This window comes from Psychrobacter sp. AOP7-A1-24, from assembly GCF_052376235.1.
Lineage (GTDB): Bacteria > Pseudomonadota > Gammaproteobacteria > Pseudomonadales > Moraxellaceae > Psychrobacter.
Map to the genome: position 1 here is coordinate 1 of NZ_JBQSVM010000005.1, position 57,671 is coordinate 57,671.

General features: G+C 42.4%; 46 protein-coding genes and 3 tRNA genes. 22 read left to right on the plus strand and 27 right to left on the minus strand.

Going from position 1 to position 57,671, the window contains the following annotated elements; translation table 11 throughout:
• Both ACT3QQ_RS02940 and ACT3QQ_RS02945 read right to left on the minus strand, forming a co-directional pair.
• A partial coding sequence (locus tag ACT3QQ_RS02940) for a TetR/AcrR family transcriptional regulator (protein ID WP_444526842.1) occupies positions 1-183 on the minus strand: 183 nt, incomplete at its 3' end.
• Between the two features lies 1 nt (position 184).
• Positions 185-529, minus strand: a complete 345-nt coding sequence (locus tag ACT3QQ_RS02945; RefSeq protein ID WP_444520545.1) for a DMT family transporter — start codon at positions 527-529, stop codon at positions 185-187.
• A gap of 486 nt (positions 530-1,015) precedes the next feature.
• On the opposite strand from ACT3QQ_RS02945, the gene ACT3QQ_RS02950 reads away from it, so the two are divergent.
• The 3 genes from ACT3QQ_RS02950 (at position 1,016) to ACT3QQ_RS02960 (ending at position 2,662) form a co-directional block, all read left to right on the plus strand.
• Positions 1,016-1,091, plus strand: a tRNA-Asn gene (locus ACT3QQ_RS02950).
• Positions 1,092-1,281: 190 nt separating this feature from the next.
• Positions 1,282-1,611: a CopG family transcriptional regulator gene (locus ACT3QQ_RS02955; protein WP_444526843.1), complete on the plus strand. Its 330-nt coding sequence runs from the start codon at positions 1,282-1,284 to the stop codon at positions 1,609-1,611.
• Positions 1,612-1,930: 319 nt separating this feature from the next.
• Positions 1,931-2,662 carry a hypothetical protein gene (locus tag ACT3QQ_RS02960; protein ID WP_444526844.1) on the plus strand — a complete coding sequence of 244 codons (732 nt, stop codon included), beginning with the start codon at positions 1,931-1,933 and terminating at the stop codon, positions 2,660-2,662.
• 104 nt (positions 2,663-2,766) lie between these two features.
• On the opposite strand, the gene ACT3QQ_RS02965 is transcribed toward ACT3QQ_RS02960, so the two are convergent.
• From ACT3QQ_RS02965 to ACT3QQ_RS02975, 3 genes are all read right to left on the minus strand, one after another.
• A tRNA-Ser gene (locus ACT3QQ_RS02965) sits at positions 2,767-2,857 on the minus strand.
• A 92-nt stretch (positions 2,858-2,949) separates the two neighbouring features.
• Complete coding sequence (locus ACT3QQ_RS02970; protein ID WP_444526845.1) at positions 2,950-4,098, minus strand: type I glyceraldehyde-3-phosphate dehydrogenase; 1,149 nt, start codon at positions 4,096-4,098, stop codon at positions 2,950-2,952.
• A gap of 103 nt (positions 4,099-4,201) precedes the next feature.
• Complete coding sequence (locus ACT3QQ_RS02975) at positions 4,202-6,139, minus strand: AAA family ATPase (protein ID WP_444526846.1); 1,938 nt, start codon at positions 6,137-6,139, stop codon at positions 4,202-4,204.
• A gap of 335 nt (positions 6,140-6,474) precedes the next feature.
• On the opposite strand from ACT3QQ_RS02975, the gene exaC reads away from it, so the two are divergent.
• From exaC to ACT3QQ_RS03020, 9 genes are all read left to right on the plus strand, one after another.
• Positions 6,475-8,001: an acetaldehyde dehydrogenase ExaC gene (gene exaC / locus ACT3QQ_RS02980; protein WP_444526847.1), complete on the plus strand. Its 1,527-nt coding sequence runs from the start codon at positions 6,475-6,477 to the stop codon at positions 7,999-8,001.
• A gap of 224 nt (positions 8,002-8,225) precedes the next feature.
• Complete coding sequence (gene adhP / locus ACT3QQ_RS02985) at positions 8,226-9,254, plus strand: alcohol dehydrogenase AdhP (RefSeq protein WP_444526848.1); 1,029 nt, start codon at positions 8,226-8,228, stop codon at positions 9,252-9,254.
• A gap of 226 nt (positions 9,255-9,480) precedes the next feature.
• A complete protein-coding gene (locus ACT3QQ_RS02990) occupies positions 9,481-9,807 on the plus strand; it encodes a DUF779 domain-containing protein (RefSeq protein ID WP_444526849.1) in 327 nt (108 codons plus the stop codon).
• A gap of 190 nt (positions 9,808-9,997) precedes the next feature.
• Positions 9,998-11,641 carry a GMC family oxidoreductase gene (locus ACT3QQ_RS02995; protein WP_444526850.1) on the plus strand — a complete coding sequence of 548 codons (1,644 nt, stop codon included), beginning with the start codon at positions 9,998-10,000 and terminating at the stop codon, positions 11,639-11,641.
• A gap of 486 nt (positions 11,642-12,127) precedes the next feature.
• The gene (locus tag ACT3QQ_RS03000) at positions 12,128-13,768 is read left to right on the plus strand and encodes an ABC transporter substrate-binding protein (RefSeq protein ID WP_444526851.1); all 1,641 of its coding nucleotides are present in this window, start codon (positions 12,128-12,130) and stop codon (positions 13,766-13,768) included.
• A gap of 173 nt (positions 13,769-13,941) precedes the next feature.
• Complete coding sequence (locus ACT3QQ_RS03005) at positions 13,942-14,958, plus strand: ABC transporter permease (protein ID WP_319052180.1); 1,017 nt, start codon at positions 13,942-13,944, stop codon at positions 14,956-14,958.
• Positions 14,959-15,097: 139 nt separating this feature from the next.
• Complete coding sequence (locus ACT3QQ_RS03010) at positions 15,098-16,012, plus strand: ABC transporter permease (RefSeq protein WP_444526852.1); 915 nt, start codon at positions 15,098-15,100, stop codon at positions 16,010-16,012.
• A 1-nt stretch (position 16,013) separates the two neighbouring features.
• A complete protein-coding gene (locus ACT3QQ_RS03015) occupies positions 16,014-17,081 on the plus strand; it encodes an ABC transporter ATP-binding protein (RefSeq protein ID WP_444526853.1) in 1,068 nt (355 codons plus the stop codon).
• Positions 17,078-18,049, plus strand: a complete 972-nt coding sequence (locus ACT3QQ_RS03020) for a peptide ABC transporter ATP-binding protein (protein WP_444526854.1) — start codon at positions 17,078-17,080, stop codon at positions 18,047-18,049. The genes ACT3QQ_RS03015 and ACT3QQ_RS03020 overlap by 4 nt, the downstream gene beginning before the upstream one ends.
• Before the next feature lie 88 nt (positions 18,050-18,137).
• Here ACT3QQ_RS03020 and ACT3QQ_RS03025 read toward each other — a convergent pair whose 3' ends face one another.
• The 4 genes from ACT3QQ_RS03025 to serS all read right to left on the minus strand — a co-directional run bounded on the left by ACT3QQ_RS03025 (position 18,138) and on the right by serS (position 23,592).
• Entirely contained in the window at positions 18,138-19,184 is a 1,047-nt protein-coding gene (locus ACT3QQ_RS03025) for an NERD domain-containing protein (protein ID WP_444526855.1), read from the minus strand.
• Positions 19,185-19,271: 87 nt separating this feature from the next.
• Entirely contained in the window at positions 19,272-19,805 is a 534-nt protein-coding gene (locus ACT3QQ_RS03030) for a hypothetical protein (RefSeq protein WP_444526856.1), read from the minus strand.
• 207 nt (positions 19,806-20,012) lie between these two features.
• Positions 20,013-22,010 carry a transketolase gene (gene tkt / locus ACT3QQ_RS03035; RefSeq protein WP_444526857.1) on the minus strand — a complete coding sequence of 666 codons (1,998 nt, stop codon included), beginning with the start codon at positions 22,008-22,010 and terminating at the stop codon, positions 20,013-20,015.
• Positions 22,011-22,305: 295 nt separating this feature from the next.
• On the minus strand, positions 22,306-23,592 hold the full coding sequence (gene serS, locus ACT3QQ_RS03040; RefSeq protein WP_444522492.1) for a serine--tRNA ligase: 1,287 nt from the start codon (positions 23,590-23,592) through the stop codon (positions 22,306-22,308).
• 500 nt (positions 23,593-24,092) lie between these two features.
• Here serS and ACT3QQ_RS03045 point away from each other — a divergent pair, with 500 nt between their 5' ends.
• Together ACT3QQ_RS03045 and ACT3QQ_RS03050 are read left to right on the plus strand one after the other, a co-directional pair.
• The gene (locus ACT3QQ_RS03045; RefSeq protein ID WP_444526858.1) at positions 24,093-24,752 is read left to right on the plus strand and encodes a YcxB family protein; all 660 of its coding nucleotides are present in this window, start codon (positions 24,093-24,095) and stop codon (positions 24,750-24,752) included.
• Positions 24,753-25,017: 265 nt separating this feature from the next.
• On the plus strand, positions 25,018-25,503 hold the full coding sequence (locus ACT3QQ_RS03050) for a Dps family protein (protein ID WP_444520527.1): 486 nt from the start codon (positions 25,018-25,020) through the stop codon (positions 25,501-25,503).
• 101 nt (positions 25,504-25,604) lie between these two features.
• Here ACT3QQ_RS03050 and ACT3QQ_RS03055 read toward each other — a convergent pair whose 3' ends face one another.
• The 3 genes from ACT3QQ_RS03055 to ACT3QQ_RS03065 form a co-directional block, all read right to left on the minus strand.
• A complete protein-coding gene (locus ACT3QQ_RS03055; RefSeq protein WP_444526859.1) occupies positions 25,605-26,309 on the minus strand; it encodes a DUF2057 family protein in 705 nt (234 codons plus the stop codon).
• A gap of 89 nt (positions 26,310-26,398) precedes the next feature.
• Entirely contained in the window at positions 26,399-27,202 is an 804-nt protein-coding gene (gene hda / locus ACT3QQ_RS03060) for a DnaA regulatory inactivator Hda (protein WP_444522490.1), read from the minus strand.
• Between the two features lie 325 nt (positions 27,203-27,527).
• Complete coding sequence (locus tag ACT3QQ_RS03065) at positions 27,528-28,634, minus strand: AI-2E family transporter (protein ID WP_444520524.1); 1,107 nt, start codon at positions 28,632-28,634, stop codon at positions 27,528-27,530.
• A gap of 492 nt (positions 28,635-29,126) precedes the next feature.
• On the opposite strand from ACT3QQ_RS03065, the gene purM reads away from it, so the two are divergent.
• Both purM and purN read left to right on the plus strand, forming a co-directional pair.
• Positions 29,127-30,188, plus strand: a complete 1,062-nt coding sequence (gene purM / locus ACT3QQ_RS03070) for a phosphoribosylformylglycinamidine cyclo-ligase (protein WP_444526860.1) — start codon at positions 29,127-29,129, stop codon at positions 30,186-30,188.
• A complete protein-coding gene (gene purN / locus ACT3QQ_RS03075) occupies positions 30,188-30,874 on the plus strand; it encodes a phosphoribosylglycinamide formyltransferase (protein WP_444526861.1) in 687 nt (228 codons plus the stop codon). Before purM ends, purN begins: the two co-directional genes overlap by 1 nt.
• Positions 30,875-31,060: 186 nt before the next feature.
• Here the strand turns inward: purN and ACT3QQ_RS03080 are convergent, their stop codons facing one another.
• Both ACT3QQ_RS03080 and ACT3QQ_RS03085 read right to left on the minus strand, forming a co-directional pair.
• Complete coding sequence (locus ACT3QQ_RS03080; RefSeq protein WP_444526862.1) at positions 31,061-32,434, minus strand: NAD-dependent succinate-semialdehyde dehydrogenase; 1,374 nt, start codon at positions 32,432-32,434, stop codon at positions 31,061-31,063.
• Positions 32,435-32,826: 392 nt separating this feature from the next.
• A complete protein-coding gene (locus ACT3QQ_RS03085) occupies positions 32,827-33,816 on the minus strand; it encodes a LysR family transcriptional regulator (protein ID WP_057761159.1) in 990 nt (329 codons plus the stop codon).
• Between the two features lie 678 nt (positions 33,817-34,494).
• On the opposite strand from ACT3QQ_RS03085, the gene ACT3QQ_RS03090 reads away from it, so the two are divergent.
• Both ACT3QQ_RS03090 and ACT3QQ_RS03095 read left to right on the plus strand, forming a co-directional pair.
• Positions 34,495-36,081: an isocitrate lyase gene (locus ACT3QQ_RS03090; RefSeq protein WP_444522486.1), complete on the plus strand. Its 1,587-nt coding sequence runs from the start codon at positions 34,495-34,497 to the stop codon at positions 36,079-36,081.
• A gap of 153 nt (positions 36,082-36,234) precedes the next feature.
• The gene (locus tag ACT3QQ_RS03095; RefSeq protein ID WP_444526863.1) at positions 36,235-37,821 is read left to right on the plus strand and encodes a CYTH and CHAD domain-containing protein; all 1,587 of its coding nucleotides are present in this window, start codon (positions 36,235-36,237) and stop codon (positions 37,819-37,821) included.
• Positions 37,822-37,965: 144 nt separating this feature from the next.
• Here the strand turns inward: ACT3QQ_RS03095 and ACT3QQ_RS03100 are convergent, their stop codons facing one another.
• The gene (locus tag ACT3QQ_RS03100; RefSeq protein WP_444526864.1) at positions 37,966-38,481 is read right to left on the minus strand and encodes a L,D-transpeptidase family protein; all 516 of its coding nucleotides are present in this window, start codon (positions 38,479-38,481) and stop codon (positions 37,966-37,968) included.
• 140 nt (positions 38,482-38,621) lie between these two features.
• Between ACT3QQ_RS03100 and ACT3QQ_RS03105 the strand changes: the two genes are divergently transcribed.
• Complete coding sequence (locus ACT3QQ_RS03105) at positions 38,622-39,899, plus strand: hypothetical protein (protein ID WP_444526865.1); 1,278 nt, start codon at positions 38,622-38,624, stop codon at positions 39,897-39,899.
• A 144-nt stretch (positions 39,900-40,043) separates the two neighbouring features.
• Here ACT3QQ_RS03105 and ACT3QQ_RS03110 read toward each other — a convergent pair whose 3' ends face one another.
• On the minus strand, positions 40,044-41,282 hold the full coding sequence (locus ACT3QQ_RS03110) for an argininosuccinate synthase (RefSeq protein WP_444526866.1): 1,239 nt from the start codon (positions 41,280-41,282) through the stop codon (positions 40,044-40,046).
• 335 nt (positions 41,283-41,617) lie between these two features.
• Between ACT3QQ_RS03110 and pyrC the strand changes: the two genes are divergently transcribed.
• The 3 genes from pyrC (at position 41,618) to ACT3QQ_RS03125 (ending at position 44,249) form a co-directional block, all read left to right on the plus strand.
• Positions 41,618-42,688, plus strand: coding sequence for a dihydroorotase (pyrC, locus tag ACT3QQ_RS03115; RefSeq protein ID WP_444526867.1), 1,071 nt, complete (start codon positions 41,618-41,620; stop codon positions 42,686-42,688).
• Between the two features lie 294 nt (positions 42,689-42,982).
• On the plus strand, positions 42,983-43,642 hold the full coding sequence (rnt, locus tag ACT3QQ_RS03120) for a ribonuclease T (protein WP_444526922.1): 660 nt from the start codon (positions 42,983-42,985) through the stop codon (positions 43,640-43,642).
• A gap of 531 nt (positions 43,643-44,173) precedes the next feature.
• Positions 44,174-44,249, plus strand: a tRNA-Glu gene (locus ACT3QQ_RS03125).
• Positions 44,250-44,493: 244 nt separating this feature from the next.
• On the opposite strand, the gene ACT3QQ_RS03130 is transcribed toward ACT3QQ_RS03125, so the two are convergent.
• From ACT3QQ_RS03130 to ACT3QQ_RS03180, 11 genes are all read right to left on the minus strand, one after another.
• Positions 44,494-45,102, minus strand: a complete 609-nt coding sequence (locus ACT3QQ_RS03130) for a BLUF domain-containing protein (protein ID WP_444526868.1) — start codon at positions 45,100-45,102, stop codon at positions 44,494-44,496.
• Positions 45,103-45,522: 420 nt separating this feature from the next.
• The gene (gene ispD / locus ACT3QQ_RS03135) at positions 45,523-46,251 is read right to left on the minus strand and encodes a 2-C-methyl-D-erythritol 4-phosphate cytidylyltransferase (protein ID WP_444526869.1); all 729 of its coding nucleotides are present in this window, start codon (positions 46,249-46,251) and stop codon (positions 45,523-45,525) included.
• Between the two features lie 166 nt (positions 46,252-46,417).
• A complete protein-coding gene (locus ACT3QQ_RS03140; protein WP_444526870.1) occupies positions 46,418-46,726 on the minus strand; it encodes an FtsB family cell division protein in 309 nt (102 codons plus the stop codon).
• 153 nt (positions 46,727-46,879) lie between these two features.
• Positions 46,880-48,196, minus strand: a complete 1,317-nt coding sequence (gene eno, locus ACT3QQ_RS03145) for a phosphopyruvate hydratase (RefSeq protein WP_444526871.1) — start codon at positions 48,194-48,196, stop codon at positions 46,880-46,882.
• 323 nt (positions 48,197-48,519) lie between these two features.
• Positions 48,520-50,868 carry a heavy metal translocating P-type ATPase gene (locus ACT3QQ_RS03150; protein WP_444526872.1) on the minus strand — a complete coding sequence of 783 codons (2,349 nt, stop codon included), beginning with the start codon at positions 50,866-50,868 and terminating at the stop codon, positions 48,520-48,522.
• Positions 50,869-51,096: 228 nt separating this feature from the next.
• Complete coding sequence (locus ACT3QQ_RS03155; protein ID WP_444526873.1) at positions 51,097-51,321, minus strand: heavy-metal-associated domain-containing protein; 225 nt, start codon at positions 51,319-51,321, stop codon at positions 51,097-51,099.
• A 241-nt stretch (positions 51,322-51,562) separates the two neighbouring features.
• Complete coding sequence (locus ACT3QQ_RS03160; RefSeq protein ID WP_444526874.1) at positions 51,563-51,820, minus strand: heavy-metal-associated domain-containing protein; 258 nt, start codon at positions 51,818-51,820, stop codon at positions 51,563-51,565.
• Positions 51,821-51,847: 27 nt separating this feature from the next.
• Complete coding sequence (gene kdsA, locus ACT3QQ_RS03165) at positions 51,848-52,723, minus strand: 3-deoxy-8-phosphooctulonate synthase (protein WP_444526875.1); 876 nt, start codon at positions 52,721-52,723, stop codon at positions 51,848-51,850.
• A 232-nt stretch (positions 52,724-52,955) separates the two neighbouring features.
• Positions 52,956-54,590, minus strand: coding sequence for a CTP synthase (locus ACT3QQ_RS03170; RefSeq protein WP_444526876.1), 1,635 nt, complete (start codon positions 54,588-54,590; stop codon positions 52,956-52,958).
• 195 nt (positions 54,591-54,785) lie between these two features.
• Entirely contained in the window at positions 54,786-55,913 is a 1,128-nt protein-coding gene (locus tag ACT3QQ_RS03175; protein ID WP_444526877.1) for a porin, read from the minus strand.
• A 248-nt stretch (positions 55,914-56,161) separates the two neighbouring features.
• On the minus strand, positions 56,162-57,286 hold the full coding sequence (locus ACT3QQ_RS03180; RefSeq protein ID WP_444526878.1) for a porin: 1,125 nt from the start codon (positions 57,284-57,286) through the stop codon (positions 56,162-56,164).
• Positions 57,287-57,671: the final 385 nt, after the last annotated feature.

Below are 57,671 nucleotides of genomic sequence, written 5' to 3' on the forward strand. Positions count from 1 at the left end.
CACGAGTGCGTTTTTGGTAGAAAAATGATGCATCACACCACCTTTGGTAACCCCAACTGCATCAGCGACTGCCTGAAACGTTACCTTAGATAAGCCTTGCTCCAATGTGATACGTGCTGCCTGATCTAACAACGCACGACGAATGACTTCTGGTTGTTTTTTACGCTTATAAGCATTTACCATATCAATGCACCACAGAATTAGACAATAAGTTCATCACAACAACACCGCCGACAATCATCGCGATACCGACCACTGCTGCTGTATCGAGATTTTGCTTGAATAGCACCACACCAGCGAGTGATGTCAGCACAATCCCAAGCCCGCCCCACAGTGCATACGCAATGCCTAGCGGTATGGTCTTGAGCGTCTGAGCCAACAGATAGAATGAGATAGCATAGAGCACGCCCATCATCAAAGTTGGCACCAAACGGGTGAACTGTTCTGACTTTACTAAAAAAGTCGTACCCACCACTTCGCATATAATGGCAATAGTCAGATAACCGTAAGCAATCGTAGTAGGACTCATCTTTAGAACACCCGCTTTTTTCAACGCATGCTATGAAAAAACATAGCAAAGAAACCACATGGTCGGTATTTTATAGAACTCTACTACCAATGTGAAGGGTTATCTTGCAACTTTATTGTGTCAAACGATGTCGCACCACCTTTATATTTAAAAATACAAAGCATCAAATCTAGTTTGACTTTATTCAATTCACATCTATTTCTATACTTTTATCATTTTTCCTATATATCAGATGAGAGCTTCTGAAAATAATCTTTATTCTTGCAGCCTATTTATAGTCATTTTCTATAAAATTGAGCCTTGAAATAGCTTATCGGACAAGGGATTGACGTTAATTTTCAATAATTGCGATAATATTTATAATTAAACGCATAATAAGGTTGACAGCCTGTAACGACTTGGCTAAAATGTGCCCCACATAACGCAAACAAGATAATTAATTGCTTTAATACAAAGCATCAATAACTTGTTGTTATGACCATCTATTCTCCAATAGCTCAGTTGGTAGAGCAACGGACTGTTAATCCGTGTGTCCCTGGTTCGAGCCCAGGTTGGAGAGCCATATACTAAAAACCTTCATCATAATTTGATGGAGGTTTTTTTATTGTTGTACCTTTTATATTTACCTCTAATAATATTAGCACGGCTGCGGTGTTCTTTTAGACATTTTTGTTGTATGGTAAGGTTAGATTTAATTGGGTTCGTTTTTGTTTGAGTGCTCTGCTCATACTCACTAAAAGTAATGGTTTATTATGATACCTGTACGTGTAAAAAATAAATTCTCTGCGCATCCGCAGAAGATCATGCGTCCGATTAGTATTCGTTTGTCTGAAGAGATGATTACCCTATTAGAAACGACGTCTTCAGACTTGGGCTTTAAGCGCATTCAAGGGCTTATTCGTCTTTACATTCGTCAGGGCTTGGATCGTGACCATCAGGATTATACGCTTGCCCATGATGAAGTATTCATCGAAACGCTACGTAAGCGCGGCGTTAGCCAGCACATTATTGATGAAGCGATTGTCGTGACGCATAACAATAACATCACTCATCCGCTATCTGAATTACAAGATGACGACTAGACGATTGATAGTAGCGCTATAAAAATAGCATTATTCAGTGCTATCAGAATAAAAAAGACCAAGCTTGCTTGAGCAAGTTTGGTCTTTTTTTGTGGCCGTTATAAAAGTTGAAACATTACCGATATTTCTCCAACTCTCTTCTTATTACACCCTTCTACCATCTAATCTACCGTATATATATTTTTAGACACTCCAAGCTATCTGCGACTGTAATTATCCATAATCAAACACAACAGATGTTTAAACAAGGTATATTAAGAGTATAGTCGTGACTATTTATGAGGTTGCAACATAACACAGGTTTACAAGGAGGTGTACGATGACGAGCTTACATCAGCGTTTCAACAAAGCTTTGTTTTCAACCGTAACAGTAGCCATGCTAGCGATTGTGGCTGGCTGCTCATCGCCGCAGACTGATCCAAGTAAGATAACCATACCGACAGATTCTGACCAATGGCAAAAAAAGTTAGGGCAAACTTTTGAGCAACTGTCTGAGGCTGACCAACAAGTGCTCAGCCGATATATGCTGCGCATGAAGTTGAGCGATGCTTATGAGTCAGGTGCCATGCCGCGCACTACTATTAAGCAAGCACTGATACAACAGCGTGAATACGAGCGTCTACATCCAAACAATCCAACGGGCAAGAAAAGCCCTATCGTCACTGATCAGGCTGCTAACGCTACCGCGCAGATGTACCCTGTCGCCCTACTACCTGTGAAAACCAGTGATAGCGATAGCTTAAATCAAGTCAAAATGCAGTTTATGCTATCCAATCATGGGACAGGTGCGATAAAAAGCTTTAAAGGTACGCTAACCATGAAGGATGCCAACCTGAAAAAAGGCAAGAACTTCAATGTGCCTTTGACAACGTTTGATCCACCTATCGCACCAGAACAATCCGGAAAAATAATTATCGAAAGCAGTATTGAGGATATCAATGTCATGCGTGCTATCAAAAACGCTAACGGCATGACTATCGAGATTAATAAAGGCACGCTTATCTTAGTAGACGATCAGACAATCGAATTTGAAGACTCACTGGTGAAGTAGCCGCCCCGCACTATATTGAGAGCTCTATAGAAGGTAGTATTGGCTACTTTTATCAATACCATAAAAAAAGCCCCAATCATTGCTGATTGGGGCTTTTTCGAATTTGGCGGAGACGGAGAGATTCGAACTCTCGAAGGGCTATTAACCCTTGTCGGTTTTCAAGACCGGTGCATTCAACCGCTCTGCCACGTCTCCATTGGTGCATCATTATATAGATATCATTTTATAATGCAAGCCCCTAATCTAAAAAAATTCAATTAATTTTCGAATACTTGTAAATTGGTGCATTATCGCTGGCTTGAGGCCAGATGTAAGCACATATCGAGCAGCCTATTGGCATAGCCCCATTCATTGTCATACCACGCAAAAACCTTATACTGACCGCCTACTTGCATAAGCTGCTGACCATCAATAATGAGTGACTCAGTCTGATGGATAAAATCACTAGATACCAGTGGCTCATCGGTATAGGCCATGATGTCATGCAGATGTGCTTGGCTGGCAGATTTGAGCACCTTTCGCACTGTCTCAATATCGACATCTGGCGTATCAAATACAAAGGTGACATCAATCGCAGCCACGTCGATAGTGGGCACCCGTATCGAATGTCCATTTATCTTGCCAGCCATAGCTGGTAGCACCCGCTCTGTCGCAGCAATACTACTGGACGTCGTTGGGATAATATTATAGCCAGAAGCGCGCGCCCGTCTTGGGTCTCGATGTGCTTGATCGAGCACCGTTTGGTCAGCTGTGACTGCATGAATCTCTGTCATCATGGCAGACTGTACACCAAACGCTTTATCTAGCGTATCAATCAGCGGTACCAATGCCTGCGTGGTGCAAGAGACACTAGAGATAATCGGTAGCTCAAGCGTGAGCGCATCTGTATTCACACCCATGACGATGCAAGCATCCACATCGTCAAATGGTGCGGCGCCGATAATAACTTGCTGCGCACCAGCATCAATATGTAACGTCGCTTGCTCATACGAGCGAAAATGCCCAGTACATTCTAAAACTACATCGACACCCAGCGCCTGCCAAGATAAGTTTTTAGGATCAGGTTCAGACAGCATATTGATGCAGTAAGTTAGGTTGTTCTTGGTCAGGCAGAGTTGGGTATTGTTCACATCGTCTGACTCAGTTCCTACAATCTCAGCATCAACCCCTAAGCGACTGAGACGACCATGTGTGCTGTCAAACTTTAACAAATGCAGCAAAATATCCGCTGGCGCCAAATCATTAATTGCCACTACATGAATCGCGCGGCCTAGCACTTCAAAACGCTCCAGCAAGGCACGCAGTACATTACGCCCTATACGTCCAAAACCATTGATAGCAATTCTCAACGGTTTTATGCTCTCGCCCGTAGTACGAAACGTCGCGGCTATCGGGTCAGAGGTCAATTGATAAGTAGCGCTAGAAAAATCAGGCATAAAGGGTATCGCTATAAAGGGATATAGAAATTGAGCGCTATCACAATGAGCGCTCTGATGAATGCTTATACTGAGTACAAAAAACTCTCAAATATCGTAAAGATTAAGGTGTAATAAAAATTAATGCGAGACGAATGGTATTGTAATCAATACTCTGTTTGAGATGATCAAATATCGGACGCAGTTTGATACTACCATCATCATTGAAATCATTGGGGTTATTAGCGACTTTGATCGCGACATAGGCATTACCAACCGCTGTCATCACCTCATTATCTGGACGCAGATGATCGCAGGCAAGACTTGGATCTTGTGATTTTAGCTCACCGATGTGCCGCATGATGGTTGACTGTGATAGCTGACGCGCTTGTGATATCTCTGCGATGGTTAAGCTTTCTTCTAATAATACTCTGGTCGCAAGCAGCGTACTGTCTGATTTGTCAGAGACTTGATTGCCTAACTTCTGTTTTTTATCGATTTTTGCTTGCTGCTGTTCACGGCGCTTCTTTTGTAGAGAAGCATACGCATCAATTACTGACTTACTCAATGTACCACCTGATTTTAAGATGAACTTCTCATGCGCCTGCGTCATACTCTCTTCATCTAGCATCGCATAATTGGCATCAGCCTCTTCAGACAGTACCAAGAACCGCTTATCAGCGCCGCGTGCTAGAGGATCCAGCTGCAAGCTCATGTCATTTATACCTAGCAATTGTAGGCCTGATAGCGACTTGAGACGTGACAATGCCACATAGCCTTGTCCCAATTCAAAAGTACGTGACAAGTCAATTTCAGCTGCATCGAGGGTCATGCCCTGTGATTTATGAATAGTAATCGCCCATGCCAGACAGAGCGGCACTTGTAAGTAACTTGCTAGCACATCACCCGTTTCATCTTCGATAATCCATTCTTCAGGCTCAGCGATAACCTCTCGTCCTGAATTAAGCCGCACGACAGGCATTTTCTGGGTCGGTGGTTTCTTCGACTTTGGTTTTTCTTTATCCTTTTTAGCAGCGGACTTCTTACCTTTCGTTGTTTTTTCGCCAGCAGCATCTTCATCAACATCATCGCTGCTATCACCTTCAATTAACGCGTCACTACTTTCTTTATCGTCTATTTTGACAGCAGCAAAACCAATCAACTCGCCCATTGTTCCATTAGAGACGCCAAGCTCAGCATTGTTTTTGATAAACATCACCTTTGCGCCAACTTTGAGAATCAACTCGTCTTGGGTGCGGACGGTCTTTTTTAACGTCTCAACCAGCTTACTATCGCCTGTCGCCGTCGCCTCAAAACGCATCATCTCTCCATCTAGAGAGGCCAGCTCTTTATCATTGATTTTATTCACGTTGAGATTGTGCGTATACAGACGTGTACGCTTGATATCGACACTTTGGTCATAAGTCGCTTCTAAAGCGGCAATTGCCTCAAAAGTCACTTCCTGACGACGAATTTGGTTAAGAATATCGTCCAAGTCAAGACCACCGTTGGCCGCATCGCTGACTTGACGATGCTGCTCAGACAAATAGCAAATATGGAACTTAGCATCGAGCCACGCCTCAGACATAAAGGCAAACTTTTCACGATTGGTTTCACCTTTACTACCAATCGGTGGTAGCTGGAAAAAATCTCCTGCAACAACCACTTGAATACCGCCAAACGCTTTGTCATTTTTGCGAATGTGTTTAAGCACTTGGCTGACCAAGTTAAGCTGCTTGGCATGCAGCATCGAAATCTCATCGATGACCAATACCGCAGTATCTTTCAATCTGTCTGCCAAAAACTGCTTGCGTGACAAAGTGGTCAAATCTCGATCAGTCAGCTCATCTTTGATACCGATGCCTGACCAGCTATGAATCGTCGTGCCATTCATGTGCGTGGCGGCAATACCCGTACTGGCGGTCACCGCAACGGGCACACGGCGGGCGCGTAGATAGTCGATGTATTGATTGAGAGTATAAGTCTTACCTGAACCTGCTGAGCCGGTCAAAAAGACGTTTTGACCTGTTTTTAAGATATCAAGAGCAGAAGATTGACGCATATATGTAAACCAACCAATAACTTAGAAAAAAAGAGCCGCTATCAGCAAATTTATAAATGCAATAGCCTAAAAAACTGCCAATAATTATAGCAGCTACATCAACTTTACGAACCACTTTAACCGATACATTTTCTATAACTAAATTTCATACGTATACCGACTAATCATTATTAAAATTGAGTATAAGTATAAGCAAAAGTTCAGTACGATTGATTGAGAACTTAATTAGGAAGATTAAGTAACGACGATATAAGTCTTTATTTCATACATAATAAAATGATGAATTATGGTTTACCCATCGTGTACCTGATATATAAAACAACAAGGAGCAGTTAATGTTATACCCTTATCCGAATACCGAAAAAAGCCAAGTCCAATTCCGCGAAAAATACGACAATTTCATCGATGGTGAATGGGTAGCACCGATTGATGGTGAGTACTTTGACAATACCAGTCCCATCGATGGCAAAGTCATCTGCCAAGTTGCCCGCTCAAAATCAGCCGATATCGAAAAAGCCTTAGACGCGGCACATGCTGCTAAAGATGCTTGGGGCAAAACCAGTGTGACAGAACGTGCGAATATCCTACTCAAACTCGCTGATAAAATGGAAGCCAATCTCGAGTCTATCGCTATTGCTGAATGTTATGAAAACGGCAAGCCAGTGCGTGAGACACTTGCAGCAGATATCCCTCTAGCCGTTGATCATTTCCGTTATTTCGCTAGTGCCATTCGCGCCCAAGAGGGCGGCATTAGTCAAATCGATGATGATACTGTCGCCTATCACTTCCATGAGCCACTTGGCGTTGTCGGTCAGATTATTCCTTGGAACTTCCCTATCCTAATGGCCGTATGGAAACTAGCCCCTGCATTAGCAGCAGGTAACTGTATTGTTCTTAAACCTGCGGAACAAACCCCTGCCTCTATTCTATACATGCTAGAAATTATCGGTGCTGCTGATATTTTACCTAAAGGCGTATTGAACGTGGTTAATGGCTTTGGTGTCGAAGCAGGCAAACCGCTGGCTTCAAACCCGCGTATCAATAAAGTTGCCTTTACTGGCGAGACCACCACTGGTCGTCTTATCATGCAATATGCCAGTGAAAACATCATTCCTGTGACCTTGGAGCTGGGCGGTAAGAGTCCAAACATCTTCTTCGCCGACATCATGGATGAAGATGATGACTTCTTAGACAAGGCGGTTGAAGGTTTGGTCATGTTTGCGCTTAACCAAGGTGAAGTCTGTACCTGTCCATCACGTGCACTGGTACATGAAAGTATTTATGATGAATTTATCAAACGCTGTGTCGCCCGTGTCGAAGCCATTAAAATGGGCAATCCACTAGATACTGACACTATGATTGGTGCACAAGCAAGCTCAGACCAGCTAGAGAAAATCCTGTCTTACCTAGATATTGGTAAACAAGAAGGCGCAAAAGTCCTAGTTGGTGGCGATCAAGCCAAACACGATGGCGACCTAGCAGACGGCTACTATGTTAAACCTACTATTTTTGAAGGTACAAACGACATGCGTGTGTTCCAAGAAGAAATTTTTGGACCTGTACTTGCCGTGACTACCTTTAAAGATGATGAAGACGCAATGAAAATTGCCAACGATACGTTGTATGGTCTGGGCGCAGGTATTTGGACGCGCAGTGTTCATAAAGCATATCGTTTCGGACGTGGCATCCAAGCAGGCCGCGTATGGACTAACTGCTACCATGTCTATCCGTCGCATTCTGCATTCGGTGGCTACAAACAGTCTGGTATTGGCCGCGAAAACCATTTGATGATGTTAGATCACTATCAACAAACCAAAAACATGCTGGTATCATACGATCCGAAGAAAATGGGCTTCTTCTAGGCGCACATTTAAATACAGGCTTAAAGTACTTTGCAACTGAGGTTGCAAAGTGTGTTAGGAGTGCTTATAGAGCATTTTCATATAGTAGCGATAGTCGGTTCAATCTAGTTCGGATACAAGGAAGGCGCGTGAAAGTACTACAAGTAGTAGACTAGACGAGGCTAACAACGTATCTAATCTATAGAGAGTTGGCTATATCAAGACTTATGACAAGGAATAACGACATGACTGATAAAATGAAAGCAGCCGTATTGCACGAGTTCAATCAACCTCTAAAAATCGAAGAAGTAGATACTCCCACCCCAGGTGCTGGTCAAATTTTGGTCAAAATGCAAGCGTCAGGCGTTTGTCATACTGATCTACACGCAGTCGAAGGAGATTGGCCGGTCAAGCCCAGTCCTCCATTTATCCCAGGACATGAAGGCGTTGGTTTAATCACTGCCGTCGGTGACGGTGTTACTCACGTAAAAGAAGGTGACCGAGTTGGCGTACCTTGGCTTTACTCAGCCTGTGGACACTGTACTCATTGTTTGGGCGGTTGGGAAACGCTATGCGAGAGCCAAGAAAACTCTGGTTATTCAGTCAATGGTAGCTTCGCAGAATATGTTCTAGCGGATGCCGATTATGTTGGTATTATTCCTGATAGCGTTGATTCTGTAGAAATTGCACCAGTACTGTGTGCAGGGGTCACTGTCTATAAAGGGCTCAAAATGACTGATACCAAATCAGGCGATTGGGTCGTGATCTCAGGTATTGGTGGGCTAGGTCATATGGCAGTGCAATATGCCATTGCAATGGGGCTAAATGTTGCAGCAGTGGATATTGATGACGAAAAACTTGCCTTTGCTAAGAAGCTAGGTGCCAAAGTTATAGTCAATGCAAAAGACACTGACCCTGGTGAGTATCTACAAAAAGAGATTGGTGGCGCGCATGGTGCACTAGTAACAGCAGTATCATCTAAAGCGTTTGACCAAGCATTGAGCATGTTGCGACGTGGGGGTACTTTGGTCTGTAATGGTTTACCAACAGGCGACTTCCCTGTCTCTATCTTTGACACCGTATTAAACGGCATCACTATTCGCGGCTCTATCGTGGGTACACGTCTTGACTTACAGGAGTCTTTAGATATGGCCGCCGCAGGAAAGGTCAAAGCGACTGTGGCAGCAGAACCACTAGAAAATATTAACGACATTTTTGATCGTATGCGCGATGGAAAAATCGAGGGTCGTATTGTCATTGATTATAGTATGTAATTATCACTCGTGATATTTTGACTTTTTCTTAACATAGTCGATTAGAGATAATTTGACTATAGATCATAAACCATCAGTCGTATCATTTTCGTTCACATGCTATAAATGATGTGAGTGAAAGTGATACGACTTTTTATATTCTCACTTAATATAAATATGAGCTAACCTACTTCACTTCAAATAAAACAATTTCTACAACTATAATTTACATGATAAGGAAGTCATTATGAAAGTTACAGCAACAGAAGCCTGCACTACCTTGATTGAACTGCTTAAATCTAAACATGGTGAGCTGATGTTTCATCAATCAGGTGGCTGCTGTGATGGTAGCTCGCCCATGTGCTATCCATTAGGAGAGTTCAAAGTGGGCGGTCAAGATGTACTGGTTGGTGAGCTTGCTGGCTGTCCATTCTATATGGGTAAGGCACAGTATAATCTATGGCAACACACCGACCTCACCATTGATGTCGTCGATGGGCGCGGTGCAAGTTTTTCCTTAGAAATACCTGAAGGCAAACGCTTTATCGTACGCTCAGAAATCTGTGCGATATAAGCTCGTTCGGTGCAACACTAAGTAGCATTCATTTTAAATGATGTACCAAATACAACAGTCTTAGCTTCTCCTATGATATTGGTACAAACAGATACCGCTGAGTCATTTTTATTTTATTATTTCAGCAGAATAATAGTTACTGTAAAGCGTAGCCTATTTTAATTAGCACGGATGCTATAAGGAATATAAAATGGAATTTGACACAACCTTTGACTATGTCATCGTAGGCGGTGGCTCAGCGGGCTGCGTGCTCGCCAGCCGTCTTACTGAGAATCCAGATATCAGTGTTTGCTTGTTAGAGTACGGCGGTGATGGCAAAGATCTAGCAGTACGAGTACCTGCTGGACTGATTCTGATGGTTCCTGGCAAACCGCTTAAATTGAATAACTGGTGCTTTCACACCACTCCGCAAGAGCACCTTAATAACCGCAAAGGTTTTCAGCCGCGTGGACAATGCCTAGGCGGTTCATCAGCCATCAATGCCATGATCTATACACGCGGTAGTAGATTAGACTATGAGCGCTGGGTAGAGCAAGGCTGTACTGGCTGGGGATTGGAGGATGTCCTGCCTTACTTTCTTAAAGCTGAAAACAACGTCCGTGGTAGCGATGACCTACATGGTGATAGCGGGCCGCTGCATGTTAGTGACCTACTTAGTCCACGAGATATTTCTAAAGCATTCGTAGAAGCTGCGATTGCCAATGGCCTAGATCATAACACCGACTTTAATAGCGAAAAGCAAGACGGTACAGGGTTATATCAAGTCACTCATTTCCATGGTGAAAAACAAGGCCAACGCTGCTCTGCTGCGGCCGCTTATCTACATCCTGTACAAAACCGCTCCAACCTGACGGTTATCACTCATGCTCAGGCTAACCGCGTCATTATCAAAGACAATCAAGCAACAGGTGTCGTCTACGAAAAAGACGGCGTCGAACACACTGTCATGGCACGTCATGAAGTCTTACTATCAGGTGGTGCGTTTGGTTCACCCAAAGTTCTGATGCTTTCAGGTATTGGTCCTGCAGATCATTTGCAGTCTCATGGTATCGATGTGGTGGTAGATGCACCTGAAGTCGGTGGCAATTTACAGGATCACTTAGACGTCGTCTTTGATTACGAGGTCAATACTACTGACGTTATCGGTATTGGCATGGCATCTATTTCGACACTGACCAAAAGCATTCGGCAATGGAGAAAGGACGGTACAGGCATACTATCTACCAACTATGCCGAAGCAGGTGCGTTCTTTAGCGTCGGTGATGATCCAAAAGAGTGGCCAAACACCCAGCTACACTTTGTCATCTCGCGCGTGATCGAGCATGGCCGCGACCTCAGACGTGGGTTTGCTGTCTCTTGCCATAGCTGTTACTTACGTCCTGAAAGTCGTGGCACTGTCAGATTGGACTCAGCAGACCCATCTGATGCCGTCTTGATCGATCCAAACTATCTGTCTCATCCAAAAGACGTAGAGTATATGGTGGCAGGCGCCGAGCGGACTCGAGCCATCATGCAGGAGTCCGCGCTCGCTAAGTACATCACGGAAGACTACCCTGCCCCTTACATCGAAAAAGATGGCATGCTTGGCTATATCCGCAATAAATCAGATACTATTTATCACCCAGTAGGCACTTGCCGCATGGGCTCAGATGACAGCTCCGTGGTTGATTTGGAACTGAAGGTACGCGGTATAAGTGGATTACGAGTCATCGATGCTTCAGTGATGCCAACGCTTATTAGCGCCAACACCAATGCGCCAACCATTATGATTGCCGAAAAACTAGCAGACCTTATCAAGGCAACTCATGATCATGCCGAAAATATCTCTGCATAAAATATAGTCATATATATCGCCACACAGCACAGATAACCATCCTAAAGGCACTTCATAACTGGCTACACTAAACGAACGTAACCAGTTTATTTCTTGACGTCTATATTTAGTAATAAAGATATACAGAAATAATTTTTAACTGCATACCTGTAAAAATAAAATGTATAGACAAAAATCAATAAATTATAGTACATTCCACTAAAATCATGCTATTAACAGCATAATAATCTATTTTTTATCAAAATTAGTTTATTTATAGCTTGCGTTACTACAGATTAAAAGAGTATATTCGAACGACTTGCTTATATTTTTAGTTTCCATCTATATAATTTAAAGTTATAACAACCTTTAATATGTTTTATTTTGTATATATTAAATATTGTATAGATGGAGACTTTAGAGGTTATTAAATACTTTCTCATCGTATTCATGCTCAAGTACTAGCATATGGATACATGAATAACTACCATTACATAGGATGTAATAATGCAAAAATCACTCTTCAAACTTACGATGTTGGCGACGTTTGTCTTAGGTATCAGTGCCTGTAGTGGAGACAACAAAACTACCGACGACTCTGCTGCTAGTTCAGACGCTAAAGCTGCGAAGACATTGCTCTATTGCTCTGAAGGTAGCCCTGCTGGATTTGATCCAGCGCAGTATACTTCAGGCACGGATTTTGATGCGAGTGCATTCCCTATTTACAATGGCTTGGTAGAATTCAAAAGAGCGGAGACAGAGATTCAACCAGGACTTGCTGAAAGCTGGGACATTAGCGAAGACGGTAAGACTTATACTTTTAATCTACGCAAAGGGGTTAAATTCGGTACAACTGACTACTTTACTCCGTCTCGCGATTTCAACGCGGATGACATTGTCTTTACGCTAGAACGTATCACTGACCCAGACTTTGAATTCAATAAGGCTTATCCTGCTGAATTCCCATATTCGGTCGGTATGGGGCTACCTGATATTATCTCTAATATCGAAAAGGTTGACGACTATACGGTGAAAATCACCCTTAGCGAAACCAATGCGCCGTTCCTACAGAACCTAGCGATGCCTTTCGCTTACATCAACTCTGCTGAGTACGCAGATCAATTACTAGCCTCTGATAATGCTGCTGATATTAATACTAAGCCCGTAGGTACCGGACCTTTCGTCTTTACTTCATATCAAAAAGATGCGCAAATTCGTTATACCAAAAACCCAGACTACTGGAACAAAGACGACATTTATATCGACAACCTAGTATTTGTCATCACTAAAGACTCAGCAGTTCGCGCCCAAAAAGTGCAAGCTGGCGAATGTCACGTGTCCGCTTATCCAAAACCTGCCGAAATTGAATCTGTCAAAAAATCAGGTAAAGCTACTGTGCTAGATCAGCCTGGCTTCAACGTTGGCTATGTCGGTTACAACGTAGAAAAACCTCAATTGAGCGATCTTAAAGTTCGTCAAGCATTAGATATGGCGATCAACAAAGATGCCATTATCAACGCGGTTTATCAGAGCGAAGGTCTCAAGGCGACCAACCCAATGCCACCAACGCAGTGGGGCTATGACGAGTCACTTCAAGACGCGCCTTACGACGTCGAAAAAGCAAAAGCACTGATTAAAGAAGCCGGCGCGGACAACCTAGCTATCAATTTATGGTATATGCCTGTTCAGCGTCCGTACAATCCAAATGCCAAGCTAATGGCTGAAATGCTGCAAGCAGACTGGGCGAAAATTGGTGTTGATACCAAACTTGTGACTTATGAGTGGGGCGAGTACCTCAAGCGCGCGGCTAAAGGCGAGCCTGATGTCATTCTAGCGGGCTGGACTGGCGACAATGGTGATCCAGACAACTGGCTTGGCTCATTATTGTCTTGTGACGCGGTCGGTGGCAATAACTACTCACGCTGGTGTAACAAAGACTTCGATAATTTGGTGACCAATGCCCGTCAGATTAATAATCAAGATGAGCGTGTCAGTGAATATGAGCAAGCTCAGCAAATATTCAAAGAGCAGCTTCCTTGGACGACGATGGCGCATTCAGTAGTGACGGTATTCACCGCACCAAACGTTGTCGATTATAAAATCAGCCCACTTGGCTCAATACGCTTCGATGGTGTAAAAGTTGAATAACCTTGACTGATTAACTCCGTTACGACATTCGCAATTTATTCATTGATTTTCGGCTGGGTCAGTTACTATGCTCCAGCCGAATTCATATAAGCAATATGCATTAAGCGATTTGCCACGGAACTCTTCATCCTTACTAATACTCTAATCATTGAACCACAACTATTGAGCAGCCCATGCTACTTTATATTCTGCGTCGTATTGCCATTTTAATACCCGTCTATCTCGGCCTAACGCTATCAACTTTTACTCTGATTCGTCTCGTACCTGGAGATGCAGTCGAGATTATGATGGGTGAGCGTATGGTCGATCCAGAGCTACATGCTCGTGCCCTCGAGCGACTAGGATTAGATAAACCTCTTATTGCTCAGTACTGGGATTATTTAACGGGTATCTTGACAGGTGATTTCGGCCAATCTTTTCGTACTCGCACACCCGTACTACAAGACTTCTTTGCTCACTTTGTCCCTACTTTAGAGTTAGCGCTGTGTGCCATTGTTATTGCTAGCGTCGTTGGTATTAGCTTGGGAATTTTTGCTGCCCTACGCCGTGGTACGTGGATTGATTATACCCTCATGTCAGGTGCACTGGCAGGATACTCTATGCCCATTTATTTATTGGGCCCCATCCTGACTGGTATCTTCGCTCATTACTTAGGTCTTTTACCCGTCGCTGGCGTGATATCTGTCGCTCAGTTTTTGGACGTGCAGCCATTGTATGGCTCATGGTTACTTGGCTCTCTCACATCAGGAGAACCTGGCGCGTTTTGGAATGTGGTCAAACACTTTATATTGCCTTCGATTGCATTATCGACCATTCCGTTAGCGATGATTGCACGGATGACGCGCTCTGCGATGCTGGAGGTGTTAGATGAAGATTATGTACGTACAGCACGAGCCAAAGGCTTATCTCCACGCCGAGTGATACTGGTTCACGTGATGCGCAACGCATTGATTACTGTTGTTACAGTCGTTGGTCTACAGATGGCAACGTTGCTCGCGGGTGCCATTATTACCGAGACAATCTTTAGCTGGCCTGGTGTTGGTAACTGGTTGCTCGATGGATTCTTCACGCGTGACTACCCTATTGTACAAAACGGTATTTTATTGGTCGCCACCGCTCTGATTTTGGTTAGTTTATTTATTGATATTTTGTATGGTCTGATCAATCCACGTATTCGCCATACTTCTTAATTTAACATTGATAAATACTCACATTATAAATAGTGATAATTAGCGCTTGCATGGTTCTAGAGGTTTTAGCAAATTTCTAATAATTGTTAGGAAGGAAGCCCAAACGAAACCGATGCGCTAGCCACTATAGGAAATGCTCATGAAGCCTTCTGTTCTTCCCTCTGATGTCAATCTGATGGCAGCCACACCGCCGTCATCTTGGCAGCTATTTTTATCGACATTCTGCCGAAACAAAGGCGCCGTGATTGGTTTTATTGTACTGGCACTGATGGTTCTAGTTGCTATACTCGCGCCTGCTATTGCACCCCACGATCCTTATGAGTTATTCACCGGTCAAGAGCAGTTGCCACCTGCCTTTTTAGATGGCGGCAATGCGATGTTTTGGCTAGGCACTGATGATGCGGGCCGAGATACATTGTCTCGAGTGATGTATGGCGCGCGTTATTCGTTGTTTATCGGTCTAAGCGCAACGACTTTGGCGATGTTGGTTGGTATCTCACTTGGGCTGAGTGCAGCGTTCTGGCCAAAGGTCTGGGGCAAAGCGGTCATGCTAGTCAATGATATTCTGATGTCATATCCGAGCTTGCTATTGGCGATTATCATTGCCGCTATCTTAGGGCCTTCTATGACCAATACGATTATTACGATCGCACTGGTCTGTACACCGCCTTTTATTCGTCTGACTCGTGCCACAGCAATGGTAGAGCTACAACGTGAATATTTTATTGCCTCACAAGTGATGGGCGCTGGCGTGCTTCGTTTGTTGTTTATTACTATTTTGCCCAACTGTATGGCACCGCTTATCGTACAGGCAACGATGATTTTCTCATCTGCTATTTTAGAAGCGGGTGCGATTGGTTTCTTAGGCTTTGGCGTACAGTCACCTGATGCCGAATGGGGCGCGATGCTAGGTACGGCGCGTCAATATATTCAAAGTAATGTTTGGCTAGCAATCTGGCCGGGTGTCGCTATCTTCTTAGCTGCACTATCGATTAACCTGACTGGTGATGGCTTACGCGATGCGCTAGATCCTAAATTAAAGCAGGTGACCTAAGATGACTGAACCATTAATTAATACGCCTATCACTCACACGTCTATGAATGGCGCATCAACAAAAGACTCACCATTGCTGCTAGATATTGAGAACCTGTCTGTCACTTTTGGACAAGGAGTGCGTGCCTTTCGCGCAGTCGATGATGTATCGTTAAAGATAACCCAAGGGGAGGTCATCGCTGTCGTTGGTGAATCCGGCTCAGGTAAGTCAGTCACTATGATGGCGCTGATGGGGCTGTTGCCACCTTCTGCGACCGTACGCGCACAGCGAGTGGTCTTTGACAATAAAGACATGCTCAGTATGTCAGCCAAAGAGAGACGCGGCATCATTGGTAAAGACATCTCTATGATTTTTCAGAATGCGATGTCTTGCCTAAATCCAAGCTTTACGGTTGAGATGCAGCTAGGTGAAGTACTACGCAAACACCTTGGTTTACGAGGCGCAGCAGTACAAACACGCATCTTAGAGCTCCTAGAGTTGGTCGAGATGCCCGATGCCAAAAACAGACTTAAGGTATATCCGCATCAACTATCAGGCGGTATGAGTCAACGGGTTATGATTGCGATGGCCATTGCTTGTGAGCCAAAACTGCTTATCGCAGATGAACCAACCACGGCCCTGGATGTCACAGTACAGGCGCAAATCATGGATTTGCTGAGCCGATTGCAACGCGAAAAACAAATGGCCATGGTATTAATCACCCACGATTTGGGTCTGGTTGCGCAAAACTCGCGTGATGTCGCGGTCATGTATGCTGGACAAGTGGTCGAAACCAGTACCGTGCCAGAGATTTTCCAAAACCCTGCACACCCTTATACTGAAGCATTGCTACAAGCCATCCCTGAGTTGGCTATTGGTCAAGATAGGCTAAACAGTTTACCAGGGGTCGTGCCAAGTCAATATGACCGGCCGGCTGGTTGCTTGCTGTCTCCGCGTTGTCCGTATAAAGAGCCTGCTTGCGAAGTACCGCCACCTATTTTAGATACGCCCAATGGCAAGGTGCGTTGTATTGATTCTAATATTACCTCTCGCCCCTCTCACGCTGCTACTTTGGAGTCACCAGTATGAGTAATAAAGTGGTCCTAAAAGCAGACAATCTACACAAGCACTACCCAGTATCACAAGGTCTGGGCAAAGCAAAGGCCTACGTAAAAGCGCTCAATGGTGTCTCTTTCGAGCTTGAAGCTGGCAAGACATTGGCCGTCGTTGGTGAGTCAGGCTGCGGCAAATCCACCCTTGCCCGCCAGTTGACACTGATCGAAGCACCTACACATGGTGAGCTATTTATCAACGATGAAGGCACCACTGGCTATAGTAGAAAGGCGCTAAAAGAGTTGCGTACTGAAATACAAATGGTCTTCCAAAACCCGTATGGGAGCTTGAACCCACGCCATACCATTGGCTATCAATTGACTGAACCATTGGATATTCATACCAAACTGTCCAAAGAAGAGAAGCGCGACAAGATCAACGAGATGATGAGAAACGTGGGTCTACGTCCTGAACATGCTGGTCGTTTTCCGCATATGTTTTCGGGTGGTCAACGGCAGCGAATTGCCCTCGCCCGCGCCATGATGCTCAATCCAAAAATCGTCGTCGCTGATGAGCCAACTTCCGCGCTCGATGTGTCCATTCAAGCGCAAGTCTTGAATCTATTTATGGACTTGCAGGATGAATATCGTACTGCCTACGTCTTTATCTCGCACAATCTATCGGTCGTACGTCATGTTGCTAATGATGTGATGGTGATGTATTTGGGTCAAGCGGTCGAACACGGCCCTAAAGAAGCGATTTATAATGCGCCAAAACATCCGTATACCATTGCATTATTGGCTGCGGCACCAACGGTAAACGGTCATAAAAATGATTTGACCCTACAAGGTGAGCTACCAAGTCCGCTTAATCCACCAAGTGGCTGCGCCCTACATAAACGCTGCCCCTATGCCACCTCGCAATGCAGCGAAGTAGAGCCACAACTGCGCGAATGGGACGGTCGATTGGTTGCTTGTTTACGTTTAGAAGAGATATATGGTTAAGGTGATTAAGGTTAAAATGATTAAGGTTAAAATGATTAAGGTTAAAATGATTAAGGTTAAGATGATTAACGATTAAGATGATTAACGATTAATCAATATTCACCACACCGCGACATTTGGGAAATTGGCTACAACCAAAAAAGGTCTGACCTTGATTCAGGCCTTTTTTTGCTACTCTCTTAATCATCTCACCGTTACACCTTGGACAGGTTGGTATTTGGACAAGATTAGCGGCATTGTCTGTCGCTTCAATTATCGCAGGTTCATTAACTTTTGGCTCAGACTCTACAACCTCAAACGGCGTAAGAAAAACCTTATCAGCAATATCGTGCGATATAATTGTATGCTGAATATCTGCCTGCTGAGTATCCATACTATCAATTGGTAAATCGCTAGATTCAATTTCAGTCTGACCAGACCATCGATGCACTTCTCTACTTTTTAGAATAGCTCGTTTAGCGGTCTCTTTTACTATCGGCTCTGGTATAGGCTTATTAGCCACTTTAGCAGTTGGTTTATCATTAGCGTTACCGCTAGGCTGCTTATTCGTATTCTGGCTTGGATTGCTATGCTTGTCTTTTAGATAGGCTTTGTGCTGCCGATTGGTGCGCCAAGACTTACTAAATCTATTGCTATTAATCTGCTCAACAATGGATGTGACCTCGTCTTCAGTGAGTATCTTATCTTGCTTTTTCTTTACATACGACACCATGCCACCTGTCAATACATGCTCGGGTAACTCATCGCGGGTTTTTAATTCGCACTCACCGATAAAGGCAATCATCGAATGGAAGTAGCTTAGCTCTAAACCTAATAAATCTGCGAGCGTCTTAATGTGCAAGTAGTTTTGCCGCAATGGGTTTTGGAATTTGAATTTACTGCCATTTTGGAAAACTTGTGTCCACTGTCTTTGGTTCTCGCTACCATATATCCAGCCTTTATAATTTTTGGTCTCAATCACAAAGATGCCGTATACGGAGACGATAATATGATCGATTTGGGTGCTGCCGCCATTGGCTCTTGGCAAGGTGATACCGTTTAATCGGTGGTAAACATCTTTTTCAAGCTTAAGCCACATGGCGACGTTGATGACGGTCTCACCTAGGAAACCTTTAAAGCTGGATTTGATGGACATAAGAAAATCTCAAAAAAAGACTTATTAAAGTTTATATATCTTGAAAATTCTCAGATTTCAGAATTTATTCGCTGTTCTAAACTGAAGCTAATACAGTGACTCAATACTTAAAATAACTTTGTCTGATAGCTCATTAATACTTTCTGCAGCTTCAATAAATAGATCTTTATGATTAGTCCAAGCTGCATGATAGCCATCTCGTTGTAACCTAGTATTTTCTGCAAGAAGTTCATTTGTTTGCAATACAATGGACATAAGCTCTGTTAACTGCTCTTGTATGACTCCACTTTTCGATGCAATTTTTAAAATATTAGCGTACTCTTTCACCAAACTAAAAAAGTCCTCATCAAAATCTTCGGGGCTTCTGTTCACACCAAGAAAAGATTTTCCCCCTGATTGAAAATCTAGAAAATCTTTAGTGCATGAACGTAATCTATATAAATCTGGTAGTAAAGACACTTGTACTACTCTTGAGAGAGATATCTTCTCAGCTTCTTGTTTCTTTTGTGAGTCTTTAGCTAGCTTAAAGGGAACCCATATTGCGATGCCAATTGCTATTATACTTCCAATAGCTTGCACCCATGCTGCTGTCGCAATCCAATTAATCTCATGAAATTCCAAACTGACACTTCCTTATCAAATCTTGATTAGGTTCAAACAATGGTAGGATAAACTCATACTATTAAAGAACGATTCTTATAAACAACTTAGGTAATAAGCAAAATTTAAACTTCCGTAAAAATTTGAAAGCTTAGCTCAATTTACCATAAAAAAAGCCACCAGATTTCTCTGATGGCTCTTTTTTAAACACTAACTCAGTCAGGCTAATTACACCAAACTATTTACCGCTTCGACCACAGCGTCAATCGTGATACCGAACTCTTTATACAAGTCACTGGCAGGCGCAGATTCACCATAAGTCGTCATACCGATGACTTTGCCATCTAGACCAACGAACTTATACCAGTAATCTACATGCGCCGCTTCGACTGCGACGCGAGCACGGATGTTGGCAGGTAATACGGATTCGCGATAGCTAGCATCTTGCTCAACAAAAATCTCTGCGCATGGCATAGACACCACACGGACGCCAACACCATTTGCGCTCAATGTTTCATATGCTTCCATCGCTAGGCCAACTTCTGAACCAGTGGCGATGATGATGGCTTGTAGCTCGCCCTGCTCTTTTGCCAATACATAACCACCTTTGGTGATGTTCGCGACTTGCTCGCTATCACGTGCTTGATGTGGCAAGCTCTGACGGCTGAAGATTAGCGCTGAAGGATTGTTTTCAGACTTGATTGCTTCTACCCAAGCGCTAGCAGATTCAGTTGCATCACACGGACGCCAAGTGCGTAGATTTGGCGTCGTGCGTAGGCTAGTCAATTGCTCAACTGGCTGATGCGTTGGGCCATCTTCACCCAGACCGATAGAGTCATGGGTGTAAACATGAATGACGCGCTGCTTCATGAGTGCGCCCATACGTACCGCGTTACGTGCGTATTCCATAAACATTAGGAACGTGGCTACGTAAGGGATAAAACCACCATGTAATGCGATACCATTGGCAATCGCGGTCATACCGAACTCACGTACGCCGTAATAGATATAGTTACCGTCAGCGTCTTTCTCGATGCCTTTAGCGCCTTTAAATAGCGTAAGGTTTGAGCCTGCTAGATCCGCTGAGCCACCCATTAGTTCTGGTAATAATGGCTGCAAGCTGTTGATAGCGTTTTGGCTGGCTTTACGACTAGCAACATCGCCGCCCGCTTCTTGCGTTTGCTGAATATAGGCTTGTGCTTGGCTAGCAAAGTCAGCAGGCAACTCGCCATTTAAACGACGTAACAATTCTGCTGCAAGCTCTGGATAGGCTTTTGTGTACGCTTCAAAGTCTGCGTTCCAGTTCTTTTGCTGTACGTCGCCTTTGGCTTTGGCATCCCACGCTTCATAGATTTCATCATCTAATTCAAACGGAGCATGTTTCCAAGACAATGCATCACGAGTCAAGGCGATTTCGTCATCACCAAGTGGCGCACCATGACTGGCTGCGAGACCCTGCTTATTCGGGCTACCAGCACCGATAGTTGTTTTACAAATGATGAGACTTGGCTTAGCAGACTCTGCAAGCGCTTGTTCAGTGGCTTGCGTAATCGCATCAGCATCATGACCGTCGACCTTGATAACTTGCCAGCCGTACGACTCAAAACGCGCTTGCGTATCATCTGTGAACCAGCCTTCGACATTACCATCGATTGAGATACCATTGTCATCATAAAAGAAGACTAGCTTACCAAGCGCCAACGTGCCAGCCAGTGAGCACACTTCATGACTGATACCTTCCATCAAGCAACCATCGCCTAAGAATGCATAGGTGTTATGGTCAACGACGTTATGACCGTCACGATTGAACTGCGCGGCTAGGGTTTTTTCTGCAATCGCAAAACCAACGGCATTGGCAATACCTTGACCTAGTGGACCAGTCGTCGTTTCTACACCAGGCGTGTAGCCAAGCTCAGGGTGACCTGGAGTTTTTGAATGCAGCTGACGGAAACCTTTTAGGTCATCAGCGCTGACATCGTAACCTGATAAATGTAACAACGAATAAATAAGCATCGAGCCATGACCGTTTGACAGTACAAAGCGATCACGGTTGTGCCAATTAGGATCTGCTGGGTTGTGCTTCAAAAACTTGCGCCACAAAACTTCGGCAATATCAGCCATACCCATTGGCGCACCCGGATGTCCAGAGTTGGCTTTTTGAACCGCGTCAAACGACAGTACACGGATGGCATTGGCTAGTTTACGTTCGCTAATTGGAGCTGGCATAGAGTGTCCTAATATTCGAATGAGTCGTATAAAGATAAGAGGAGAGTTTACTCAGAGGATAATCCATCAAAAACGCGGCAGGCGCCTTTAATGAATAGGCTATAAAATAAAAATGCAATATTAACATATTTGCTATAAGCCTAGCCAAAAATGCGGTGACAGGACCGTTTATATTTAGCAATGACTCACATCGTTTTTGTTAAACGATAAGCAATGACGGACTTTTACTTAAATCATAAGTAACAAGCCGCGAGTGACTTAATGGACTTGCAGCTTGTTACTTATAGCCAATTTATTAAATTGAAATAGTCTCAGCACCGCCCATAAACGGACGTAATACTTCTGGAATCGTAATGCTGCCATCAGCGTTTTGATGGTTTTCCATCACTGCTAATAGCGTACGACCAACTGCTAGACCTGAACCGTTTAAGGTATGCGCTAAGCTAGTTTGCTTGCCGTTTTTGACACGCGTACCCATACGTCGCGATTGGAAATCACCACAGTTAGAGCAGCTAGAGATTTCACGATAGGTATCCTGGCTCGGTAACCATACTTCGATGTCATAGGTTTTTTGTGCGGCAAAACCCATATCGCCCGTACATAGCTGTACCGTGCGGTATGGTAGGTTCAATTGCTGCAAGATATATTCAGCCTGCCCTGTCATTGCCTCAAGCAAGTCATCGGACTGTTCGCTAGTGCCAACATTGACCATTTCAACTTTTTCAAACTGATGCTGACGAATCAGACCGCGCGTATCACGCCCGTGTGAGCCAGCTTCACTGCGGAAACATGGTGTATGTGCAGTGAATTTTAGCGGTAGCTCTTTGATATCCAAACGCTCGCCGCGTACCAAGTTAGTCATTGGCACTTCAGCCGTTGGAATAAGATAAAAATCCATCTCATCATTATTAGTATGGTTGCTCAGCTTAAATAAGTCATCTTCAAACTTTGGCAACTGACCCGTACCTTTTAAGCTATCGCTATTGACGATGTAAGGCACGTAGGTCTCAAGATAGCCGTACTTCATAGTATGCGTGTTCAACATGAATTGAATCAATGCGCGATGTAATTGTGCGAGCTTCCCTTTAAGCACGTTAAAACGGCTACCAGTCAATTTGGTTGCTGCTTCAAAGTCCAGCATACCAAGTGTCTCACCGATATGCGTATGATCTTGAATCTCAAAATCAAACGTACGCGGCGTGCCCCACTTACGCACTTCTACGTTATCGTCTTCTGATGTACCGACTGGCACACCTGCCGCAGGAATATTTGGAATTTGCAAGGCTGCTTGAGTGATACGCTCTTGTAGCGTACGTAGCTCGTCTTCCGCAGTCTTAATCTCACCGCTAACGCTTTGCATCTCAGCCAGTAGCTCACTGGCATCTTCGCCTGATTTCTTTAGGGCGCCTACTTGCTTAGCTCCAGCATTACGGCGCGATTGCAACTCTTCAGTTTTAACTTGTAGAGACTTACGTTCAGACTCAATTGCTTGCCAAAAGTCCATATCAAGCTCATAACCACGGGTGGCTAGCTGCTGTTGTAGGTCGCTTAAATCGCCGCGTAAGAGTTTCGGATCAATCATAGTAGTTGCCTGTAACACTAAAGGTGAGTAAAAGGTTTAAAAGTATTATTAATAAAGTAATCGTCTAGCGCGCATCGCTATCACAGTCTCTGTGGTAACTGGCTACGACATTATGTTTTACATCAACATATCTGGTAGACGCTATAATACCAAGACACGGCAGATTTGACCATGTTTTGGATATCTTTGGCTGCTTTTCACTGTTTTTAACTGACTTTCACTAGCTTTTATTCATTATGCTAATCGCTTATAGCAAGTTACTCTATTTTTAATTGCTCACTTTTGCTTTCGTCTCGTCTTAATAAGCTGAGTATATAGCTTGAACTATGGCATTAATATGACATCTATCCGTGAACAGTCTTGCTTATATGTTTCATTTAGGAGTACTTTTCGGTAAGATAAGCGCATACCTTTATTCACTTCTAGCCAAGTACAGCATCGCTGCTTCGCTTTGGCAGTTTTAATCCAACGCTTTTAATATAAGTATTTGAGAAACCTTTATGGCCCTGTACCCCTACACGCTCCAACCTGTCGCCTTAAACCTAACTGAGGCTGAATTTCACCAAGCACAGTATGAACTGTTTGCCAGTGCCAGCCCTTCTTTTGGTTTATCAAGCTTTAAGACCAAAGAGTGGATCATCATGGCAGTGGTTATGGTACTTGCTATTGCAGGACTTATCTTTGTAACAGGCTATTCAACCATCATATTTTGGTTAATGCTGGTTGGTGTGGTGATTTATCTATTGGCGCGTACCTTAGGTTTTAAATGGTATGTAAAAAGAGAATTTGACAAACAAGTGGCCGACCAAGAGATGCCAGATGAAATGCGTCAGATGAAGTTAGGCGTGCAGAAGCATGGTCTAGTCATGGCAATGCCAAGCAATCAGCCTGACATGATGAAAAACTCACAAATGCGCGGTATGCAGATGCGTGCAGGCGCGACCCAACAAGCGGTTATTCCTTGGACGTCTATCAAAAGCTGGGATGAGACTGACGACTATATCTTTATGATGTTTGAGATGAAAGGTCAGCAAGGCAGCCAAATCGTACCGAAACGTTTGCAAGCACAGAAGTTCCCTATCGATACAGTACGTCAGCATCTACAAGAAGTGGTTCCTATTAAAGGATTGAACCCTGAAAACTTGCAGCCACCAGCATAAGCGTAATTAAGCTTCTCTATCGTTTAGAAAAACAACCGAGAAACTTGTTTTAGTTTTATAAAACCAATCGTAAAATTGTATTTATTAAATTTAACTTATTAATAATAGTTTGCTATTATTATAAGCATCAAAGGAAGAGGTAGAGTTTATTTCAATAGATACAGATAAAAGTCAAAGCGTTCTTATCCGTACCTTAGCTCGTTAAAAGCTCTACTCTTCTTTATTCAGTACCGTACAACTACACTCACACTATAAGGACAATACTATGAGTAATTCTAACAATGCTACTAACCAGATCGGTCTAGAAAAAGCAGACATGAGCGAAGTTATTGCTCAACTAAACAATCTACTATCGACGTATCACGTGTTTTATTTAAACGTACGTGGTTATCACTGGAACGTAAAAGGTGAGCATTTCTTTACCTTGCATCCAAAATTTGAAGAATTGTATACGTCACTACAACTTCAAATTGATGAAATCGCTGAGCGTATCTTAACCTTGGGTGGCACACCACTCCATGCTTACAGCGATTTTACACAGCATACTAGCATCAGTGAAGATAAAAACGTTAAAGATGGCACGAGCTGTGTGAAAGGCGTCGTCACTGGCTTGCAAGCGTTGATTGCAGAGCAGCGTCAAGTATCAGCACTAGCAGAAGAGAGCGAAGACCAAGGCTCTGCTGACTTAGTTGATGCCTACGTACAAGAGCAGGAAAAACTCGTATGGATGTACAACGCGTTTTTAGGCTAGTGAAATACAATCTTTTATCTAAATACTCATGAAAATCCAAACAATAAAAAAGCACCCAACTGGGTGCTTTTTTATTGTTTGGATTTTCGAAAAATATCAGCCTACTGTTGAATCCATTGACGCATTTTTTCACGTTCAGCAGGCGTGGCTTGTAGCCAGACTTGCATAAATGTATCTAGCGTACTAGTAGAAGTATTCGCGTTAGTAGCTTGGTTAACAGTAGTCGTACCAGTATTGACGTTGCTAGTAGTATTTGCTACTGGTTGATCTAAAGAGGCAATAGCACGTTGGTTCTGTAGCTCTGCGTCACCTGCACCGCCAAACACGCCGCCTAGTGCCTTACCAAGGCCTGAGAATATGCCGCCTTGATTACCAGCCATACTTTGCTGACTAGCGATAACAGTATTGTTCTGCTGGACAGCAAGCGTTGGCTGTTTGGCATAGTCTTTAGCCGCTTCATAAGCTTCTGGTTGGTTAGGCATAGTCAAACGATACGTTTGGTTATCGGCCAATTGTGCTGTCACGCTGACATTACCTGAACGCAAATAGTCGTGCTGATCGCGAGGCAAGTTATACAGACGATCATATTTAGCGGTGATAGCATGTTGTCCAGGCTGTAACGTAAATGTTTTCTGCAAAGGCTGAAAAGCACTCTGCTGGACTTCCTGTCCATTAATAGCGGTTACTTTGATATGGTCATCAACCTGTAGAGTCACTGCTGCCTGTGACAACATAGGAACCGAGGCAACACCTACCAACAACGTGCCTATCGTTAATTTTTTTAGCAAAGAAGCATTCGATTTCATAAGTTATTCCATTAATAGTAAAAGCGAGTTGGACAAAAGATTCGTATTCTTACGGTTATTCGTTTTTCTTACTGCTAAAAATCTTGCTATTAAAAATCAAGTGGCATCGTGTGCTGGTCCTGATCGGAAGTATCATTATCTATATGTGTCTCTTGAGCAATATCTGCCAGCTCCGCTGCAAGCGTCTGCTCATCAATGGTACGCAAAGCATCACTTATTACTGCTTTTGAGATATTACTGCGGCCAAGGTTAGAAAACATTGGCTGAATATAATTAAGCACTTCCATCATCGCACCGATACGATGCGGCCCATCAGTCAATAAGTGATCAATAATTCGATCGTCAAACTGCCATCCGCGCCGACGTAAAATAGATTGTAATAATGCTTGTCTGTCTGCCAAATCATGGCCAGTAGGCACTTTGAAGGTAGGTGCTTGTGCCAAACGCGTCATCAAATCCCTTAGCTGAAATGGCAAGCCATCAGCTGGCTTATTGGCTGCAAACAATAGCTGGCGTTGCCCTTCTCGGCTACGATTAATCAAGTGAAACAAAGCTTCTTGCCACTGGCTGCTTTGCTCAAGCACTTCCAAGTCATCAATAGCGATAAGATCAAAGTTTTCTAACGATGATAGTACGTGAACATCTGTATGAATCAGCTCATTAAGAGACAAACAGATAGCAGATTTATCCATTTCGATAAATGACTCACAAATAGCAGATAGCAAATGAGACTTACCTGTGGCAGGGCTGCCAAACAGATATAATTGACCGATCAGGCCGACATGTAACTGCCGTACTGCATCGATAATCGACATCCAACCGGGACCGGCAAAGTCGCTGAGACTTGCATCATGCTTAATGTCCAGATTGAGGCTTAGCTGTGCTTCTGCCATGAATCATCAACTCGTATTGCGTAGTGCAATGAAAAATATAATAAAAAGGTGGGTTGCTTCAAGCTGTATTTATTACTATCAGTACTAGCCGATATAAATGCATTTAATGACCTTACAGCTTTTATAAAATCGGTTAATTACTTTGTAGAAAACAACGTTAGCAAAACTGCTACTAAAACGGTTGATACTATCAACACTGCGCCTATATATAACATATTTACAAAATGACTGACAAGTCTTTTGCCCATAAAGCCTTAGCAGCCATTGCGTTCCTATACTTATGTTGTATACCTATCTCTATCTAGTATATTCAATAATAAGGTAATTATCTTTTTTCAAACAATGCCAATTGTTTGCGACCTTTATAAAAGTCAGTGGTTCGATAATAATTATATAAATGGCGGAACAGAACATTTAAGACGGCAGATACTGGTAAAGCAATTAACATGCCGACAAAACCTAATAAGCTAGCACCAGCCAATACGGCGAATATGACCCATAGTGGCGATAGCCCAATCTTATCACCTAAGAGCAACGGTTGCAGGATATAACCTTCTGCAGCCTGACCAATCAAGAACGCACCTACAACTAATGACAAATATGTCCAGTCCAGTCCAAACTGAAATAAGCAGGCGATAATAGCTGCGATAAAACCAATGCCAAACCCTAAGTACGGCACAAAACTAGCAATGCCTGCTACCATACCAATAATAAGCCCAAGCTCCAGCCCAATAAGCTGTAACTGCACCGCATAAATAGCGCCTAGCAACACCATTACTAGTAATTGACCTTTGATAAATGCCATCAATGCAAGATCGCACTCTTTAGCTATTTCGGTCACTTTTTGGCAGTAAGCACTTGGTATCGCCATCTTCCAACTTTGCAAACGTTGATCCCAGTTAAATAGAAAGTAAAAAGTCAAAATTGGCACCAATACAATGAGACCTGCATTATTAATGAAATTCATACTTGAGGTCAGTATTTGGCTCATCATAGTACTGGCATCAGCGAACTTATAGTTCGTCTGCATATAATCGACGAGTGTATCAGAGAATTCCTTCGACTCTAGTTCAGGCAGTTTGATACGGGTATTACTGTTGAACCACTCTCGTACTACTTGGTTATACCAATTAAATATCTTCGGCAAATAATCCCAAGCCGCTTGCAGCTGATGCCACAATGTCGGTACCAACCACCAAAGTAGTAACGCCATCCCCAAAGTAATCGTCGAGTAAACAATAATGATTGCAACCCAGCGCTTGATGTATTTCGATAAGCGCTTGACTAGAGGGTTGAATAGGTAAGCCAGCATAAAGGCAAAAACGAAGGGTACGATGACGGGCATCATCAAATACAAAAGAAACACAGCCACAACTAACGCCACGACAATAAATAAGCGCCGGAAAAAAGGATCTATTGTTTGGTTTATCATGGCAAGTAATCCTATAGTTGGACGGGTTTAAAAAGTGATCAAAAGCAATACACTGTTAGTAATTTCTAAATGAAATGAATACAGCATTATACTATTTCACTAGGTGGGTTTCTTTTTCTTCTAGTTATTTTTAGCTAGCTAAGCTGAGATGTATCAAAGCCTTCAATTTTTGAAAATTTATGTTTATTATTCTCTATGCTGTCAATCACATATGAACTTGTATTAAAGCTATTATTAACAATAAATCTAGCGTTCTATTATCGCAGAACACAACAAAAAATCAGTCATTTTTTGTTTCTTAACTGCTAATTTGCCCCTTAACGCAAATCTTAGTCAAATATTGGCAAGTTGCTTTGCGAGTACGGTCTGTTTTTGGGTATAATGCGCGCACTGTCTTTAAACTTTGTCTTTAAACGTTATAACGCTGATTTTTGCGTGCTCAATTACTTTACCTTCTAATCCCAATTATCTATCCCCAACTGTGAGATGACTATGAGTGACAAGCCTTCTTTAAGCTACAAAGATGCCGGTGTTGATATCGATGCAGGCGATGCTTTGGTGCAGCGAATCAAGTCCGTTGCAAAAGCCACTACTCGTCCTGAAGTCGTGGGTGGACTTGGCGGTTTTGGCGCGTTATGCCGTATTCCAACAGGTTATACCTCGCCATTATTGGTTTCTGGCACTGATGGTGTCGGTACCAAACTAAAATTGGCCCTACAACTGAACCGTCACGAGACAATCGGTATCGATTTGGTTGCGATGTGTGTCAACGACCTATTGGTTTGCGGTGCGGAGCCACTATTCTTCTTAGACTATTATGCAACTGGTAAGCTGGATGTAGATGTAGCAGCGACTGTCGTGACTGGTATCGGTGATGGCTGTAAACTTGCTAACTGTGCACTTATTGGTGGTGAAACTGCTGAAATGCCAGGTATGTATCAAGATGACGATTACGACCTAGCTGGATTTTGTGTGGGCGTGGTTGAAGAGGCAGAAGTCGTCACTGGTGAAAATGTCGCAGAAGGCGATGTACTGATTGCGCTTGCCTCAAGTGGCGCGCATTCGAATGGCTACTCGTTAGTGCGTAAAGTTATCGAAGTCAGCGGTGTTGACGTGACCAATAGTGATGAGCAACTAGACGGACAGCCTATTCAAGACGCGCTAATGGCTCCTACTCGTATCTATGTAAAAGCCATTAAAGCATTACAAGACACACTTGGTAGCTCAGCCTTACATGCGATGTCACACATCACAGGTGGCGGCTTAACGGACAACTTACCACGTGTACTGCCTGATGACCTAGCCGCTAGTATCGACACCAATAGCTGGCAGTTCTCAGAGCTGTTTACTTGGCTACAGACCCAAGGTAACATCGCACAGAGTGAAATGTACCGCACCTTTAACTGTGGCGTTGGTTTTGTCATCGTTATGCCAAAAGACAAAGCTGAAGAGGCTATTCAGACATTAACTGATGCTGGCGAGACAGCTTGGCAAATAGGTGAGATGGTCAAGCGCAGTACTGATGGCCAAGCGGATGCAGTGGTGTACCGTTAATGTCAACTGATAATACAAGCCGGCCTATTAAGCCATTGCGTATTGCTGTACTAGTCTCAGGAAGCGGTAGCAATCTGCAAGTGTTAATCAATGCAATGCAGGCAGGCGCGCTACCGATAGAAATCGTTGGGGTCATTAGCAACCGTGAAGACGCTTATGCGTTGACACGTGCTAAAGAAGCCAATATTCCAGTAGCGGTATTGTCGCACGTTGCTAGTGGCAAACGTATGGGTATCAAAACATTTGAAACTCATGCCAATGAGCAACTAATAGCATGGCAACCTGACTTGATCGTCTTAGCTGGATTTATGCGCGTGTTAAGTAGTTCATTTATCGATAATGCACCAGCACCGATGATTAACCTTCACCCTTCTCTACTTCCGGTTTATAAGGGTTTAGATACTCATAAGCGAGTCATACAAGCAGGTGAACGTCGTCATGGATGTAGTATCCACAAAGTGACAGCAGAGCTTGATGCAGGTCAGGTATTGACTCAAGCCGTGTTGAATGTCGATATTAATGATACAACAGATAGCTTGCAGTCACGAGTACAGAAGCTTGAACATCAGCTACTACCTTGGACAATTTTATTGCTAGCAAAAAATGTATTATCACTTGAAACAGTTAATACGTCATCGAAAACTTACCTACCCACGTTACCTTTGCAGTTGCTTATTAATGGATAAAAATTGCAGTTTATTAAACTGCTTTTAATCCTATTCGGATAGCAAAATAAAAGCCCAGTTACTCGTAATGAGTAACTGGGCTTTTTTTATTCAACAACTATTTATTATTTAAAATCACCTAATATTTAAAGTCATAAATAGTTATCTATTAAGACTATTTATCTAAGTCGTTTAATTAAATCATTCTTAAAATACATGAACTGCTTTAATATTGACAAACTCTTTCACACCAAAGCCACCATGCTCACGGCCATAGCCTGAGTTTTTCACACCGCCAAACGGTAGTGCAGGATTAGCAAGACCGTAACCATTGATATAAACCATACCAGTGTCAAACTGCTCACGTGCTAGACGAACAGCTTTCTCTTCATCTTTTGAGAAAATCGCGCCACCTAGACCATAGCGACTGTCATTAGCAATGCGCATCGCATCGTCTTCGTCTTTAGCACGAATCAGTGATGCTACTGGACCAAATAACTCGTCATCATACGCAGGCTGGCCTTTTTCGACATTCTCTAGGATGGTTGCTGGGTAGAAGCTACCTTTACCTTTGGGTACCTTACCACCGACCGCAATTGTCGCACCTTTGGCCACACTTTGCTCTACCTGCTCGTGTAGTTGCTCTTGTAAATCCGCACGCGCTAATGGGCCGATATCTGAGCTATCATCCATTGGGTCACCAGCTTTGGTACCTTCAAATTTCTCGACGATACGTTTACGGAACTCGTCATATACACTATCGACCACAATAAAGCGTTTAGCTGCTACGCAAGTTTCACCATTGTTGATTAGACGGGCTTGAGTACAAGTCTCTACAGCGATATCAATATCAGCATCTTCTAATACGATAAATGCGTCATTTGAACCAAGTTCTAATACCGCTTTCTTAATTGCTTTAGCTGCCTGTTGTCCAACAAGGGCACCCGCACTGTCACTACCTGTTAGTGTGACGCCGCGTACTTTATCATTACTGATCAGTTCTTCTGATTGATCATGATCAATGATAATCGTACGGAACAAGTCGTTTGGCAGTTCTGACTCATGAAGAATTTTTTCAATTAATAAGCCAGAACCTGTCACATTAGATGCATGCTTTAGTAAAACACTATTACCAGCCATCAAGTTCGCAATCGTATAGCGGAACACTTGATACGCAGGGAAGTTCCATGGCTGCATACCGTAGATGATACCAATAGGTTGATACGTCACCAGACCTTTTTTCATGCTTTCAATATCACGTACATCATCAGCCAAAGAGGCGACACCGTTTTCAGCAGTGTAGTCACAGATGGCTTTACATAAATCAATCTCTTCCATGCTTTGACTGTACAATTTACCGCGCTCTTCTGTCATCAGTTTTGATAACTCTTCTTTATACTCCATCAGTTTATCGCCGATAGATTTAATAACACGGCCGCGCTCTTCGTGGCTGACAGTTCGCCATTCTAAAAACGCGTTGTGTGAAGCATCGACAATTTCATTAACTTCGTCGTTACTCATATAGCTATAATTACTGATTTCTTCGCCCGTGGTTGGGTTGATAGTAGTAATGTCTGACATAAGTACTGTCCTTATTATATTATTCGAATTTATATTTGGAATTATTGCCACTTGTAGTTATTTTGCTGTGACAGTTTTAATTATTAAATCTATATCGATAGCACAATCTATTGTTAGCTCGTCTTCTATCTGTAGTTATCTTAACAAGCTATTCGATGAACAGTTTTACAATATATTGTGAAGTGTTTTGAAGATGTTAATAGTGTGACTGACTTATTAAGGATGGCTAAATGACATATATGAACTATTAACTGCTAAAACAAAAAAACCAGCCTAGAGGCTGGTTTAGTAACGATACAGAGTAGGATACGAAGAAAAGTATTTTTATTAGCGTGTAAAGACTCAACAATATGCCGCTCTAATGTGACGTAATCTTAATTCACACAAACCAATTAAAATAAATGATTAATAACTGGTATTTCTTGTGGCGGATTTTCTTCTTCAGCAACGACCTGACGTGCTACATGCATAATTAGCTGACGTAACCAACGGTGAGCGGGATGATGTTGTAATAGAGGTGACCAAGCCATCGTGAGCTCAAACTCAGGAATAAAAAACGGTGGATCTTCCATCATGATGCTATCGTTATTTGCTTGCATTCTTGCCACACGCGTGGGCAACGTCGCTATCAAGTCTTTATTTGCTGCTAGCATGGCAGGCATTTGATAATGCCGAGTAAAAACACTAATTTGACGTTTTTGTCCAAGGCGCTGCAATGCCTGATCGATAGAGCCTAATCCGCCTGACTTCTCTGGGTTCACGCCGAACCCTACACCCATACCTGTTTTAGATACCCAGACATGCTGTGCTTTTAGATAGTTTTTCAAGTTAAAACGATTGGCATAAGGACTGTCTGATGACAAGAGACAGCTAAAAGTATCACGCCAGACTAGTACCTGATGAAAGCTTTGAGGTATCTCGTTAAAACGGTTAATCGCTAGATCTACTCGTCCTTGCTCCATATCTCGATAAGAGACATCTGATGGAGTCAAAAAATCTAAAATAACATTAGGTGCTTCAGAACGTAGTGCTTTTACTAGCTTAGGTACCAAGGTCGCTTCGGCATAATCCGATGTCATGATACGAAACACACGAGAGGTACTATAAGGACGGAATTCGGTACGTGGCTCCAATACTTGAGTCAAATCAGCGAGTATCTCACGGATACGTGGCTGTAATTCAAGGGCACGTTCAGTCGGCGTCATACCTTCTGACGAACGTACTAATAATGGATCATTAAACAGCTTACGTAGACGGCGCAAAATATTACTCATGGCAGGCTGGGTAATACCAAGCTGCTCAGCTGCGCGAGTAACGTTTTTTTCTCGTAGCAACACATCTAAATGGACTAATAAATTTAAATCGACCCGCTGCAAATTCATATTTAGTTCTCTTGGCTTTTGAATAAACACCACGTTAAGGCTGGCATTTGTAACATTGCTACGATGGTTTATACGCTACAACAGCGTAATTTCATTATTTTTTACTAATTTGGTTCGATATTGCTCTGATAGACTCACGTTATAACTTACTCAACCTGTCGTAAGAGCTTGTTATATAGACATTATATCATATAGAAATACCAAAGATAACTATCATAAATTAGATAAATCTTGGCAAGGTGGTTATAGTGAGTTCTATAGAGGTTTTGCAGCGTAGACGATGAATCTTTGATTTACCGTCCGTTCTCACCTGATTAAATATCGTAGCTCAGTAATATATTAACGGCTTTTGTCAGTCATTGAACATGGTTCATTTAACTTATTATTGTAACACTTCCAGCTACCAATTATGACATTACTGCCTATGAAGTATTTAAATACCTTATAGATATATAGTTGAAATCGATACACCTTTACAAGTTAGTAAGTATTTTTAACTGTTGAGTTCAGCAAATTTCTTGTAATAGCGTAGCGGTTTGTTTAGGGTAAATAGAGCTTCGATAAATAACAAACCAGATTCTGAATAGCACTTTTTAGTACAAAATTTTAGTAAAGCAACATACTCATTATTTTAGTATTTAACTTATTTGTTTTTTACACCCCACCAAGGAGACATAGATGTCAACTGCATATAAATCAGCGATCGATTTAGTACGTGAATTAAAGCAAAAGCACGGTAACTGGCAGAACATTAGCGAGACTGATGCCGCACGTATGATGTCACAAAACCGTTTCAAAACAGGTTTAGATATCGCAAAATATACTGCAAAAATCATGCGCCAAGACATGGCAGATTATGACAATGATACGTCTCAGTACACTCAGTCTTTAGGTGCATGGCATGGTTTTGTTGCACAGCAAACGATGTACGCTAAGAAAAAATATTTTGGTACTACAGCTAAAACTTACATCTACCTTTCAGGTTGGATGGTAGCTGCCCTACGCTCTGAGTTTGGTCCTCTACCTGACCAATCTATGCACGAAAAAACGTCTGTACCTAAGCTAATCGAAGAAATCTATACTTTCCTACGTCAAGCTGATGCAAAAGTATTGAATGATTATTTCCGTGAGCTAAACGCTGCTGAAGAAGCTGGTCAAGATACCTCAGCTATCCTAGAAAAAATCGAAAACTTTGATTCGCATGTTGTGCCAATCATTGCTGATATCGACGCAGGTTTTGGTAACGAAGAAGCGACTTACTTATTGACTAAGCAAATGATTGAAGCTGGTGCTTGTGCCATTCAGGTTGAGAACCAAGTATCTGATGCTAAGCAGTGTGGTCACCAAGCAGGTAAAGTTACTGTACCGCATGAAGACTACATTGCAAAAATCAACGCTATCCGTTATGCATTCCTAGAGCTAGGTGTTGAAGATGGCGTTATCGTTGCCCGTACTGACTCTGAAGGCGCATCACTAACACAAAAAATCCCAGTATCAAATGAGCCAGGCGATCTTGCTTCTAAATACATCGACTTCCTAGAAATGGAAGAAGTGAGCATTGAAGACGCTAACGAAAACGACAGCCTACTTAAGCATAATGGTAAGCTAGTACGTCCAGTTCGTATGCCGAACGGCTTGTACAGCTTCCGTGAAGATACTAACATCGACCGCGTTGTTCTTGACTGTGTCACTGCTTTAGAAAATGGCGCTGACCTACTTTGGATTGAAACACCAACACCAGATGTTGCCCACATCAAATCAATGGTAGATCGTATCAAAGAGCAACAGCCTAAAGCGAAGCTGGTATACAACAACAGCCCATCATTCAACTGGACGCTTAACTTCCGTAAGCAAATTATCGCTCAGTGGGAAACCGAGGGCAAAGACATCTCTGCATACAATAAAGATGACTTGATGAGTGCTGATTACGACGGTACTGAGCTTGATGCAGCAGCTGACGTAGCGGCTAAGAACTTCCAACGTGATGCGTCACGTGAAGCTGGTGTATTCCATCACTTAATCACGCTACCGACCTACCACACGACTGCTCTTAGCGTTCATGAACTTGCTAAAGGTTACTTCGGTGAAGAAGGCATGCTTGCTTATGCAGCTGGCGTACAACGTAAAGAAATCCGTGAAGGCATCTCTTGTGTTAAGCACCAAGCAATGGCTGGTTCTGACCTTGGCGATGACCACAAAGAAATCTTCTCAGGCGATAACGCTCTGAAAGCTGGCGGCGGCAAGAACACAATGAACCAGTTCTAATCACCAATACACTAGCAGTATTTATTAAAAAACCGCCCTACATCATGTAGGGCGGTTTTTTATTGCAGTTTAAATAATCAGAGAATGGTAGACTAATAATTGTTTATTACAACCATCGATCAGAGCCATCAGTCAGAATTATTAGGAGCTAATATGCAAGAGATAGAGCTGAAGTTTTTGGTACCAGAGTCGCGACTAAAGGGTTTAATGCGTCAAACGCACGTTAAATCTTCACAAACGACACAACTGGCTGCGCACTACTACGATACGACTGACCAGCAGCTTGCACAGGCAGGTATTGGTCTACGTATTCGCAAAGAAGGTGATACATGGGTCCAAACCATTAAGGCTGGTGGTGATGGTATTGCCGCACGCCTAGAGCACAATGCCGTGCTCAATAACGAGCAAGTGCAAGCGATGCTCAATAACAATGAGCTGATGCCTGACTTAACAATATATGAAGACACTCCTATCTCTGCTGCATTATCTGAATTCAAACTCAAAAAGCTAGCGAAGACACTAACACGGCTGTATGTCACTGATGTCGAGCGCACTACTCGGTTGCTAACAGAAAGCAATGAGGACGGAGCCGATAACTGTATCGAAATGGCTTACGATCAAGGGGAGATTATTCATGGTACTGATGACTCGCTGCGTAAAGCCATTCAAGAAATAGAGTTCGAGTTGGTATCAGGAGATTTAGACTTTCTGTTTACGACTGCAAAAATATGGTGTAAACGCTATAAATTGTGTCTATCTACCGTTACCAAAGCTGAGAACGGCAGCCTACTTATTAACGGACAAAACCACAGTCCTGCGGTCAATGCCAACCTAAACCAATTGCAAGTAGATAAAGATAGCAGCGCGCCCGCCTTTATACGTGCGGTCGTACATAACTGCTTATTGCAGATATTACCAAATAGCAGTGCTATCGTCGCTGGCAGCACAGATGACGATCATATTCTACAGTTACGAATAGGTATTGATCGCTTGCGTACTGCATTAAAAGCATTTGCTGAATTCTCTGATGAGACTAATCCTGAATGGCTGCAGATACTTAATCAAACCGCAACCTTGCTTAGCGATTATTATCAACTTGCTTATATCAATGCACAGATCGAACCTGAACTTCAATCACTTGGCGCGCCTGCTGTTGACTGGACGACAGATATCGAAGATATAAAAATCACACCTATCAATACGCTGCAAGCCAATGACTTTCAGATAACTTTGCTAGAGCTGATTGCTTTTACCATGAGCGACTCAAGCATTGAATCTCAAACTAATCAACTTGCCAAAGACAAGTTAGAAAAAATTCTAGCTAAGCAATATAAAAAATTCGTTAAAACCAATAAAAAAACTGACGAAGTAATTGATATCGAGCTTGTGAGTAGTGACACAAATGCAAGCACAGACACTGCTTATGATGACCAGTCTGAAAGTGAACTGCTTAACCAATTAAGAAATTTACGTTGTATCGGTGAATTCTCCGCACCTTTATTAAGTAAGAAAAAAGCTAAGAAGAAAACAAAACGTTGGCTAAAACGGTTGATAAAAGCGCAGAAAGCATTAGAGCAACTGAACGATGATAATCAATATCAGAAACTTTATGAGCTAAAATCAAAAACAGACGCTAGTGCTTTATATGGTGCAGGTTGGTTTGCCGCTATACTTACTGGTGACCAAAACCATATTGATGCACGTTTAGCAAAATTTGCAGACAGCTCAACGTTTTGGTAGTAGTAATATTGTTTTTCATACGGATAATGCTCTCATAAAGTAAAAACGTTCCATAGAAAGGCCAGCCTGTTATATAACAGGCTGGCTTTTTTTATTGTATTTAAATAGCCTCTATCAGCGCCATAGTTAAAGGTACAATATGACTTATTCAGCAACAATTGTAACGGGCATACCCTCTTCTACTTCTTCAAATAACGCTACAATATCTTTATTACGCATACGTATACAGCCATGAGATAGCGGGATGCTCATTGGTTCAGTATCGGGTGTGCCATGAATATAGATATAGCGCTCATAAGTATCGCAACCACCCTTACTATTACTACCTTTGTTTACCCCTTCGTCAAGACCGCTTAACCAAAGAATACGGCTCAATATCCAGTCACGCTTGGGATGTAACTCACCAAGGCTTACATCATATATCTCACCTGTCGGCACACGCCCGACAAATACCGCATTCATAGGCTCGCTACCGCCTATTTTCTGTTCAATGATGTGCCTACCAAGCGGCGTGCAGCCACTATCCTGCTGACTACCAATACCATTTTTCGCCGTAGAAACCACGTATTTAGTAACCTCAGTTTGCTGTTGGTACATCGTTAATGTTTGCTCAGCGATATTAATCACTAGTTGTTTATCAAGCGTTTCGTTATTTATCATAAATGCTTCCGACTATCAGTCATTCATCAGATTACTATCAAGGTTATTCGTAAAATGATTGAAAATTTCTATTATCAAGGGATTGTATCAAGACATTTGGCACCGTAATATAGGGACACACTTTTTGATGCTAGCAGATTATGACGACTATTTCACCGACACGTGTGTCGATGTATGATTTTTTATATCATGATACCCAGCCTATGCTGTCACTTTTGGCCGATGCGGCACAGCTTTCTCTACCGCAAGCGCGCTTAGGGACAGATGCCAGTCTACAAGCTATCGTAAGTGCGCTTCTGGCCTATCAGCAGCGGCATCAGGGACAAGCCATCAGCAAGAAACTATTTAGTCGTAGTGCTGTCAAAGAGTTACGACAGTATAACTCAATGAACTTTGCGACTATTAGCTCTACACTTTACCATCGTCACGATGCGGCAGATGCCGTATTTAGCGATAACAGCCGTGTCGTAAAGGCAAGCGAACATATCGCCGAGAAGATTGATGCAACGACGCAACAGACTCAAATTCTACTCACTTCTTTGTGCGTGATTGTACTGCGTGAATTGGCTATTCTGACAGAATACAGTCAACTAGACAGTGATGAAATCAACAAGTGGTTCGCGCTGCAACCACAGTTTTTGTCAGCGGCACGGTTTGATTCACAGCTTACGCATACCTCATCTGCTGAGACAGAAAGTAATAGTGACGCACCTAAATCAACTACTGAAGCGGTAGATAATATTGAAGCTATAGAGAACAACTCAGAGAGTAACGTGGAGCGTACGTTATTGAATACTGAGCAGTTATCAAGCACCCCACCCTCTTTTGATCCTTACTGGTATGAACTGACTGGTTTCAAACCAGAAAACTATGAACCTGTGCAAGACATGCAAATGGCAACAGGCAATTACCTAAAAGCCATTGGTCGTTCACCTGACAATCTACAGCAAGGTCGCCACAACGATATGCTGGTATTTACCGAGATGCATGCCGTTGTTTTGCCACACCAACGTTGGTTATTACAACTGGCCAAAATATCAGATATCTATCTCAGCCGAAATCGACTGCGTGTTAACTCTGAACCAGCCAATCCGCCCAAACCGCCTTTGGTAAGCTTAGGATTGATTGGCGGCAATAACGACAATACACCAACCACCACCAGTGAAAAGCCCATTGAGTATGAGGCCTCCACACCGCTATGGAAAAATCCTGTTATTCTCATCATCATACTTGTCGTTGGTATACTTGGTACACTCGCTACTTTAAAATATCAATCGCAAAAATCTGATGGTGTCACCCTTGCAACTGAAGAAGTATTAGAACAGGACGCTATTGATGAGCGTCAACAGCAAGATGTAGCCATTGTCATGGTAGACGAAGATGAACCTGACGTTGCAGAGACAGAAAAAGCTGAGTAAAGAATTTCGATTTTAGAATGATTATTCTCAGAGTAAATGTTTTGACAATAATTCATTAATTATAAAAAAAGAGGCCCTATCAATATAGAGCCTCTTTTTTGTTGTGCAATCTAAGTTTTCAATTGACTATAAGCAGCCAAAAACTTACTTAGATAAATCACGACCACGGCTAGCTTCGATAGCTAGACGTAGACCATTTAGACGGATAAAGCCTTCTGCGTCTTTTTGGTCATAAGCGCCCGCATCATCTTCGAAAGTAGCGATTTTTTCATCAAATAATGAATCATCAGATTTACGACCAACGACGCTCACGCTGCCTTTGTACAGTTTTACACGTACTGTACCGTTGACGTATTCTTGTGATTTGTCAATCAAGGCTTGTAGCATCATACGCTCAGGGCTAAACCAATAGCCATTGTAGATGATTTTTGCGTAGCGTGGCATTAACTCATCTTTTAAATGTGCAGCTTCACGATCGAGCGTTAGTGATTCAATACCACGATGCGCTTTTAGCATAATAGTACCCGCTGGCGTCTCGTAGCAACCGCGTGATTTCATACCAACGTAACGGTTTTCAACGATATCTAAACGACCGATACCATGTTTGCCGCCGAGCTCATTCAGCTTAATCATAACTTCATACGGCTTAAGCGCTTCGCCATCGATAGCAACGATATCACCTTTTTCGTATTCTAATTCTAAATACTGCGCTTCATTAGGTGCTTCTTCTGGACTGACAGACCAGCGCCACATATCATCTTCTGCTTCGGTATACGGTTCTTCTAGGACACCGCCTTCATAAGAGATATGTAGTAAGTTAGCATCCATTGAATAAGGAGATTTTTTCTTATTACCCGCATAATCGATTGCGATATCATGCTCTTCAGCATATTTCATTAGGCTTTCACGGCTTGACAGATCCCACTCACGCCAAGGAGCAATGGTCACTACGTCTGGTGACAAGGCAACAGCACCTAGCTCAAAACGCACTTGGTCATTTCCTTTACCAGTCGCACCATGGCTAATAGCATCGGCGTTATGCTCTTTAGCAATCTCAACCAAACGCTTGGCAATCAACGGACGAGCAATAGACGTACCTAGTAAGTACTCACCTTCGTAGATGGCATTAGCACGGAACATAGGGAATACATAATCACGAGCAAACTCTTCGCGCAAATCTTCGATATGAATATGCTCGATACCCATTGCCTGAGCTTTGGCTCGTGCTGGCTCAACTTCTTCGCCTTGACCGATATCAGCAGTGAAAGTGATTACCTCCGCATCATAAGTTTCTTGTAGCCATTTAGCGATGATTGAGGTATCAAGACCACCTGAATAAGCCAAGACGATTTTATTAATATTTTTTGGATCAAGTTGAGCCATGAATAACTCCCATTATGAAATATAGTTTTAAAAAAGGCGACGATCAAATCAAAAGCAAGTCGAACGATAATTACCTGCTCAGTGTACATCATATTTACTATGGGCAAAAGTCTAACTGCCATAAGGCGTGCGCTTTTGACTTAAATTCTAATCAACTTCATCTTTGCCACCAGAATTTAAACATTATTTAATGACAAGACATTAATCTCAGCTCGATGAATTATTTATAGATATATAGCCTTATATTTAGTCGAGTGGGCAAATCTGTTATGATAGACCCACAGTATCACTCCCTTTTGTTTCCTTTATTTGACAATATAGAGCGCTTTGACACTATGACTGATTCGATTAGAGAATTGACCATCCTTCAGCCAGATGACTGGCATATCCACTTGCGTGACGATCTCGCTTTGAGCACGACTGTACCTCATGCTGCAAGCAGCTTTAACCGTGTCATCTGTATGCCAAACCTTGTACCTCCAGTCAAAAATGTGCAGGATGCTATTGCCTACCGCACACGTATCATGGAGCAGTTAGCAGCAAGCGATTTGAGTCTTGAGCGCAAGTCAGCGTTTGATCCACGTATGACGCTATATTTAACAGATAATACCACTGCCAAAGATATCGAATTAGCAGCGCAATCAGGTATCGTACAGGCAGTTAAGCTCTATCCTGCTGGGGCAACTACCAACTCCGCAGACGGCGTTACTAACATCAATGCTTGTGTCGATGTATTCGAAGCACTAGAAAAATACAATTTGCCATTACTAATCCATGGTGAAGTGACCCAAGACCATATAGATATCTTTGATCGCGAAAAGCGTTTCTTGGACGAAGTATTAGCTCAAATTATCGTAAAATTCCCTACATTAAAAATAGTAGTAGAGCACATCACTACCAGCGATGCGGCAGATTTTGTATTGTCACAAGGCAACCATGTTGCTGCCACTATTACGCCGCAGCATCTAATGTTTAACCGTAATCATTTATTGGTTGGTGGTATCAAACCGCATTTTTATTGCTTACCTATTTTGAAACGTGAAAGCCATCAAAAAGTGCTGTTAGATGTGGCCACTAGTGGTAATCCAAAGTTCTTCTTAGGTACTGACTCTGCGCCACATGCGACAGACAAAAAAGAAGCCGCTTGTGGCTGTGCGGGTTGCTATAGTGCAGCGACGGCGCTGCCTTTGTACGCGACCGCCTTCGATAGTGTTGGAAAAATAGATAAGTTAGAGGGCTTTGCCAGTCGCTTTGGTGCCCAGTTCTATGGTCTACCTCTGAATGAAAGCACTATCACACTTGTCAATACGCCTATGCAAGTACCGACCGACTATCCTTACTTTGATGGCGCATCATTGACACCCTTGATGGCAGGTGAAACGCTACCTTGGTCAATTAAAGCCTAACGCCCGCAAAGAAAACTTAGCATTCAATACATGACCTATTATTTGATCCTATGATATTAATGACACCTTTGTACTAGCTTTCTTTGTACTAAAGGTTCAATTAATATCATAGGATGCTTATTTTTATTTAATATATTAGTACGACTGATAAAAGTGATTTAACTTTATATGACCAATCAAAACATAGCGGCCTTGCCTGACGAAGACCTATCAAACCCTAAATCTGCGAGCCTTGATACCACTCTAGATACTTCTCCTGAAGACGTAGCCTCAGCGGCAGAGGAGCAAGCGCCTATGGCATTAAAAGACCGTTTTCGTAAGTTCTTACCTGTCGTCGTCGACGTGGAAACAGCAGGCTTCAATGCACAGACTGACGCCCTATTAGAGATTGCCTGTATCCCTGTGCTACTTAATGAGCAAGGTGTGTTTTACCCAGGTGAAGCTCTTAACGCTCATATTGAGCCTTTCGAGGGCTCAAACTTAGAGCCAAGTGCTCTTGACTTTACCGGTATTGATCCTAAAAACCCAATGCGTAAAGCTATTGCGGAAGATGAGAAGACAGCGTTGCGCCGCATTTTTAAAGGGTTAAAAGACGTACGCCGTGATGAAGAGTGCCGCCAGTGTGTCTTGATTGGGCACAATGCCCATTTTGACTTGGCTTTTTTAAATGCAGCTGTGCTACGAACCAATAGCAAAAATCACAATCCATTTCATAATTTTTCAGTATTCGATACCGTCACTTTATCAGCCTTAGCCTTTGGTCAAACTGTTCTCGCACGCGCTTGTAAAGCAGCTGGATTGGAGTTTGATGGCAAAAATGCTCACTCAGCTCTATATGACACTCAAAAGACTGCTGAGCTATTTTGTCACATACTAAACAACTACTCGATGCTGGCCAATGCGCTGCATAACGAAGATGCGAAAGAAGAGTCAGCTGACAGCGATAGTAAATAAGTCACATATCCTATATTGCCAATCAGACATAATAGTGTTATTTGTAATACTTGATAACTTTAACATCTTGATTTGGCAATCAATAGGGATATGATTAATATTGTGATAAATAAACGGAACTATTTCAGCAATTACAGATGTGGTCATTTCGGCTGATACGAATGACGATCTGATTATAAAATGTCACTCTTAAATGATGTAGTTGTATCCTATAGATGGTTTAAGTTGCTCACACTGTCTTGATAGCAAGCCCTATCAAGGTTAATAGGAGGGACTTTATTATGGATCCACAGCTCAAGTTATGGGGTACCATACTCAGTTATATGCTGCTTGCATTGACGATTAGCGCCTGTACTTCTTTATGGATTCGCTATCATTTGAAGCGAAATGACCTACATCCTCGTCGCGCAATTAAAAAAAGATATTTAATTTTAAAAAGACGTAGAAAAAGGCTTGACAGAAGACGCCGACGCTATTAGAATACGCACCACTTCAGCATAAATGGTGAAAGCAGTTGAAGTGTTGTTACTAGTCCCCATCGTCTAGAGGCCTAGGACACCGCCCTTTCACGGCGGTAACGGGGGTTCGAATCCCCCTGGGGACGCCACTATTTGGCGTCACTTATTAGCACTTTTGCTTAGCATTAGATTAGACTGATAAGCGTACCACCAAAAACCCAGTTCATAATATATTATGAACTGGGTTTTTTTATGCCTACCACTAAAGGCTCAGTTATTTTTTTTCAATAAAAAGGCCAGCATCAATCGATGCTGGCCTTTTTGTCTGGCTATCTTATTAAGTAAGTATAAATATAACTTAGTTTGATGCGAAACGTTAATAATATTAATAGATTAAAGCAGTAACCACAATAACGTCGCAACTATCATCAACCCTAAGACCGTCTGGATTAAGAAGAACGCTTGATGCTGTCCTACAACCTTACTGAGAGTCACCCCTAGCGTACTATACTTGACAGGCGGTGTATCAATGTTACCTATCCTATTTTGCTCTTCATAGTAGCCTTGTAATACGTCTAGGAATTTCTGCCACTCATCAGAATCCCACTCATAAGGCTTAAATGGCATTAACTGCTTGAGTTCAGGCTCTTTAGTCATCCAGCGCTCAAGAGTAATCGAACGTAATGACCAACTGGCAAAGCGACGCTTAGTAATTGCAGAAAAATTCAGAACCTTTAACTCTTTGTGTCGATCATCTACTATTAAACGATTTTTTAGATTGGTTAACGCCTGCTCTGATCCTTCAACGCACTGTAAAAAGTAACCATTGCCGTAGCAAAGAATACCGGTAACATTATCTATTTGATTGCGTTCAACTGCGGTCTCTGAAATATCATTAAGTGTGCTAGGACTTAAAAGACCAGTAGAAGTAATCCGGCTTATATATACAAGCTGGCAGAGATCTGTCGTTACTGGATTTGTTGAACCGTTGATTGTTGACAATCAGCTTCTCCCTATTATTGGGTAAATGTCGCTAAAACAATCATACTAACTTCAGAAAAATATAGAGACAACATAACTGCGCGTCATGAATTAGTCTGATATATTATTGATTTTATAAGTTTTTATATTAATTGTATTAAGTTAGTTACATCATAGGTTAGTTTAGTCATCAAAGCAACCTATTATCGAATGTAAGCCTTTTCAGATACAAAAAACACTTATCATCACGATACTCAACCCACAGTAAATTATACGTTTTCTATCTTCCCGTGATAGAAAACATACAATATGTTCAAAATATTTTGGCAACTTCAAGAGGAGATACAATGATTGGTAATATTGTGAGCTTTGCCATGATCGCTACTGATTACAAATAGAGCAAAGCTGATACTTATTGACGGAGGCCGAAGTGAAGATAAATTAAGACTGGAGAGCCATAATGGCTGTTAGTAGTGCGGCATCGTCAGGATAAGTAAGCTTAATATTTTGGCGACTACCAGAGACTAGTCGTATTGGTAGTTCTAGTTGTTCAAAGGCACTGGCCTCATCTGTAATGCTTAGTTGGTGCTCAGATACATGATTGAGGACTTTCTCTAATTGACCTAAACGAAATACTTGCGGCGTTTGTGCTTGCCACATATTGCTACGATCGATAGTAGATTTGGTATAAGAATGCAGGCGACTCTCTTCTGTAGTGGTAGCTTTCTGATAAGAAGCTTTTAATGTATCGGCCACTGGTGTCGCTAGGATAGCACCATAATGCTCTACCATTGCCGCCTCTATCACTTTGTCGATATCTGAGCTTGGTACAGCAGGACGTGCCGCATCATGAATGAGTACCAAGTCTGAATCATCAGCGCCTGCCTGACTAATTGCCTCAACGCCTGCCTGTACTGATTGCCAACGCTCTGCTCCGCCGACTGCATAGCGTATAGGAAGTGCAAACTCTAACTGTTGAGCCGTGCTGTCATCTGCTGATATGACCAATAGACACTTATTAATATAATTACTACAAGCAAGTCGTGCCACGCTATGCTGCAATAATGTCTGACCTTCTAGCGTTGTATATTGCTTGGCGATAGATGCACCAAAACGGCTACCGCGACCAGCTGCAACGATCATGGCATGTATATTAGGGGTTGTATTCATAATAGTGTACTCATGGTTGAGCCCATGACAGTATATATAAAGAGAAATAAAGCAGGTGTTAAGTATGGTAAATGGTGTCAGATAATAACGGTATGATGCTATGTTATAAAATTAATGTATGTCGTAACCGCTAGTATATCTATAAAAGCCAGTATATTCGTAAAAACTAATAGTTGCTATGCGTGGTTGGTGCAGTAGATACTTGGACAAAAGTTTCATTTGGTTTGATTAAACCTAAATCTAAGCGAGCGTGCTCTTCTACGGCCTCAAGTCCCGTTTTTAAATCTTGAACATCGGTGCGTAACAAGTTATTTTCCGCAACTTGATTGTCATTCAAACGTTGTTGCTGTTCAATTTGAGCCGTCAACTTATTGTGTTCAAAGCGACCATTTTCACCTAGCCAATACTGATATTGCAATCCTAAAAGCACTGCAACGGCTAAAGCAAGTAGCATGAATTGGCTAAAGTATTTCATAAGATAGTAACGCCAAACGATATGAAAAAAAGGATAGTAAAGTTTAAGCTGATTAGGCGATATATAAATGTTATATATCGCCTAAATATTGAAGCCAGCTTATGAGTCTAGGATTTCTAACGTGTATTACACGTCAAAAAGCCAGTCAGAGTCTTAACCACGTAGACCGATGAACTCTTCACGGCCACGGTAGCTTGCGCGTACTTGCTGCTCAATACGTAGCAACTGGTTGTACTTCGCTACGCGGTCTGAACGGCATAGTGAGCCTGTTTTGATTTGACCAGCTGCTGTACCCACTGCCAAGTCTGCAATGGTGCTGTCTTCCGTTTCACCTGAACGATGTGAAATAATAGTTGCATAGCCATTTTTCTTAGCCATATAAATCGCATCTAGCGTTTCTGATAGAGTGCCGATTTGGTTGAATTTAATCAAAATTGCATTGGCAATATGCTTATCGATACCTTCTTGCAAGATTGAAGGATTGGTCACAAACAGATCATCACCAACCAATTGGACTTTACCACCAATTTGCTCGGTCAAATACTTCCAGCCATCCCAATCCGACTCATCCAGACCATCTTCGATAGAGATAATAGGATACTGACGTGCTAGCCCAACTAGATAGTCTGAGAAACCTTGGCTATCAAAGGCTTTATTACCTTCGCCTGCCAAGACATATTGACCGTTTTTGTAAAACTCACTGGCCGCACAATCTAGCGCAAGATGGATATCTTCGCCAGCTTTATAGCCGACTTGTTCAATCGCTTGCATGATAACCGTGATGGCTTCTTCATTGCTACGTAGGTTCGGTGCAAAACCACCTTCATCACCAACGGCAGTGTTTAAACCTTGTGATTTTAATACTGACTTCAAGCTATGGAAAATCTCTGTACCAGCACGCAACGCTTCTGAGAAGCTTGTGAAGCCTACAGGCTCAATCATAAACTCTTGGATATCAACGGTGTTGTCCGCGTGCTCGCCACCATTCAAGATGTTCATCATCGGCACAGGCATGGTCAACGACGTTTGATTACGTAGATTGGCGATGTATTGATGCAATGGCAGATTCTGTGACTTGGCCGCTGCTTTGGCTGTAGCAAGTGACACAGCTAACATGGCATTAGCACCCAAGCTTTCTTTGTTTTCTGTACCATCTAATGCAATCATAGCATCGTCAATGGCCTGTTGCTCAGTCACATCTTTGTCAATCAAGGCGCTGCGGATTTGACTGTTGACATTAGAAACGGCTTTTTTGACGCCTTTGCCCATAAAGCGGGTCTTGTCGCCATCACGTAGTTCAAGCGCCTCACGTGAACCTGTTGATGCGCCACTTGGAGCAGCAGCACGGCCGACAGTACCGTCAGCTAAGATAACATCAGCTTCGATAGTTGGGTTGCCGCGCGAGTCTAAAATTTCACGAGCGCGAATGTCTTTAATTGCGGTGACGTTGTTGGTTTCTTCAGCGTACATAATGTCTGTTAATTCCTTTGGTCATGCCAAGTTTGTGAGATAAATAACGGCAGCTAGCATACAAAAAAGATAAAGCAAAATATCATATAGCGCACAATCCTAAAAACCTTTTATACCCCTCTATCTTGTGGCTAGAGTTTCCTAACAATTAGAGGTATATGGAGCAAATTAATAGTCGGCTATAGTGCTTGGCATCATAGCATATATTTCACCAAACTTCCCTTATCTTACACTGACTTGCGGTCATAAAAACAATCTTAAAGATGCATATACGCGGTAGCTGCCGATTTTATATTTATAGAAAACCTAAGCAAATATAACAGCTACCCTTCCGCTAAACGTTCTTTATCTGTATGAGATGTGGTTACTGTATTGTCTAACTCAACCTTGGTCTCAAAACGTGTCAATCGTAGTGCATTCATGAGTACCGAGATGGAGCTGAGCGCCATAGCGGCAGCAGCAATCATCGGATTCAAAAACCCAAATGCAGCAAGCGGAATACCGAGACAGTTATAAATGAAGGCAAAAAACAGATTTTGTTTAATATTGCGTAGTGTCGCTTGAGCGATTTTTTGTGCCGCATCAATATGCATGAGAGACTCACCCATTAGACGTGCAGAGGCACTATGCTGAGCAACGTCAGTTCCTTCAAACATCGCAAAACTAGCATCGGCAGTGGCCATCGCTGGTGCATCGTTGACGCCGTCTCCTGCCATCGCTACCTTATGACCAGCAGTTTGCAATAATGCAATTTGACTGGCCTTGTCACGTGGACTCATCTTGCCATAAGCTTTATCAATACCCAACTGCCCTGCTACATGATCGACAACGGATTGCTTATCACCACTCATCAAAATCACATTGATACTCGCATCTTGTAATGCAGTGATTGCTTGCGGGGTATCCGCTTTTAAGTCATCAGCTAAGGCAAAAGCGCCTAATGGCTCATCATTAATACTAATTGCAACGGTACTAGCAATTTGCCATACTTTTGGCATAAATTTTGGTAGTGCTAAATTCGCAAACTCTGCTGTCCCAACTTTTATAAGCCCAAGCCCTTCGATATTGGCTTGTATACCAGCACCTTTTATTACACTGATGTCAGTCACATTAAACAGAGGTAGTTGGCGATCTTTGGCCGTATTGACGAGAGCAGTTGCTAGTGGATGGCTGGCATGCGCTTCGACACTGGCCGCAATCTGTAATACATCATCAACAGCAAGTGACTTATCCACCATAACATGGTCGACGATAGTCGGTCTTCCAATAGTTAATGTACCTGTTTTATCGAGTACTACCGTATCGATATTACCTGCCGCCTCAAGGCTTTGTGCATCTTTGAACCAGACACCATGACGCGCGGCAACGCCCATGCCAGCCATAATTGCCGCTGGCGTGGCCAAACCAAGCGCACAAGGACAAGCAATGACCAATACTGATACGGCATGCATTAAAGCCGTATCAACCATACCTGTTAGCCACCATGTGACCCCAAAGGTAACCAATGCAATCGTTACCACCACAGGGACAAAGACAGCCGTTACTCGATCAGCGAGACGAGCCAGGTTGGCTTTTGAGCCTTGTGCATCACTTAACGCTTGTACCATATCGCCAAGCTTAGTATCGCTACCCTTCGCATTAACACGATATAGCAGACTCCCGTTTTCTACCAAGGCACCTGCTAACAATCCATCACCTTGCTCTTTTTTGAGTGCGACTGATTCACCAGTCAAATGACTCTCTACGCACCATCCGCTACCTTCTATGACGCTACCATCTGTAGCGACGCGGCTACCTTGTTTTGCACGTAGGACATCACCTATTTGCACATCAGACAACGCAATATCATGAAAATCACCATTTGGCTGCTGCTGCTCTACTTTATCAGGCGTCAGTGATAATAATAAATCAATACTGTTTAGACTGTGCTTCTTAGTACGTTCCTCTAAGTATTTACCCGTACGCACAAAAGCAATGACCATTACCCCTGCTTCAAAATATACGGCTGGGCTATTACTAGTGCCATGTTCACTTTGCAACAGACTGTTTAGAGTACCATCGCCATGCATGAGCCACAGATAAGTCGAATACGCCCATATCGTCACTGTACCGATAACTACCAGCACATCCATATTGGCAAGGCCGCCTTTGATAGATGCCCATGCGCTTTTATAAAACGGTAATGCTAAGCCAAACTGTACCACGGTCGCTAAAATGAATTGAGCCCAGATCGGCGGCATCCAAGCCATACCAAAACCCGTTAACATACCTGCCATACCCACCAAAAATGGCACCAAACAAACCCACAATCCGATCAGACGCCATGGATATTGAGTGGCAGTATCTTCATCAGTCTGAGCAAATAAGCTATCACCTGCTTGCACATTGGCTACAAATCCTGTTTTGTTCACCCACTCTGTCAGCTGCTCGGGTGTCGTCTGGGTAGGATCATAGTCAATATTGGCAGTCTCGCCAGCAAAACTCACACTTACCTCGTACACCGACGGTTTTTTGTTAAGCACCTTCTCGATTCTTGAGGCGCAGGCTTGACAAGTCATGCCGTCAATCGCTAATTGCAGATGCACACGTTGCGGTGCAAGTGGCGTATTGGACTCAATGTCAGTTTCGACATCGTAAGACTTATCTTTGGTAGTACGGGCGGTATCGTTCATAAATAAAACTCGTCATGGTGCCTATAGATTTGTAGGGACCACGATCAAATATCAGTGGATGGGCAAAAAATTTAAATAAAGCAATTGGGTAATATCGTATTCAGCATTAATATTTTAGACAAAGTAGTAAAACATTAATGCCGAATACTCATAATCGTTAATCATTAAAAAACCAGCTATCATGCTCGTAATAACATGTTAGCTGGTTCTGTAAATATATGACGAAATTTATGAGTTAGCGACTGTCGCCTCAAACCCAGCATCGTTAATAGCCGAAGCAATAGCCTCTGCACTGGTTTTGCTATCATCAAAGGTTACCGTCGCTAAGTTATCAGCAAGGTCAACGGTAATAGTCTCTAATCCATCAATATCGGCTGTCGCCGTGTGTACGCTTGCTACGCATCCGCCACAAGTCATACCATCAATTTTAATAATACGTGTTTGGTCTGCCATATCGGGCTCCTTATTTTTATTGGTAACAGGCAGCTCTAATAGTGATTCTGTTAATGCTAACTTTGATATATCTTTTAATTTATTAAAGTAAAGCAAATCATCAGAGCTACAGTAAATAAGCATAAGCCCTATTACTTTCGACGACAAGACCATTTGGTTGTTACTTTATTAATGAGTCAGTAACTTATTAATAAAAACGTAAAAAAGCTCATCAACAAACTTGTAATAATACTGTTTGTAATTATAAATCGTGATGATGCGGATTCTGCGGTGAGTCAATCGGAAATGGCTGAGTCACATAATCCACCATACTAATCGCCGCTGTCAAAGCATGGATACTAGTATCTGTATCATCATAGCTCACCGTTGCAACATTATGTTTGGGATCCAAATTGATAGCAGTCACGCCTGAGATATTCTTAAGAGCGGTCATTATGCTATCTAAACCTTCTGCATCATCGATATTTTCGATGCTTACTTGTGCCATCTGAATTGCCATTGTATAGCCCTCTTATCACTTACCGTACTAATGAGTATCTAATACTTCAAAACCTTTGACTAAGTCATCAATTTGCTTGAGCTGACGCAAGAACGGCTCTAATTGGCTCATACGCAGCGCACATGGACCATCGCATTTTGCAGTTTCTGGATTTGGATGCGCTTCCAAAAACAACCCTGCTAACCCTGTAGCCATACCTGCACGAGCAAGCGTTGTAATCTGCTCACGACGTCCACCAGCGCTGTCACTACGTGCACCTGGCTGCTGTAGGCTATGGGTTACATCAAAAAATACCGGAATATCCATCTGCTTCATGGTATCAAAACCAAGCATATCAACGACCAGATTATTATATCCAAAGGCACTACCACGCTCACAAAGTATGAGCTTATCATTACCGCCCTCTAAGCACTTATTGACGATATGACGCATTTCATGGGGGGCCAAAAACTGCGCCTTTTTAATGTTAATAATGGCATCTGTTTTTGCCATCGCATGTACTAGGTCCGTCTGACGTGACAAAAACGCAGGTAGCTGAATAATATCAGCCACTTCAGCGACTGGTGCTGCTTGATGGGGTTCATGCACATCCGTGATAATTGGTACTTGGAATTTTTCTTTGATCTGACCTAGCCAATCGATCCCCTGCTCTAAACCAGGCCCACGGTACGAATGTAGACTTGAACGATTGGCTTTATCAAAGCTCGCTTTAAAAACATAGCTGATACCTAGGCGCTGGCAAATATCAACATACTGCTCAGCAATCTCAAACGCTAATTCTTTAGACTCTAAAACATTCATGCCACCGAACAATACGAAAGGCTGGTCGTTACCAATGTTAATCGTATCGTTGCTAGGAGTATTAAGCGTGATATGTGATTGCGCGGACAATAAATTTTCCATGAAGCCGTTACCTCTTATTTTGTTATTAATATGTCTGTCCCATATTGTAACCGATAGCCCAAGTAAAAAAAGTATGCAAGCGTAATTAGACATCATTAGTAAAGATGATTGTTGGCTAATAACAACAAACAGTTTAAATTGAGCAAAAAAAAGACCGATCCGAAGGTCAGTCTTTTTTATAGTAAATGCTTTTACTCTGCACTACTTTATAAGAGTTGCTTTGCTATAAGAACTACTTTATTTCGCTATGGTTCTTAGCAGCTTTTACAAAGCTATTAAACAGTGGATGACCACCACGTGGTGAGCTAGTAAACTCTGGATGGAACTGTACAGCAACAAACCATGGGTGTTCATTAATCTCAACCGACTCTACCAAATGCTGCTTTGCAGAATAACCAGAGATGGTCATACCTGCTTGCTCTAATGGTTCAATATAGCGGTTATTCATCTCGTAACGATGGCGATGACGCTCAGTAATATTGCTAGCGCCGTAAATTTGGCTCAGCTTACTACCAGAAACCAGCTCTGCTTGCTGTGCGCCTAGACGCATCGTACCGCCAAGGTCTGAATCATCGCTACGAATTTGTAGCTCGCCGCGCTCATCCAACCACTCAGTGATAAGACCAATGATAGGCTCAGCCGTCTTACGATCAAACTCAGAAGAGTTGGCATTAATATTAAGTACATTACGCGCATACTCAATGACAGCCAGTTGCATACCGAGACAAATACCTAGATACGGAATATTGTTTTCACGAGCATAAGTGATGGCTTTTATCTTACCCATCGTACCGCGCTCACCGAAGCCGCCTGGCACCAAGATGGCATTAGCATCATCTAAATGTGCAAATAGTTCGGCATCGCTCTCTAAACGCTCAGCATCGATATAGTCAATTTTTACATCTACTTTATGCATAATACCTGCATGTAGCAATGCCTCATTGATAGACTTATAAGCATCTGGAAGCTCGACGTATTTACCAACCATCGCAACAGTGACTGTGCCTTCTGGATTCAGCTGAGCTTCAACCACTTTGTCCCAATCGCTCAAATCAGCTTCAGGCACATCAAGACCGAAACGCTCACAGATCAGATCATCAAGATCTTGCTCGTGTAATGTGCGCGGTATCTGATAGATACTTTGCGCATCTTCACACATAATAACCGCACGCTCTTCAACGTTGGTAAATAGCGCAATTTTGCGACGATTGTCTTGTGAAATATGATGGTCAGAGCGGCAGATTAGGATATCAGGCTGTAGGCCAATAGATCGCAACTCTTTTACTGAGTGCTGCGTTGGCTTAGTTTTGGTTTCACCTGCACTAGCAATATATGGTACCAATGTTAGATGCATTAACATGGCTCTATTACGGCCAAGTTCTACTTGCATCTGACGCACGGCTTCCATAAAAGGAAGTGATTCGATATCACCAACCGTACCGCCAATTTCGATAATAGCGATATCATATCCTTCGCCACTGGCAAGGATTTTGTTTTTAATTTCATCAGTAATATGTGGAATAACCTGTACGGTACCGCCTAGATACTCACCACGGCGCTCTTTATTCAAAACGTTCTGATAAATACGGCCACTGGTAAAGTTATTACTTTTACTCATTTTTGAGTGACGTAAAAAACGCTCGTAATAACCTAAATCCAAATCGGTCTCGGCGCCATCTTCGGTGACGAATACTTCACCATGCTGAAACGGGCTCATTGTACCTGGATCGACGTTGATATACGGATCCATTTTGGTCATCGTGACGGTTACGCCACGTGCTTCTAAGACCGCTGCAAGAGAAGCTGCGGTGATACCTTTTCCTAGTGAGGACACTACCCCACCGGTCACGAATATAAACTTGGTCATAGTACTCTGTCGGTAATTGGTAAAGAAGGATTTTACTAAAAATACGCCATAAAATATAGGGCAAAAACGCAAACTGTCTGAAACTCTTGTGTTTTTACACTAGTAGCAAACATTTTTCTATTATTAAAACATTACACAATAAAAAACTCACCCTAAAGGATGAGTCTTGATAAATAACTTATAAAACAATCTGATTTAGAATTTGTATTCTAAACCGCCACCGATAGCGAACACATCAGCATCACCGCGAGCATCAACTTCAGATATAGTATTATCGTCATAGTTTCTAACCACTAGCAGACCATTCTCCAAATCTGCTGAGTTTTTACCGATGTAAGCATGTGCAATCATATTGTCTTTGAACTCATATTTACCGCCCAATACGATTTGGTCTGAATCATTGCCACCTAGGCCTGCTAAATTTTCAGTTTTATCATACTGTAGATAAACAGAAGCTGGACGTGCGAAATTGGTCAGACCCATTTCAGCGCTGACGACCAAACCTTTCTCTTCATCGTTTGAATCATCAAAATCTACTTGTTGGTATAACGCACCTAGCGTCACTGGATAAGCCATGTATTTACCTAAATCAACACTAGCACTACCGCGTAGAATTTCGCCACCATCTGAGATAGACATATCTTTGTCATACCCAATACCAGCGGTAAAACCTGTACCTGGATCGAACATTAACGAAGCGCCGAAGCCACTATCGCGATCATCGCTATCAGAGACAAACGATTCGTCAGCACCATACTGTAATGCAAGCTCTACTGGCAAGTCGTTGTATTTAGGCGCAATCCATACGATTGAGTTATTGATACGTTCGCCATCAGTCAAGGTAAGAGCTTCAGTTAGTGTATTGCTATCACCTAAAGAACTTGCGCCAATGTTATCCCAATAGCCTTCATTTACAGTCACGTTATTAATGTAATCAGAAACTGAGTAGTTACGACCGAATCGAAATTGACCAAATTTTTCGTTGTTTAAACCTAGATAAGTGTCACGACTTTTAAAACCAATATTGTCTGAACCACTGTCATCGATTTTGATACCGTACTCTAATTGATAGATGACTTCTGTATTAGCAGTTATTGCTTCAGATCCTTTGAACCCTAAACGTGAAGAGTGTGAGCTAACTTGTACAGAGTCGTTGTCTTCATTGACATAGATAGCATCATTTGGCAAATCCATCGACTGGCGATCAAGTTCAGCATTGACATAGTTAGCAGTCACAAATGCCTTACCGTAGACAGTTGGGGCTGCTTGAACAGTAGAAACTGATAGCGTTGCAATTGCTGAAGCTAAAAGTAATTTTTTCAAAGGATATCTCCACTTTACGATTTGAGTGATAAATGGTCTAAGATCGTTAGATATATAATAGTTTTAGGTTGTATACCTTTGAAACCATAATATATAGCGAGCCATAAGAACTGCTTAGACATAACTTTATCAAGCAAATATTACAGTAAGATGAAAAAACCAAAGTTTACATAGTGGTTATGATTTTTTATGACATAAAAAAACTCACCCCGAAGGATGAGTTTTTTATAATCTAATTAAGTGTGATATTAGAATAAGTATTCTAGACCGCCACCAACTGCGAAGATATCAAGATCAGTATTGCTAGCTCCGTCTTCGGCAGAGTTGTTACCGATATAAGCATGAGCAATCATGTTGTCTTTAAAGTTGTATTTACCACCTACAACTACTTGGTCTGACTCACGGTCGTCAACACCAGCTAGGTTTCTAGTACCGTTATACTGTACATATACAGACGCTGGACGAGCAAAGCTGTTTAGACCCATTTCAGCACTTACAATCAAACCTTTTTCTTTTTCAGAGCCAGCGAAATCGTAATCAGCTACTTGATACATAGCACCTAGCATAACTGGTGCAGCCATGTATTTACCTAAATCAACAGTTGCACTACCACGTAAGATATCACCGCCAGTAGTACGTTCACCAATTACAATAGTCTCTGTCGGATCTTCCGGATTTGCACCTAAAATATCTTGAGTAGTACTTAGACTCATATCTTTTTCATAAGCAATACCAGCAGTAATACCAGTACCTTGGTCAAACATCAATGAAGCGCCAAAACCATTGTCACGGTCATCGTTATCAGAAACAAATGACTCATCGGCACCATACTGTAGAGCAAGTTCTAGAGGCAAGTTGTTATATTTTGGCGCAATCCATACGATAGAGTTATTAACACGACCGCCATCAGCCATAGTTACAGCGTCAAGTGCGTCGCCGTCCATATCAAGGTTGCTAGCGCCTAGGTTATCCCAGTAACCTTCAGCCACAATCACATTGTTGATGTAGTCAGTTACTGAGTAGTTACGACCAAAACGGAACTGACCATAGTCTTTGTTGTCTAGACCAAGGTAAGTATCACGGCTTTTGAAACCAATATTGTCGTCAGTACCATCGATACCAATACCATACTCTAACTGATAGATGACATCAGTGTTAGCAGTCATTGCTTCAGAACCTTTGAAACCAAGGCGTGAAATGTTTGAGTTGATTTGTACTGAATCGCTATCTACGTCATACAAATCATCACTACCATCACGGTCAGCATTGATGTAGTCAGCAGTAACGAATGCTTTACCATATACAGTTGGGGCTGCATTGGCTGCAGATACAGATAGGGCTGCGATTGCTGTAGCTAAAAGTAGTTTTTTCATGGGGTATCTCCACTTTACAATTGTAGTAATGAGCAAGCTATTATTAGCTGGCGCCCATAATGGTATCGTCACAAATCCTCAAAGATATAATGTGTAACTGGCTACCGAGATTAGTCAGAAACAAGTGTGGCGAATTGCTATTACAGTAAGGTAAAAAACCATGACACACATGACTGGGATTAAACAACGCAACTGCCATGTAACGTTTGGTCTTTATTGCTCCGTGCGTAACATCCGTTACCAAACTCATACTTCGAGTACAAGCATATCAACTTTGACATAATTTGCAACATATTTTTTTGCTTTTTCGATACATCCATTATCGAATAACAAATAACGTCTTATATTTGAGCAATCGCTAAAAAACTTCTATTTACTCAATTAG

Bases quoted from the DNA above. Each gene is read 5' to 3' on its own strand.
- ACT3QQ_RS03090 (WP_444522486.1), top strand. From the start codon at position 34,495: ATGTCAACTGCATATAAATCAGCGATCGATTTAGTACGTGAATTAAAG.
- ACT3QQ_RS03095 (WP_444526863.1), top strand. From the start codon at position 36,235: ATGCAAGAGATAGAGCTGAAGTTTTTGGTACCAGAGTCGCGACTAAAG.
- rnt (WP_444526922.1), top strand. From the start codon at position 42,983: ATGGCATTAAAAGACCGTTTTCGTAAGTTCTTACCTGTCGTCGTCGAC.
- ACT3QQ_RS03045 (WP_444526858.1), top strand. From the start codon at position 24,093: ATGGCCCTGTACCCCTACACGCTCCAACCTGTCGCCTTAAACCTAACT.
- ACT3QQ_RS02990 (WP_444526849.1), top strand. From the start codon at position 9,481: ATGAAAGTTACAGCAACAGAAGCCTGCACTACCTTGATTGAACTGCTT.
- ACT3QQ_RS03020 (WP_444526854.1), top strand. From the start codon at position 17,078: ATGAGTAATAAAGTGGTCCTAAAAGCAGACAATCTACACAAGCACTAC.
- serS (WP_444522492.1), bottom strand. From the start codon at position 23,592: ATGATTGATCCGAAACTCTTACGCGGCGATTTAAGCGACCTACAACAG.
- ACT3QQ_RS03085 (WP_057761159.1), bottom strand. From the start codon at position 33,816: ATGAATTTGCAGCGGGTCGATTTAAATTTATTAGTCCATTTAGATGTG.
- ACT3QQ_RS02975 (WP_444526846.1), bottom strand. From the start codon at position 6,139: ATGCGTCAATCTTCTGCTCTTGATATCTTAAAAACAGGTCAAAACGTC.
- ACT3QQ_RS03110 (WP_444526866.1), bottom strand. From the start codon at position 41,282: ATGGCTCAACTTGATCCAAAAAATATTAATAAAATCGTCTTGGCTTAT.
- ACT3QQ_RS03050 (WP_444520527.1), top strand. From the start codon at position 25,018: ATGAGTAATTCTAACAATGCTACTAACCAGATCGGTCTAGAAAAAGCA.
- ACT3QQ_RS03005 (WP_319052180.1), top strand. From the start codon at position 13,942: ATGCTACTTTATATTCTGCGTCGTATTGCCATTTTAATACCCGTCTAT.
- ACT3QQ_RS02970 (WP_444526845.1), bottom strand. From the start codon at position 4,098: ATGCCTGATTTTTCTAGCGCTACTTATCAATTGACCTCTGACCCGATA.
- purM (WP_444526860.1), top strand. From the start codon at position 29,127: ATGAGTGACAAGCCTTCTTTAAGCTACAAAGATGCCGGTGTTGATATC.
- ACT3QQ_RS03055 (WP_444526859.1), bottom strand. From the start codon at position 26,309: ATGAAATCGAATGCTTCTTTGCTAAAAAAATTAACGATAGGCACGTTG.
- hda (WP_444522490.1), bottom strand. From the start codon at position 27,202: ATGGCAGAAGCACAGCTAAGCCTCAATCTGGACATTAAGCATGATGCA.
- ACT3QQ_RS03170 (WP_444526876.1), bottom strand. From the start codon at position 54,590: ATGACCAAGTTTATATTCGTGACCGGTGGGGTAGTGTCCTCACTAGGA.
- pyrC (WP_444526867.1), top strand. From the start codon at position 41,618: ATGACTGATTCGATTAGAGAATTGACCATCCTTCAGCCAGATGACTGG.
- tkt (WP_444526857.1), bottom strand. From the start codon at position 22,010: ATGCCAGCTCCAATTAGCGAACGTAAACTAGCCAATGCCATCCGTGTA.
- ACT3QQ_RS03180 (WP_444526878.1), bottom strand. From the start codon at position 57,286: ATGAAAAAACTACTTTTAGCTACAGCAATCGCAGCCCTATCTGTATCT.
- adhP (WP_444526848.1), top strand. From the start codon at position 8,226: ATGACTGATAAAATGAAAGCAGCCGTATTGCACGAGTTCAATCAACCT.
- kdsA (WP_444526875.1), bottom strand. From the start codon at position 52,723: ATGGAAAATTTATTGTCCGCGCAATCACATATCACGCTTAATACTCCT.
- ACT3QQ_RS03080 (WP_444526862.1), bottom strand. From the start codon at position 32,434: ATGTCAGACATTACTACTATCAACCCAACCACGGGCGAAGAAATCAGT.
- ispD (WP_444526869.1), bottom strand. From the start codon at position 46,251: ATGAATACAACCCCTAATATACATGCCATGATCGTTGCAGCTGGTCGC.
- purN (WP_444526861.1), top strand. From the start codon at position 30,188: ATGTCAACTGATAATACAAGCCGGCCTATTAAGCCATTGCGTATTGCT.
- ACT3QQ_RS03140 (WP_444526870.1), bottom strand. From the start codon at position 46,726: ATGAAATACTTTAGCCAATTCATGCTACTTGCTTTAGCCGTTGCAGTG.
- ACT3QQ_RS03010 (WP_444526852.1), top strand. From the start codon at position 15,098: ATGAAGCCTTCTGTTCTTCCCTCTGATGTCAATCTGATGGCAGCCACA.
- ACT3QQ_RS02995 (WP_444526850.1), top strand. From the start codon at position 9,998: ATGGAATTTGACACAACCTTTGACTATGTCATCGTAGGCGGTGGCTCA.
- ACT3QQ_RS03100 (WP_444526864.1), bottom strand. From the start codon at position 38,481: ATGATAAATAACGAAACGCTTGATAAACAACTAGTGATTAATATCGCT.
- ACT3QQ_RS03160 (WP_444526874.1), bottom strand. From the start codon at position 51,820: ATGGCAATTCAGATGGCACAAGTAAGCATCGAAAATATCGATGATGCA.
- ACT3QQ_RS03150 (WP_444526872.1), bottom strand. From the start codon at position 50,868: ATGAACGATACCGCCCGTACTACCAAAGATAAGTCTTACGATGTCGAA.
- eno (WP_444526871.1), bottom strand. From the start codon at position 48,196: ATGTACGCTGAAGAAACCAACAACGTCACCGCAATTAAAGACATTCGC.
- ACT3QQ_RS02955 (WP_444526843.1), top strand. From the start codon at position 1,282: ATGATACCTGTACGTGTAAAAAATAAATTCTCTGCGCATCCGCAGAAG.
- ACT3QQ_RS02960 (WP_444526844.1), top strand. From the start codon at position 1,931: ATGACGAGCTTACATCAGCGTTTCAACAAAGCTTTGTTTTCAACCGTA.
- ACT3QQ_RS02945 (WP_444520545.1), bottom strand. From the start codon at position 529: ATGAGTCCTACTACGATTGCTTACGGTTATCTGACTATTGCCATTATA.
- exaC (WP_444526847.1), top strand. From the start codon at position 6,475: ATGTTATACCCTTATCCGAATACCGAAAAAAGCCAAGTCCAATTCCGC.
- ACT3QQ_RS03025 (WP_444526855.1), bottom strand. From the start codon at position 19,184: ATGTCCATCAAATCCAGCTTTAAAGGTTTCCTAGGTGAGACCGTCATC.
- ACT3QQ_RS03000 (WP_444526851.1), top strand. From the start codon at position 12,128: ATGCAAAAATCACTCTTCAAACTTACGATGTTGGCGACGTTTGTCTTA.
- ACT3QQ_RS03065 (WP_444520524.1), bottom strand. From the start codon at position 28,634: ATGATAAACCAAACAATAGATCCTTTTTTCCGGCGCTTATTTATTGTC.
- ACT3QQ_RS03105 (WP_444526865.1), top strand. From the start codon at position 38,622: ATGACGACTATTTCACCGACACGTGTGTCGATGTATGATTTTTTATAT.
- ACT3QQ_RS03155 (WP_444526873.1), bottom strand. From the start codon at position 51,321: ATGGCAGACCAAACACGTATTATTAAAATTGATGGTATGACTTGTGGC.
- ACT3QQ_RS03015 (WP_444526853.1), top strand. From the start codon at position 16,014: ATGACTGAACCATTAATTAATACGCCTATCACTCACACGTCTATGAAT.